This window comes from Microbacterium sp. MEJ108Y (genome assembly GCF_000834175.1).
GTDB lineage: Bacteria > Actinomycetota > Actinomycetes > Actinomycetales > Microbacteriaceae > Microbacterium > Microbacterium forte.
This window is the reverse complement of sequence record NZ_JXQX01000002.1, coordinates 57,672-112,334: the sequence shown is the minus strand read 5'-3', so window position 1 is coordinate 112,334 and position 54,663 is coordinate 57,672. Positions and strand designations below refer to the sequence as shown.

The 54,663-nt window shown below is 67.2% G+C and carries 59 protein-coding genes and 2 tRNA genes (2 of these 61 running past the window's edge); 32 read left to right on the top strand and 29 right to left on the bottom strand.

The window, feature by feature from the left end:
- A protein-coding gene (locus RU09_RS01155; RefSeq protein WP_042536707.1) for an amidohydrolase crosses the window boundary here: on the top strand, positions 1 to 481 show its final stretch. The gene continues 1,016 nt to the left of window position 1, outside the view; the window shows 481 of its 1,497 coding nt (coding positions 1,017-1,497); the start codon falls outside the window, past its left edge; the stop codon is at positions 479 to 481.
- A 61-nt stretch (positions 482 to 542) separates the two neighbouring features.
- On the opposite strand, the gene RU09_RS01150 is transcribed toward RU09_RS01155, so the two are convergent.
- Positions 543 to 1,028, bottom strand: a complete 486-nt coding sequence (locus tag RU09_RS01150; protein ID WP_042536706.1) for a Dps family protein — start codon at positions 1,026 to 1,028, stop codon at positions 543 to 545.
- A 140-nt stretch (positions 1,029 to 1,168) separates the two neighbouring features.
- Between RU09_RS01150 and RU09_RS01145 the strand changes: the two genes are divergently transcribed.
- Together RU09_RS01145 and RU09_RS01140 are read left to right on the top strand one after the other, a co-directional pair.
- On the top strand, positions 1,169 to 1,705 hold the full coding sequence (locus tag RU09_RS01145) for a gamma carbonic anhydrase family protein (protein WP_042536705.1): 537 nt from the start codon (positions 1,169 to 1,171) through the stop codon (positions 1,703 to 1,705).
- A 29-nt stretch (positions 1,706 to 1,734) separates the two neighbouring features.
- Positions 1,735 to 1,808 (top strand) — tRNA-Ile (locus tag RU09_RS01140).
- Here the strand turns inward: RU09_RS01140 and RU09_RS17960 are convergent.
- From RU09_RS17960 to RU09_RS01115, 6 genes are all read right to left on the bottom strand, one after another.
- Complete coding sequence (locus RU09_RS17960; RefSeq protein WP_052492807.1) at positions 1,790 to 2,416, bottom strand: hypothetical protein; 627 nt, start codon at positions 2,414 to 2,416, stop codon at positions 1,790 to 1,792. The genes RU09_RS01140 and RU09_RS17960 overlap by 19 nt on opposite strands.
- 11 nt (positions 2,417 to 2,427) lie before the next feature.
- Positions 2,428 to 3,261, bottom strand: a complete 834-nt coding sequence (locus RU09_RS01135; RefSeq protein WP_042536703.1) for an endonuclease/exonuclease/phosphatase family protein — start codon at positions 3,259 to 3,261, stop codon at positions 2,428 to 2,430.
- A complete protein-coding gene (locus RU09_RS01130) occupies positions 3,258 to 4,088 on the bottom strand; it encodes a glycosyltransferase (RefSeq protein WP_042536790.1) in 831 nt (276 codons plus the stop codon). Before RU09_RS01130 ends, RU09_RS01135 begins: the two co-directional genes overlap by 4 nt.
- 79 nt (positions 4,089 to 4,167) lie before the next feature.
- Entirely contained in the window at positions 4,168 to 4,500 is a 333-nt protein-coding gene (locus RU09_RS01125; protein WP_042536702.1) for a DUF7882 family protein, read from the bottom strand.
- An 86-nt stretch (positions 4,501 to 4,586) separates the two neighbouring features.
- Complete coding sequence (locus tag RU09_RS01120) at positions 4,587 to 5,525, bottom strand: AraC family transcriptional regulator (RefSeq protein ID WP_042536700.1); 939 nt, start codon at positions 5,523 to 5,525, stop codon at positions 4,587 to 4,589.
- Positions 5,506 to 6,258: an exonuclease domain-containing protein gene (locus tag RU09_RS01115; RefSeq protein WP_042536789.1), complete on the bottom strand. Its 753-nt coding sequence runs from the start codon at positions 6,256 to 6,258 to the stop codon at positions 5,506 to 5,508. The genes RU09_RS01120 and RU09_RS01115 overlap by 20 nt, the downstream gene beginning before the upstream one ends.
- 80 nt (positions 6,259 to 6,338) lie before the next feature.
- Here RU09_RS01115 and RU09_RS01110 point away from each other — a divergent pair, with 80 nt between their 5' ends.
- Positions 6,339 to 7,238: an alpha/beta fold hydrolase gene (locus RU09_RS01110; RefSeq protein WP_042536699.1), complete on the top strand. Its 900-nt coding sequence runs from the start codon at positions 6,339 to 6,341 to the stop codon at positions 7,236 to 7,238.
- Here the strand turns inward: RU09_RS01110 and RU09_RS01105 are convergent.
- Positions 7,210 to 7,683: an Lrp/AsnC family transcriptional regulator gene (locus RU09_RS01105; protein WP_042536698.1), complete on the bottom strand. Its 474-nt coding sequence runs from the start codon at positions 7,681 to 7,683 to the stop codon at positions 7,210 to 7,212. The genes RU09_RS01110 and RU09_RS01105 overlap by 29 nt on opposite strands.
- A 168-nt stretch (positions 7,684 to 7,851) precedes the next feature.
- On the opposite strand from RU09_RS01105, the gene pdhA reads away from it, so the two are divergent.
- Genes pdhA through RU09_RS01090 form a run of 3 tightly spaced genes read left to right on the top strand, consistent with a single transcriptional unit; the run spans position 7,852 to position 11,341 of the window.
- Positions 7,852 to 8,967, top strand: a complete 1,116-nt coding sequence (gene pdhA, locus RU09_RS01100; protein WP_042536788.1) for a pyruvate dehydrogenase (acetyl-transferring) E1 component subunit alpha — start codon at positions 7,852 to 7,854, stop codon at positions 8,965 to 8,967.
- A 2-nt stretch (positions 8,968 to 8,969) separates the two neighbouring features.
- Positions 8,970 to 9,980, top strand: a complete 1,011-nt coding sequence (locus RU09_RS01095) for an alpha-ketoacid dehydrogenase subunit beta (protein WP_042536696.1) — start codon at positions 8,970 to 8,972, stop codon at positions 9,978 to 9,980.
- Positions 9,977 to 11,341: a dihydrolipoamide acetyltransferase family protein gene (locus RU09_RS01090; RefSeq protein ID WP_042536695.1), complete on the top strand. Its 1,365-nt coding sequence runs from the start codon at positions 9,977 to 9,979 to the stop codon at positions 11,339 to 11,341. The genes RU09_RS01095 and RU09_RS01090 overlap by 4 nt, the downstream gene beginning before the upstream one ends.
- On the opposite strand, the gene RU09_RS01085 is transcribed toward RU09_RS01090, so the two are convergent.
- Complete coding sequence (locus tag RU09_RS01085) at positions 11,334 to 11,927, bottom strand: TetR/AcrR family transcriptional regulator (RefSeq protein ID WP_042536694.1); 594 nt, start codon at positions 11,925 to 11,927, stop codon at positions 11,334 to 11,336. The genes RU09_RS01090 and RU09_RS01085 overlap by 8 nt on opposite strands.
- Before the next feature lie 112 nt (positions 11,928 to 12,039).
- Between RU09_RS01085 and RU09_RS01080 the strand changes: the two genes are divergently transcribed.
- From RU09_RS01080 to RU09_RS01060, 5 genes are read left to right on the top strand one after another with little or no spacing between them, the layout of a single operon-like run.
- The gene (locus tag RU09_RS01080; protein WP_042536787.1) at positions 12,040 to 13,593 is read left to right on the top strand and encodes a carboxyl transferase domain-containing protein; all 1,554 of its coding nucleotides are present in this window, start codon (positions 12,040 to 12,042) and stop codon (positions 13,591 to 13,593) included.
- 5 nt (positions 13,594 to 13,598) lie between these two features.
- On the top strand, positions 13,599 to 15,515 hold the full coding sequence (locus RU09_RS01075; RefSeq protein WP_042536693.1) for an acetyl/propionyl/methylcrotonyl-CoA carboxylase subunit alpha: 1,917 nt from the start codon (positions 13,599 to 13,601) through the stop codon (positions 15,513 to 15,515).
- 2 nt (positions 15,516 to 15,517) lie between these two features.
- Complete coding sequence (locus tag RU09_RS01070; RefSeq protein WP_042536692.1) at positions 15,518 to 16,666, top strand: acyl-CoA dehydrogenase family protein; 1,149 nt, start codon at positions 15,518 to 15,520, stop codon at positions 16,664 to 16,666.
- 10 nt (positions 16,667 to 16,676) lie between these two features.
- Positions 16,677 to 17,162, top strand: coding sequence for a MaoC family dehydratase (locus RU09_RS01065; RefSeq protein WP_042536786.1), 486 nt, complete (start codon positions 16,677 to 16,679; stop codon positions 17,160 to 17,162).
- Positions 17,159 to 17,965, top strand: a complete 807-nt coding sequence (locus RU09_RS01060) for an HpcH/HpaI aldolase/citrate lyase family protein (protein WP_042536691.1) — start codon at positions 17,159 to 17,161, stop codon at positions 17,963 to 17,965. Before RU09_RS01065 ends, RU09_RS01060 begins: the two co-directional genes overlap by 4 nt.
- A gap of 26 nt (positions 17,966 to 17,991) precedes the next feature.
- Here the strand turns inward: RU09_RS01060 and RU09_RS01055 are convergent, their stop codons facing one another.
- Positions 17,992 to 18,579, bottom strand: coding sequence for a histidine phosphatase family protein (locus tag RU09_RS01055; protein WP_042536690.1), 588 nt, complete (start codon positions 18,577 to 18,579; stop codon positions 17,992 to 17,994).
- Complete coding sequence (locus tag RU09_RS01050) at positions 18,576 to 19,415, bottom strand: Sir2 family NAD-dependent protein deacetylase (RefSeq protein WP_042536689.1); 840 nt, start codon at positions 19,413 to 19,415, stop codon at positions 18,576 to 18,578. Before RU09_RS01050 ends, RU09_RS01055 begins: the two co-directional genes overlap by 4 nt.
- A gap of 97 nt (positions 19,416 to 19,512) precedes the next feature.
- Between RU09_RS01050 and RU09_RS01045 the strand changes: the two genes are divergently transcribed.
- Positions 19,513 to 20,316, top strand: coding sequence for a TrmH family RNA methyltransferase (locus RU09_RS01045; RefSeq protein WP_042536688.1), 804 nt, complete (start codon positions 19,513 to 19,515; stop codon positions 20,314 to 20,316).
- Between the two features lie 13 nt (positions 20,317 to 20,329).
- Here the strand turns inward: RU09_RS01045 and RU09_RS01040 are convergent, their stop codons facing one another.
- Entirely contained in the window at positions 20,330 to 21,157 is an 828-nt protein-coding gene (locus tag RU09_RS01040) for an SGNH/GDSL hydrolase family protein (protein ID WP_042536687.1), read from the bottom strand.
- A gap of 145 nt (positions 21,158 to 21,302) precedes the next feature.
- Between RU09_RS01040 and RU09_RS01035 the strand changes: the two genes are divergently transcribed.
- On the top strand, positions 21,303 to 23,045 hold the full coding sequence (locus tag RU09_RS01035; protein ID WP_042536686.1) for a DEAD/DEAH box helicase: 1,743 nt from the start codon (positions 21,303 to 21,305) through the stop codon (positions 23,043 to 23,045).
- A gap of 124 nt (positions 23,046 to 23,169) precedes the next feature.
- On the top strand, positions 23,170 to 24,267 hold the full coding sequence (locus RU09_RS01030; protein WP_042536685.1) for a VIT1/CCC1 transporter family protein: 1,098 nt from the start codon (positions 23,170 to 23,172) through the stop codon (positions 24,265 to 24,267).
- A gap of 120 nt (positions 24,268 to 24,387) precedes the next feature.
- On the opposite strand, the gene RU09_RS01025 is transcribed toward RU09_RS01030, so the two are convergent.
- Positions 24,388 to 24,470: transfer RNA gene (locus tag RU09_RS01025), tRNA-Leu, on the bottom strand.
- 113 nt (positions 24,471 to 24,583) lie between these two features.
- On the opposite strand from RU09_RS01025, the gene RU09_RS01020 reads away from it, so the two are divergent.
- Positions 24,584 to 25,879, top strand: coding sequence for a M20/M25/M40 family metallo-hydrolase (locus RU09_RS01020; protein WP_042536684.1), 1,296 nt, complete (start codon positions 24,584 to 24,586; stop codon positions 25,877 to 25,879).
- Positions 25,880 to 25,924: 45 nt separating this feature from the next.
- Entirely contained in the window at positions 25,925 to 26,749 is an 825-nt protein-coding gene (locus tag RU09_RS01015; RefSeq protein WP_042536683.1) for an undecaprenyl-diphosphate phosphatase, read from the top strand.
- A gap of 26 nt (positions 26,750 to 26,775) precedes the next feature.
- Here RU09_RS01015 and RU09_RS01010 read toward each other — a convergent pair whose 3' ends face one another.
- A complete protein-coding gene (locus RU09_RS01010; RefSeq protein WP_042536682.1) occupies positions 26,776 to 27,624 on the bottom strand; it encodes a PAC2 family protein in 849 nt (282 codons plus the stop codon).
- Between the two features lie 124 nt (positions 27,625 to 27,748).
- Between RU09_RS01010 and RU09_RS01005 the strand changes: the two genes are divergently transcribed.
- Genes RU09_RS01005 through lnt form a run of 9 tightly spaced genes read left to right on the top strand, consistent with a single transcriptional unit; the run spans position 27,749 to position 37,431 of the window.
- The gene (locus RU09_RS01005; RefSeq protein ID WP_042536681.1) at positions 27,749 to 28,399 is read left to right on the top strand and encodes an HAD family hydrolase; all 651 of its coding nucleotides are present in this window, start codon (positions 27,749 to 27,751) and stop codon (positions 28,397 to 28,399) included.
- The gene (locus RU09_RS01000) at positions 28,396 to 29,415 is read left to right on the top strand and encodes a tRNA (adenine-N1)-methyltransferase (RefSeq protein ID WP_042536680.1); all 1,020 of its coding nucleotides are present in this window, start codon (positions 28,396 to 28,398) and stop codon (positions 29,413 to 29,415) included. Before RU09_RS01005 ends, RU09_RS01000 begins: the two co-directional genes overlap by 4 nt.
- Before the next feature lie 10 nt (positions 29,416 to 29,425).
- Positions 29,426 to 30,343, top strand: a complete 918-nt coding sequence (locus RU09_RS00995) for a hypothetical protein (RefSeq protein WP_042536679.1) — start codon at positions 29,426 to 29,428, stop codon at positions 30,341 to 30,343.
- On the top strand, positions 30,343 to 31,338 hold the full coding sequence (locus RU09_RS00990) for a helix-turn-helix transcriptional regulator (protein WP_042536678.1): 996 nt from the start codon (positions 30,343 to 30,345) through the stop codon (positions 31,336 to 31,338). Before RU09_RS00995 ends, RU09_RS00990 begins: the two co-directional genes overlap by 1 nt.
- Positions 31,335 to 32,324 carry a helix-turn-helix transcriptional regulator gene (locus tag RU09_RS00985; RefSeq protein ID WP_042536677.1) on the top strand — a complete coding sequence of 330 codons (990 nt, stop codon included), beginning with the start codon at positions 31,335 to 31,337 and terminating at the stop codon, positions 32,322 to 32,324. The genes RU09_RS00990 and RU09_RS00985 overlap by 4 nt, the downstream gene beginning before the upstream one ends.
- Before the next feature lie 27 nt (positions 32,325 to 32,351).
- Complete coding sequence (gene tatA / locus RU09_RS00980) at positions 32,352 to 32,609, top strand: Sec-independent protein translocase subunit TatA (protein ID WP_042536676.1); 258 nt, start codon at positions 32,352 to 32,354, stop codon at positions 32,607 to 32,609.
- 54 nt (positions 32,610 to 32,663) lie between these two features.
- Complete coding sequence (gene tatC / locus RU09_RS00975; RefSeq protein WP_042536675.1) at positions 32,664 to 33,422, top strand: twin-arginine translocase subunit TatC; 759 nt, start codon at positions 32,664 to 32,666, stop codon at positions 33,420 to 33,422.
- The gene (locus RU09_RS00970) at positions 33,419 to 35,896 is read left to right on the top strand and encodes a DEAD/DEAH box helicase (RefSeq protein WP_042536674.1); all 2,478 of its coding nucleotides are present in this window, start codon (positions 33,419 to 33,421) and stop codon (positions 35,894 to 35,896) included. Before tatC ends, RU09_RS00970 begins: the two co-directional genes overlap by 4 nt.
- A gap of 11 nt (positions 35,897 to 35,907) precedes the next feature.
- Positions 35,908 to 37,431 carry an apolipoprotein N-acyltransferase gene (gene lnt / locus RU09_RS00965; RefSeq protein ID WP_042536673.1) on the top strand — a complete coding sequence of 508 codons (1,524 nt, stop codon included), beginning with the start codon at positions 35,908 to 35,910 and terminating at the stop codon, positions 37,429 to 37,431.
- On the opposite strand, the gene RU09_RS00960 is transcribed toward lnt, so the two are convergent.
- From RU09_RS00960 to RU09_RS00945, 4 genes are all read right to left on the bottom strand, one after another.
- The gene (locus tag RU09_RS00960; RefSeq protein WP_042536672.1) at positions 37,428 to 37,811 is read right to left on the bottom strand and encodes an RNA polymerase-binding protein RbpA; all 384 of its coding nucleotides are present in this window, start codon (positions 37,809 to 37,811) and stop codon (positions 37,428 to 37,430) included. The genes lnt and RU09_RS00960 overlap by 4 nt on opposite strands.
- A gap of 125 nt (positions 37,812 to 37,936) precedes the next feature.
- Positions 37,937 to 38,710, bottom strand: a complete 774-nt coding sequence (locus tag RU09_RS00955; RefSeq protein WP_042536671.1) for a glycerophosphodiester phosphodiesterase family protein — start codon at positions 38,708 to 38,710, stop codon at positions 37,937 to 37,939.
- The gene (locus RU09_RS00950) at positions 38,707 to 39,633 is read right to left on the bottom strand and encodes an SPFH domain-containing protein (protein ID WP_042536670.1); all 927 of its coding nucleotides are present in this window, start codon (positions 39,631 to 39,633) and stop codon (positions 38,707 to 38,709) included. Before RU09_RS00950 ends, RU09_RS00955 begins: the two co-directional genes overlap by 4 nt.
- A 9-nt stretch (positions 39,634 to 39,642) precedes the next feature.
- A complete protein-coding gene (locus tag RU09_RS00945; protein WP_042536669.1) occupies positions 39,643 to 40,116 on the bottom strand; it encodes an NfeD family protein in 474 nt (157 codons plus the stop codon).
- Positions 40,117 to 40,236: 120 nt separating this feature from the next.
- On the opposite strand from RU09_RS00945, the gene RU09_RS00940 reads away from it, so the two are divergent.
- Positions 40,237 to 41,001 carry an SDR family oxidoreductase gene (locus RU09_RS00940; RefSeq protein WP_042536668.1) on the top strand — a complete coding sequence of 255 codons (765 nt, stop codon included), beginning with the start codon at positions 40,237 to 40,239 and terminating at the stop codon, positions 40,999 to 41,001.
- Between the two features lie 64 nt (positions 41,002 to 41,065).
- On the opposite strand, the gene RU09_RS00935 is transcribed toward RU09_RS00940, so the two are convergent.
- Positions 41,066 to 41,665 carry an HdeD family acid-resistance protein gene (locus RU09_RS00935; protein WP_042536667.1) on the bottom strand — a complete coding sequence of 200 codons (600 nt, stop codon included), beginning with the start codon at positions 41,663 to 41,665 and terminating at the stop codon, positions 41,066 to 41,068.
- 182 nt (positions 41,666 to 41,847) lie between these two features.
- Here RU09_RS00935 and RU09_RS00930 point away from each other — a divergent pair, with 182 nt between their 5' ends.
- Genes RU09_RS00930 through RU09_RS00920 form a run of 3 tightly spaced genes read left to right on the top strand, consistent with a single transcriptional unit; the run spans position 41,848 to position 45,039 of the window.
- Complete coding sequence (locus RU09_RS00930; protein ID WP_228385702.1) at positions 41,848 to 42,246, top strand: helix-turn-helix transcriptional regulator; 399 nt, start codon at positions 41,848 to 41,850, stop codon at positions 42,244 to 42,246.
- A gap of 5 nt (positions 42,247 to 42,251) precedes the next feature.
- Entirely contained in the window at positions 42,252 to 42,662 is a 411-nt protein-coding gene (locus RU09_RS00925; protein WP_042536785.1) for a VOC family protein, read from the top strand.
- A gap of 25 nt (positions 42,663 to 42,687) precedes the next feature.
- Positions 42,688 to 45,039: an ATP-binding cassette domain-containing protein gene (locus RU09_RS00920; protein ID WP_042536665.1), complete on the top strand. Its 2,352-nt coding sequence runs from the start codon at positions 42,688 to 42,690 to the stop codon at positions 45,037 to 45,039.
- A 12-nt stretch (positions 45,040 to 45,051) separates the two neighbouring features.
- On the opposite strand, the gene RU09_RS00915 is transcribed toward RU09_RS00920, so the two are convergent.
- From RU09_RS00915 to RU09_RS00890, 6 genes are all read right to left on the bottom strand, one after another.
- Complete coding sequence (locus RU09_RS00915) at positions 45,052 to 46,443, bottom strand: serine hydrolase domain-containing protein (protein ID WP_042536664.1); 1,392 nt, start codon at positions 46,441 to 46,443, stop codon at positions 45,052 to 45,054.
- An 81-nt stretch (positions 46,444 to 46,524) separates the two neighbouring features.
- Positions 46,525 to 47,370, bottom strand: a complete 846-nt coding sequence (locus RU09_RS00910) for a class I SAM-dependent methyltransferase (protein ID WP_042536663.1) — start codon at positions 47,368 to 47,370, stop codon at positions 46,525 to 46,527.
- Between the two features lie 251 nt (positions 47,371 to 47,621).
- Positions 47,622 to 48,182: a GNAT family N-acetyltransferase gene (locus tag RU09_RS00905; RefSeq protein WP_042536662.1), complete on the bottom strand. Its 561-nt coding sequence runs from the start codon at positions 48,180 to 48,182 to the stop codon at positions 47,622 to 47,624.
- Between the two features lie 94 nt (positions 48,183 to 48,276).
- Positions 48,277 to 48,609 (bottom strand): ArsR/SmtB family transcription factor, encoded by a 333-nt coding sequence (locus RU09_RS00900; RefSeq protein ID WP_042536661.1) that lies wholly within the window; start codon positions 48,607 to 48,609, stop codon positions 48,277 to 48,279.
- A 27-nt stretch (positions 48,610 to 48,636) separates the two neighbouring features.
- Entirely contained in the window at positions 48,637 to 49,176 is a 540-nt protein-coding gene (locus RU09_RS00895; protein ID WP_052492802.1) for a GNAT family N-acetyltransferase, read from the bottom strand.
- Between the two features lie 15 nt (positions 49,177 to 49,191).
- Complete coding sequence (locus tag RU09_RS00890; RefSeq protein ID WP_042536660.1) at positions 49,192 to 49,560, bottom strand: VOC family protein; 369 nt, start codon at positions 49,558 to 49,560, stop codon at positions 49,192 to 49,194.
- Positions 49,561 to 49,654: 94 nt separating this feature from the next.
- Here RU09_RS00890 and RU09_RS00885 point away from each other — a divergent pair, with 94 nt between their 5' ends.
- Positions 49,655 to 50,980: an MFS transporter gene (locus RU09_RS00885; protein ID WP_042536780.1), complete on the top strand. Its 1,326-nt coding sequence runs from the start codon at positions 49,655 to 49,657 to the stop codon at positions 50,978 to 50,980.
- Between the two features lie 20 nt (positions 50,981 to 51,000).
- The gene (locus RU09_RS00880) at positions 51,001 to 51,426 is read left to right on the top strand and encodes a GNAT family N-acetyltransferase (protein WP_042536659.1); all 426 of its coding nucleotides are present in this window, start codon (positions 51,001 to 51,003) and stop codon (positions 51,424 to 51,426) included.
- Positions 51,427 to 51,428: 2 nt separating this feature from the next.
- Here the strand turns inward: RU09_RS00880 and RU09_RS00875 are convergent, their stop codons facing one another.
- The 4 genes in view from RU09_RS00875 to RU09_RS00860 are tightly spaced (at most 43 nt apart) and all read right to left on the bottom strand, a layout consistent with a single transcriptional unit that may run on beyond the window.
- Positions 51,429 to 52,169, bottom strand: a complete 741-nt coding sequence (locus RU09_RS00875) for a formylglycine-generating enzyme family protein (protein WP_042536779.1) — start codon at positions 52,167 to 52,169, stop codon at positions 51,429 to 51,431.
- An 11-nt stretch (positions 52,170 to 52,180) separates the two neighbouring features.
- The gene (locus RU09_RS00870; protein WP_042536658.1) at positions 52,181 to 52,939 is read right to left on the bottom strand and encodes an SGNH/GDSL hydrolase family protein; all 759 of its coding nucleotides are present in this window, start codon (positions 52,937 to 52,939) and stop codon (positions 52,181 to 52,183) included.
- A 37-nt stretch (positions 52,940 to 52,976) separates the two neighbouring features.
- Entirely contained in the window at positions 52,977 to 54,329 is a 1,353-nt protein-coding gene (locus RU09_RS00865; protein ID WP_042536657.1) for an MFS transporter, read from the bottom strand.
- Positions 54,330 to 54,372: 43 nt separating this feature from the next.
- On the bottom strand, positions 54,373 to 54,663 hold the 3' end of the coding sequence (locus RU09_RS00860) for an LLM class flavin-dependent oxidoreductase (protein WP_042536656.1). The gene runs 744 nt beyond the window's last position; the window shows 291 of its 1,035 coding nt (coding positions 745-1,035); its start codon lies off the right edge, out of view; its stop codon occupies positions 54,373 to 54,375.

The following is a 54,663-nucleotide window of genomic DNA, read 5'->3' as shown; positions in this document are numbered from 1 at the left end:
CGCGTCTGGTGCGGTGGGCACCATCGAGCACGCCCAGCTGGTGCGTCACGCCGATCTCGCGCGGTTCGGCAGACTCGGCATCATCGCGAGCGTGCAACCGCAGCACGCTCTCGACGACAGAGATCTCGTCGGCCGGCACTGGGCAGGGCAGACCTCGATCGGCTATCCGCTCGGCGCCCTGCGGGACGCCGGTGTCGAGCTGCGCTTCGGATCGGACGCGCCTGTGGCACCGCTCGATCCGTGGCAGGCGATCGCCGCTGCCGTCACCCGCACCGACGACGACCGCGATCCGTGGCACCCCGAGGAGCGGCTGACACGCGAGCAGGCGCTCCGGGCGAGCGTCCGCAGCTCTGTGCGCCCGGGCGAGCTGGCCGATGTCGCCCTGTGCGGCTACGACCCGCTGACCGCCTCCGGTGCGGATCTGCGAGGGATGCCGGTGACGGCGACGATGGTGGCGGGGCGTCTGACCTACGGCGCCTGACATCCGGAGCACGAAGAAGGGCACCGGGAAGACCCGGTGCCCTTCGTCGTCAGACGGATGCTTATGCGGCGATGTGCGACACGAGGAACCAGCGGTCCTTCTCGAGCCCGCGCATGATCTCGATCGCGACGTCCTGGCTCGTGAGGTCGACCTCGTCGAGCCCGTCGATCGCAGCCTTCACGTCGATGAGGATCGCGTCGATGTCGGAGATGACAGCGCGCACGAGCTCGTCGGACTGGGTGAAGCCGGCGGGGACCGACGTAGCGCTGCCCTTGGCGGCCACGGCGCTGATGCGCGCGTCGATCGGCAGGCCGAGGGCGACGATCCGCTCGGCGGCGGTGTCGGCGAAGTCTCCTGCGTGCGCGACGATCGTGTCGAGAAGCTCGTGGACGCCGACGAAGTTGGCGCCGCGCACGTGCCAGTGCGCCTGCTTGCCATCGATCGTCAGTGCCTGGAGTCCGAGCACGACGGGGGAGAGGAACTGAGCCGCTGCAGCTGCCACTGTCGGGTCGCTGGCGGTGGTGGAAACGGTCTGTACCTTGCTCATCTTGACTCCTCCGGAGTTGTCTCTTCGTGCCTGATGATGACAACGCTACTCGTCTGAAAACATTCCGCAAGCAAGCGAAGGCTCGGCTTAGTGCCCCGGAATCATGCGGAAATCCGGCCTTGGGAGGATAGTCTCACCTCATGAGCATCGCAGCCGGAGCCTCTGTCCTCGCACTCCCGGGGAAGACCCCGTCGGTACCCGAAGACGCGTTCGTCGCCGAGGGAGCGCGCATCGTCGGCGACGTCTCGTTGGCCGAAGGCGCGAGCGTCTGGTACAACGCCGTGCTCCGAGGCGACTCGGCATCCATCGTGATCGGTCGAGGCAGCAATGTGCAGGACAACGTCTCGGTCCACGTCGATGCGGCTCATCCCGTCACCATCGGTGACAAGGTGTCCATCGGTCACAACGCCGTGGTGCACGGATGCACGATCGGAGACGGCTCGCTCATCGGCATGGGGGCTGTCGTGCTCAGCGGCGCGGTCATCGGTGCGGGTTGCCTCATCGCCGGCGGAGCAGTCGTGCTCGGAGGAACCGAGGTGCCGGACGGCTCACTGGTGGCGGGGGTTCCTGCGAAGGTGCGTCGGTCCCTCAGCGACGACGAGCGTGCCGACCTGATCGCCAACGCCGACATCTACCTGGCGCACCTCGAGACGCACGCCGCCGCGACACCGATCTGACCGGTTCGGCCCGATAGGCTTGTCGTCACGGGGCGGTGGCCAAGCTGGTTAAGGCAGTGGGCTCATAACCCAACGATCGCGGGTTCAAGTCCCGCCCGCCCTACTCCTGTTCGCTGAGCCGCCTACGCCATCTGTCGAGCGCGGTCGTCTCAGAGATAACGTCGCGAGGATGACGCCGGCAGCGATACCGCCGAGTCCGCCGAAGACCATGTCACCGATCGTGTCCTGATACGTGACGAAGATCTCGTCGCTGAGGTAGGCCCAGCCCAGCCACTCGACCATCTCCCACATGGCGCTGAGTGCGAGGGCCAGGAGCGGTGCCAGGACGAGCGGAGTTCGCGGCCGCGCGCCGTGGTCGCGAGTCATCGTGACGACCTCCGCCCGGGTGAGGATCAGCGCCGCGACGATCGTCAGAATACCCGTGCAGATGAGGTGCACGACCAGATCCCAGCCCGGGATCGTCCGGTACAGGTCGAATATGTTGCTCCACGCGGCCACGAGCACGGTCGCGCAGACCGCCAGATCGAACCCCCCGCGCAGTCCCAGCACTCGAGGCAGCATCAGGGCCGGAAGAGCGAGTGCGGCGATGCCGGCGTCCGTCGGCGCGAGCCAGATCAGCGCCACGCCGACGCCGACGATCCCCAGAACTCGCAGAGAGTCTGCGGACCACTCCGCGAGGGACCGAGGCGGACGGAGGAAGTCTTCTTTCACTGTGTCGTCTTTCACTGTGTCTTGCCGTGCAGACGCAGCAGCGCCTGCACGGCCAGGTGATCCGAGGGTCTGATCCCATCGAAGACACCTGCGTTGATGCCGGCAGCACGCACCCGGACGTCTCGGCTGACGAGCATCCAGTCGACGCGCCGCCCCGTGAGCCGCGGTCGTCGATATCCGTTGAGCGTGCTCCACAGCGGTGTCAGCCGGTCCTCGGCAGCGCTCCAGGAGTCGGTGAGCTCCGCCCGCGACAGGAGCGTGCGTACGGCGCGGGAGCGGGGACCGGCATTGAGATCACCCATCACGATCGTCGGAAGAGCACGCTTCCCGACCAGCGCGGAGATGGCCTCGGCCGATCGTCGTCGTGAACGAGAGGACAGGTGGTCGAGATGGGTGTTGACGACGAGGAACCGGATGCCCGTCGACCTGTCGGCGAACTCCGCCGTCACGAGAATGCGGGGGATGAGGTTGCCCCAGGATCGACTGCCCCGTTCGTCAGGGCGCGCTGAAAGGGCCTGCTGCTCCCATCCGCGAAGTTCCAGGCGTTCGGCGTCGTAGACGAGCGGGATGCCCTCGCCCGTGCCTTCGCGGCCTCGCCCTGTGCCGATGAACCGGTGAGTCGGGCCGAGCGCGCGGGTGACGACCCTCATCGCGCCGGGAAGCACCTCTTGCAGCCCGAGGATCGTCGGACGCTCCGAGCGCAGCATCTCAGCGACTGCCGGGGCGCGCACACTCCAGCGGTCCTGCTTCGGACGCGCGAAGCCCTCCATGGCCCGGCGGATGTTGAAAGACATCGCGTGCAGCTCCGGTGCGACCACAGGGCCGATCAGCGCGGGCACGGTCATCGTGTCCGCCGTGCTGCGGGGCCGCGTAGGCGACGGCGGACAACCAGGCGTGCCCACCGCACAGGGGGGAAGTCGCGCGGCCAGTGCACGAGCACGCTGCGGAAGCCTCGCTGCACGCGCCGGCCGAACTGCCCTGCGGTGAACGGTCTCATCGACATCCCCATCGACTCGCCGGGGAGCCGAGCGATGCGGTGGTTCTCGCCGAGGTGGAAGGCGAGGTCGAGGTCATCGTGGATGTGTGCATCGCCGCGATGCACGTCCGCACGCACCGCATGCCATGCTTCCCTGCGGAACGCGAGATTCGAGCCGAACAGCGGTCTATGGCCGAGAGTCACGCTCAAGACGCTCGTGTACGCGCCGAGATAGAGCCGAGCGAGCGGGACGCGGAGCGCCACAGGCCCGTCGGTGAAGCGCGCACCTCCGGTGACGGCTCCGATGCGCTCGTCCTGCCCGAAGGCCGAGACGACCGCGGAGATCCAGTCGGCATCCGGTTCGCAGTCCGCGTCGAGTCTGAGGATCAGATCACCGCGTGCGGCATCGTATCCGGTGGACGCCGCAGCGGGGATGCCCGGCTCGATGCAGGTGAGCACGCGCGCGCCCGAGGCTCGAGCCACCGAGGCCGACGAATCGGACGAGTCATTGTCGACAACGATGATCTCGTCCGCCGGCGACTCCTGGGCGTGCAGGGCACGCAGACACCGTGCCAGCAGAGCCGCGTCGTCCTTGACAGGCACGACCACCGAGATGGTGGGGGAGTCGGCGGGCCCTATCCGTGACCGGACCGTGGCGGCACTGTCGACCACATGCCCTTCGCTGCGTTCCGTCATCGGCGCGATCATGTCATCGATCGGCGGAGAGAACGAGGGACTTGACACTGCGGAGCCCGCCCGACCCTCCGCGCCCGGATCAGCGAGCGTCTGCAGCCTGCAGGTCGGACGAAGGCTCGATCAGCTCCTCCACGAGCGTGATGCCGCCGCTCGAGTTGGCCGAATGGGCGAGATCCTCGATCCATCGACGGCTGAGCTCGGGCGCCTCGCTCTCGTCGAAGACGAACCTCAGGGGGATCGACGGATGCAGCCAGACCGTCGAGCGGCCTTCAGGGTCTCCGTCCGGGTGCTTCCAGGTGAGTGTGAAGCTCTCGTTGCGACGCAGCTTCGTCGCAACGACGACCTTGAGGTGCGCGAGTGCACGATCGTCGATATGGATCGGCTCGGAGGCGCCGTAGTAGAGAGAACCCATATCTCGGAATATATGCGCCAGGGGGCGAACCATCGCACCGGCCACCCTCGGCGCGCGAGGGGAGCGAACAATCTGTTCGCATAATGTCATCGGCCATGCGTCGCGGCCGTCACAGAGGGAAGCACGCCGAAGCTGTCGCGATACGCGGCGGCGAATCGCGAAGGATGTGAGAAACCCCATCGGCGGGCCACCGCCGCGACGGTCGAGGGCGCCCCGGACTGCAGGTCGCGATGGGCGCCGTCCAGCCGCGCCCGTCGCAGCGACTCGGCCGGCGTCGTGTCGAGCGCTCGTCGGAAGGCGTATTGCAATCCCCGCGTCGAGATGTGCACGGCCGCGGCGACATCATCGACGGTGATCGGCCGGTGCGAGTTCTCGGCGATGAAATCGAGAGCACGGCGCACGGTCGCCGGAGCGGCTGTGGTCTGCGCCGGGCGATGGCGTTCGAGGCGGCTCGTCGTCGCGAACGCGGCGAGCGTCGTGGCCGCCGCATGGCGCGCCAACTCGCTGCGCAGGAGTTCGAGATCGTCCGTGGTGTCATCGAGCGGTGCGGCGCTCTGCTCGAGATACGCGAACATGCGATCCCATGCCGCGGCCGCGTACGCGGAGCGAGGGGAGAGGTCCTCGATACGTATGGAGAGGTCGTCGTCACCGCTTATCCGCCGCGCGAGGCGCGACAGGGTGTCGCGGTCGAACACGAGCGCCGCCACTCGGGCCCCCGCGTCCCATCGTGCATGCACTCGGGGTCCGTCCGAGATCCACGGGCGGCTCGCATCGAGATCGCCCCGATCGGAGTACACCCGCGCATCCGGACCGTCCACCCGGCACACCAGAACCTGGTCGAGTGGTTCCGCGGTCGAACGCACCTCCGCTGCCAGGTCGTAGCGAACAAGGCTCACGCCGCCGAGATCCGCAGAGTGCCAATCGAAGTGGAAGCGCTCGGGGTCGACGTCGTGCAGGACCGCAGACGGGACGAACTGCTTCCAGGTGCTCTCGACGCGTGAGACGTCACTGGTGCGGAACCGCATCGCGCGGCTCCTCCCCTCGGGTGCGGTGTGCGCGCACAGGCCAGGTGCCGTCGAGGCGTTCTTCCGGCTCGAGACGGCCGATCCGGATGAAGTACTCCGTCAGGCTCGCCGCCTGAGAACGCGCCCACCCGATCTGGCGCGTATGCAGCTCTTCGAGCGTCTCGGGAAGCACGAACTGGCGCGCCAGGGCCTGCGCGACCCGGCCTGCGGCCACCGCGTCCGCGGCCGCCTCGTGGGCATCCTCGAGTCGCACCGCGTAGAGGGCGGCGACCACCTCGAGAGTGCGCTTGCCAGGGCGGTACCGGTCGTAGGCCTTGTCGATCACGAGAGGGTCGATGATCGGGGACGGATCCTCCAGCGGTGCGATTCCGTGGCGATGCGCCTCGTGAGCCAGGAGGGAGAAGTCGTATGCCGCGTTGTACGCGACGATCGGAACCCCCTGTGAGAGCAGGGACCGCAGGGCAGCGGTCACTTCTCCGACCACCTCAGCGCCCGGACGCCCGTGCCGGCGGGCATGCTCGGTGGTGACTCCATGCGCGGCCGTGGCACCCTCGGGTATCGGCACCCCAGGATCAGACAGCCAGTCCCTCGCGGCGATCTCACGTCCGTCTGCGTCGAGCAGCCCCACATGCGCGGTGACGACTCGGTCTTTTTCCACGTCGATCCCCGTGGTCTCGAGGTCGAACACGCCTACACGAGTGATCCAGTGCGGGAGCGAGGGGGCCGGGGGCATGATTTCACCGTAGATCCGGGCTCCGACATCCGGGCGGAGGCACACGGAGAGCATGCGTCCGCCGACTCTAGACTTGGTCCATGACCGCCCCCTCTCCCTATGCAGACCGCCTGAGCCGACTGCCGGTCGTGCGCCACGAGGTCGATGTTCGAGGTGGGACCACCGTGTTCTGGGAGTACGGACCCGCCGATGCTGACGTGACGATCGTCGCGGTGCACGGATTCCGAGGGGAGCACCACGGCCTCGAGCCGATCCTCGCATTCCTTCCCGAGGTTCGCGTGATCTCTCCCGATCTCCCCGGATTCGGCGAGACGGCGCCAGTCGTCGGCCGTTCCTACGATCTCGACGAATACGTCGCGTGGCTGAAGGAGTTCGCGGCGACGGTGGCTCCCGGGGCGGTGATACTCGGGCACTCCTTCGGATCGATCGTCGCCTCTGCGGCGGTCGCAGCGGGTCTCGAGACCCCGCGGCTGATCCTGATCAACCCCATCGGAGCGCCCGCACTCGAGGGCCCCAAGGGCATCATGACGCGTCTCGCGGTCCTGTACTACTCACTCGGAGCGCGCCTGCCCGAACGAGCGGGAACGGCGCTCCTGCGCAACCGTCTGATCGTCAGGATCATGAGCATCACGATGGCCAAGACGTCGGACCCGCAGCTGCGGCGGTTCATCCACGACCAGCACGACACCTACTTCTCGCGGTTCGCCGACCGCGACGTCCTCCGGGATGCGTTCGTGACGAGCGTGTCGCATGACGTGAGCGAGTTCGCCGCCTCGATCTCGACGCCCACACTTCTCATCGCCGCCCAGCGAGACGACATCACCCCCATCGAGGTCGAGCGACGGCTTGCTGCACGCTTCGACGACGCCACTCTGGTCGAGATCGCCGAGGTCGGACACCTGATCCACTACGAGACGCCCGCCGAAGCCGCAGGTGCCGTTCGCCGATTCCTCAGGATTCCCGTCGCGCGAGGCCGATGAGGCCGGCGACACGGAACGGGATCACCTCGCCCATCGCGAGAGAGGTCTCGGTGCGCTCCACGCCTTCGATCGACAGGATGCGCGCGTCGGTGTCGAAGAGGTGTCTGGCGTCTCTGCACGCGACGCGCGCGAGCAGGTCGATCGACCCGCTGAGTCCGTGCGCCTGCACGACCTCGGGGATGCGGGCCAGCTCGTTGATGATGCGTGGCAGCTCGGTCTGACGCACCCCGATGCTCACGAACGCCTGAAGCGGGAATCCGAGCACATCTGTCGAGAACGATCGCTCGTACGACTGGAATATCCCGGTCTGCTCGAGTCTCGCCATCCGCGCCTGAATGGTGTTGCGGGACAGCCCGAGGTTCTCCGCGAGCGCGACGATCGTGACGCGGGGATCATCGGCGAGCGCGGCGAGCAGTTCGAGATCAATGCGGTCAAGTCCGGCCATAGTGCCAAACGATAGCAGGGTGGGGGATGCCCGGATTTGGCAACATGCTCAAGCCGATCGCGGTTGCTTGAGCGAGGTGATGAGCGGACGTACGCTCGACTCAACCGGCGATGAGGCCGGGGCCGAGCGTAGAACCCGTGACGACGGCCACGAATGAGGAGGACGATGATGTCACCGCAGATCACCCCGATCGCCGATACGGCGCAGGATCTCGAACTCGCCGAGCGCATCCTCTCACCGGAGGGCGAGCGGATCTCGAACCCGCTGCTCGACTCCTATGTCGATGACGTCGACGCAGCACAGCTGCGGGCGCTGCATCGCGACATGGTCATCCTCCGTCGTATAGACGCCGAGGGTGTCGCGCTCCAGCGTCAGGGGCAGCTCGGGCTCTGGGCTCCGTGCCAGGGACAGGAGGCGACCCAGATCGGCACAGCGAGGGCGCTCGCTCCTCAGGACTACGTCTTCCCGAGCTATCGGGAGACGGGGGTCATCTACGCGCGTGGCGCTGAGCCCGGCGACTTCGTCCGCATGTGGCGCGGCGAGGAGGGCGCGGGTCACGACCCCGCAGCACTCCGGGTCGCTCCGCTGCAGATCATCATCGGAGCGCAGACGCTCCATGCCGTCGGCTATGCGCTCGGCATCCGTCATGAAGGCGCGGACGAAGTCGCCGTCACCTACTTCGGCGACGGCGCCACGAGTCAGGGCGACGTCAACGAGGCGATGATCTTCGCCTCCTCCTATCAGGCTCCGGTCGTCTTCGTCTGCCAGAACAACCACTGGGCGATCTCGGAGCCCGTGTCGGTGCAGTCGAAGTATCCGATCGCCGGGCGGGCGCCCGGCTTCGGCATCCCCAGCCTCCGGGTCGACGGCAACGATGTCCTCGCATGCGTTGCTGCGATGCGCTGGGCCCTCGCACACGCCCGATCAGGAAAGGGCCCCGCCTACATCGAAGCCGTCACGTACCGGATGGGCCCGCACACGACAGCCGACGATCCGACTCGCTACCGCAGGGATGACGAGCTCGAGGCATGGCGTCGTCGCGACCCCATCGCTCGCCTGGAAGCGCATCTGCGGTCGCTGGGCGAGCTGAGCGACGAGCAGATCGCCGACACTCAGAAGGCCGCCGACGTCGCGGCACGGGAGATGCGCGCCGAGTGCCTGAGCATGGTGACCCGCCCTCCGCTCGCCGTCTTCGACGGCGTCTACGCCGAGCCGCACGCCGGGCTCGATCGTCAGCGCGATGAGTACGCCGCGTACCTGGCATCCTTCGACGGGGAGGTGTGAACATGGCTCAGATCACTCTCGGGAAGGCGCTCGGCGCGGGTCTCCGCCAGGCGATGCGCGACGACGAGAAGGTCGTGCTGCTGGGCGAGGACATCGGCAGACTCGGCGGCGTCTTCCGCATCACGGACGGACTCCTCGACGAGTTCGGTGCGAAGCGCGTGATCGACACGCCTCTCGCAGAGTCCGGCATCGTCGGGATGGCTGTCGGATTGGCGTTCCGTGGCTATCGGCCGGTCGTCGAGATCCAGTTCGACGGCTTCGTGTACCCCGCGTTCGATCAGATCGTCGCCCAGGTGGCCAAGCTGCACTACCGCACGCAGGGTCGGGTACGGATGCCGATCACGATACGCATCCCCTGGGCCGGCGGGATCGGCGCGGCCGAGCACCACTCGGAATCGCCCGAGGCGTACTTCGCGCACACGGCAGGACTGCGCGTGATCGCCGTGTCGAATCCCGAGGACGCGTACCGGAGCCTGCGTCAGGCCATCGCGTCGGACGACCCGGTGATCTTCTTCGAGCCCAAGCGGCTCTACCACCACAAGGGCGAGGTCGACCTCGACGCACCGCTGGCGGATGCCGCGCCGATGGGACTCGCACGTGTCGTCCGAGCAGGTGACGATGCGACCCTCATCACCTATGGGGCGATGGTCACGACCGCGTTGCAGGCGGCCGAGGCTGCGGAGGACGAGGGCATCTCGCTGGAGGTCATCGATCTGCGTTCGCTGTCGCCCGTCGACTACGACACGGTCGCGACGTCGGTCCGCAAGACCGGGCGGGTCGTCGTGGCGCACGAGGCCTCACGCGAGGCAGGCATGGCCGCCGAGGTGATCGCGAGCGTCACGGAGCGATGCTTCGAATACCTCGAGTCTGCTCCACTGCGTGTGACCGGACACGATGTCCCCTATCCGCCGGCGAAGCTCGAGAAGTACCACCTGCCGGACCTCGACCGGCTGCTGGATGCTGTCGATCGCGTTCTCGACCGTCCGAACAGCCTGACGGGAGCAGACGCATGAACGCGGAGTTCCGACTGCCGGATCTCGGCGAGGGGCTGACAGAGGCGGAGGTCGTCCAGTGGCTCGTCGCACCCGGCGACACGGTGACGCTCAACCAGACTCTGGCGGAGGTCGAGACGGCCAAGGCGATCGTCGAGCTGCCATCTCCCTACGAAGGCGTCGTCGCCGCCCTGCATGCCGAGGCGGGACAGACGGTAGCGGTCGGTGCTCCGCTGATCGAGTTCGACGTGGAGGGAGCCGATGGCCCGTCCACCGCGGACTCGAGCGGAGCCGGTGGGCAGGAGAAGGCGCAGCCCAACCTGGTGGGCTACGGAGCCGCTCCCACGGCATCCGGGCGGCCCGCTCGGCGCGTCAGACGTGCAGCCGGAGCCAGAGCGACGACCGACACGGCTGTGCTCGAGGCGGCGCCGCATGACGCCTCGCCGACTGTGAGCGTCGAGGTCGTCATCGAACGGCCTCGGTCCACCCCTCCCGTGCGCGCGTATGCGAAGCGTCTCGGCGTCGACCTCGCCCTGGTCGCCGCGTCGGTCGGAGATCGCGTGATCACACGCGCCGACATCGACGACTACGTCTCCCGCACCGGGGTGACTGTCGAGCAGGCGGACCCCACGCCACGACGCACTGCTGTTCCGGACGACGCGACCGGGCTCCGGGAGCATTCGCGCGAGACGCGCATCCCCATTCGCGGAGTCCGCAAGCACACCGCCGCAGCGATGGTCGAGAGCGCCTTCACCGCTCCGCACGTCACGGTCTTCCACACCGTCGATGTGACATCGACCATGGACCTTCTCGAGTCGCTGCGCGGCGACCGGTCGCTGTCCGAGCACCGGATCGGTCCGCTCGCCGTCGTGGCGAAGGCGGTGTGTCTCGCTCTGACCCGCGCCCCCGGCTTGAACGCGCGGTGGGACGAATCCGCCGGAGAGATCGTGCAGTTCGGCTACGTCGATCTCGGAATCGCGGCCGCGACCGACCGCGGACTCATCGTGCCGCACATCCGTGACGCCGAGACCATGAGCCTCATCGAGCTCGCGGATGCCGTGAGGTCTCTCGCCGCCACGGCGCGTGAGGGCAGGACGTCTCCGGTGGAGCTGTCCGGCGGCACTTTCTCGATCTCGAACATCGGGGTGTTCGGCGTCGATGCAGGCACCCCGATCCTCCCGCCCGGGCAATCGGGGATCCTCGCGGTCGGCGCGGTCCGGCGTCTTCCGTGGGAGCACCGCGGCGAGATCGCCCTTCGCCACGTGATGACGCTCAGCCTCTCCTTCGATCACCGGATCGTCGACGGAGCGGAGGGCGCGAGGTTCCTCAAGGACGTCGCCGACGTGCTGGAGGAACCCGGCCGGGCGATGCTTCTCAGATAGTCGCTCGGAGCGCCGATTCCGCCATCGCGGCGAGCACTGCCGCGGTGGCGGAGTGGTGTCTGGCTGCTGCCCGCGTGCTGTGCGGAGTCGAATTGATCAACCCGAAGCACGCCTGCACCCGCAGGCGGAGCTCGTCTGCATCGGCCTCGACGAGAGGGTGCAGCGTGTCGATCCAGAGCTCGATGTAGGCGCGTTGCAGGCGTCGGACTGCGGAGTGATCCTGCGCCGAAAGGTGCACGACATCTCGATCGTGCACGCGGATCACGTCGGCGTTGCCGAGGGCGAATTCGACGTGGAAGGCGACGAGTGCGTGGATGCGCTCTTCGGGCGTGGACCCGTCGGCCGCGACCCGGGTTCCTCCGGAGACGAGATCGTCGCTCACCTTGATCAGCACGGCGCCGAGCAGTGCCTGCTTGCCGGCGAAGTGACGGTAGACAGCAGGGCCGGATACGCCCACGGCGGCGCCGATGTCCTCGAGGCTCACCCCGTTGTACCCGCTCTCGGCGAAGAGCCGGGCCGCCTCTCGGAGGATCGCGTCCGACCTCTCTGCCTTCGCGCGATCTCGCGCAGTCGGGGGGCTTGTCATCTCAGTTAATCCTCGCTAACCTGATGCGATCGGTTAGTGAACACTAACCGAGAAAGCATCCAGTGCGCCAGAGCGATGACGCCGGCGCCGTGTGGTCGAGGAGGACGTCACGATGCCCGCAACCCAGCAGGCCCTCGCCGCCGAGCTGCACGAAAGACTGGCGGTCGCCTCCAGGGGCGGTCCCGAAGCGTCTCGTCAGAGGCACATCGCTCGGGGCAAGCTACTTCCGCGAGACCGGGTGACCAGGCTCCTCGACGAGGGGAGTCCCTTCGTCGAGATCGCCCCTCTGGCCGCAGACGGGCTGTACGGGGGAGACGCGCCGGCCGCCGGAGTGATCGCCGGGATCGGCCTCGTGCATGGACGCCACGTGATGGTCGTCTGCAACGACGCCACCGTGAAAGGGGGAACCTACTACCCGCTCACGGTCAAGAAGCACCTGCGCGCGCAGGAGATCGCGCTCGAGAACAGACTGCCCTGCCTGTATCTCGTCGATTCGGGCGGAGCATTCCTTCCCAAGCAGGACGAGGTGTTCCCCGATCGTGAGCACTTCGGTCGCATCTTCTTCAACCAGGCGCGGATGTCGGCGGAGGGCATCCCGCAGCTCGCGGCGGTGCTGGGATCCTGCACGGCAGGCGGCGCCTACGTCCCGGCGATGAGCGACGAGACCGTGATCGTCCGGGACCAGGGCACGATCTTCCTCGGTGGCCCGCCGCTCGTCAAGGCGGCGATCGGCGAGGTCGTCTCCGCGGAAGAGCTCGGCGGCGGTGAACTGCACGCCCGTCGCAGCGGTGTGGTCGACCACCTGGCCGAAGATGACGAGCACGCACTGGAGATCCTGCGTGACATCGTGGCCACTCTGCCGGCGCCCCTCCACCCGGTGTGGGAGGTGCACGACACTCGTGAGCCCGCGGAGTCCGGATCGCTCTACGACGTCGTCCCCGTCGACGTCAACGCCGCATACGACGTGCACGAGGTCATCGCGAGGTTGATCGACGGCGACACGTTCCGGGAGTTCAAGGCGGAGTACGGCACGACCCTCGTCACCGGGTTCGCGCGACTGCACGGGCATCCGGTCGGGATCGTGGCGAACAACGGCGTGCTGTTCAGCGAGTCCGCGCTGAAGGGCGCGCATTTCATCGAGCTCTGCGACCAGCGCGGCATCCCCTTGGTCTTCCTGCAGAACATCTCGGGGTTCATGGTCGGGTCGGACGCCGAGGCGGGGGGCATCGCGAAGGACGGAGCCAAGATGGTCACCGCCGTAGCCAGCACGCGCGTGCCGAAGCTCACCGTGATCATCGGCGGATCCTTCGGCGCAGGCAACTACTCGATGTGCGGACGGGCCTATTCGCCGAGATTCCTGTGGACGTGGCCGGCCAGCCGCATCTCGGTGATGGGCGGCGCCCAGGCGGCGTCCGTGCTCGGGACGGTCAAGGACGACCAGCTCGTAGCACGCGGCCAGGCGTGGAGCTCCGAGGAGCGGGCAGCCTTCGAGCAGCCCATCCGTGAGCAGTACGAGACCCAGGGCGAGCCGTATTACGCCACTGCTCGCCTGTGGGACGACGGCATCATCGATCCGGCCGAGACTCGCGACCTGCTGGGGCTCGCCCTCGACGTGGTCGCCCGAACCCCCCTTCCCGAGCCGCACTTCGGCCTCTTCAGGATGTGACCGCAATGACGACCTCTGCCACCCGCGAATTCGACACGGTGCTCGTCGCCAACAGGGGCGAGATCGCACGCCGCATCATCCGCACGCTGCAGACCATGGGCATCCGCAGCGTCGCCGTCTACAGCGATGCGGATGCCGATGCACCCCATGTGCGCGAGGCCGACGACGCCGTGCGGATCGGTCCGGCGCCGGTCGCCGAGTCCTACCTCGACATCGACGCCGTCATCGCGGCCGCGCGTGCGACCGGGGCGCAGGCCATCCACCCCGGGTACGGCTTCCTCTCCGAGAGCGTCGGGCTGGCGGACGCATGTGCCGAGAGCGGTGTCGTCTTCATCGGGCCGCCGATCGACGCGCTCCAGATCATGGGCGACAAGGCCAAGGCCCGCGATCACGTCGTCCGATCAGGAGTCCCCGTGGTGCCCGGGTTCGACGCGAGAGGACTGTCGGACGCGGAGATCGCCGAGGAGGCGGACGCTGTCGGCTACCCCCTGCTCGTGAAGCCGAGCGCGGGGGGTGGCGGCAAGGGGATGGAGGTCGTCGAGACGCCGGCCGGACTGAGCGCCGCCCTGGCCTCTGCGCGCCGCGTTGCGCTATCGGCATTCGGTGACGACTCGCTGATCCTGGAGAGGCTCATCCGGCGGCCACGACATATCGAGGTGCAGGTCTTCGGTGACACGCACGGCACGGTGCTCGCCCTCGGCGAGCGCGAGTGCACGCTCCAGCGCCGCCACCAGAAGGTCATCGAAGAGGCTCCGTCTGCAGGCATCCCTGACACGACAAGGGACCGTCTTCTCGAGGCCGCGACCCAGGCCGCGGCGAGTGTCTCGTACGTCGGCGCCGGCACGGTGGAGTTCCTCATCGATGCAGATGCTCCCGACCAGGTCTTCTTCATCGAGATGAACACCCGCCTGCAGGTCGAGCACCCCGTCACGGAGGAGGTGACCGGACTCGACCTCGTCGCCCTCCAGATCGCTGTCGCCGCAGGAGGACGCCTCGACTCTGCACCCACGGTGCGCGGGCACGCAGTCGAGGCGCGCGTGTACGCCGAGTCGCCCGAGCGCGGGTTCCTTCCGTCGACCGGCCGCATTCTGCTATTCGACCCCCCTCAGGGGGTGAGAGTCGATGCGGCGGTCGAGACCGGCAGCGAGGTGACCGGCTTCTACGACCCGATGATCGCCAAGGTCATCGCTTTCGCGGATGACCGGAGCACTGCCCTCCGCCGCCTCGACGAGGCCCTGGGCAGAACCGTCGTGCTGGGCGTGGACACGAACATCGCCTTCCTCCGGTTGCTCTGCCGCGATGAGCGGGTGAGGGCCGGGGACCTCGACACCGGACTCATCGAGACGCTTCTGCCGCTCGACGACGAGCCGCCGTCGCCGACGATGCTGATGGCGGCGAGTCGCGCTGTGTCTCACGTCGATGACGCCCTCGGCGAAGCCAGGAGGGCTCGACGAGCGGGCCAGGTGTGGGAGTCTCTCACCAGGCACGACCGACGCGAGGTGTGGTTCCTCACCGACCGGGGCGAGGTGATCTGTGCCCCTGGGACCGACGGTCCTCGGTCCCGCGCGGCTGTCGCGACGGACGTCGACGGCGGTGTCTGGTTGAGCGAGGGCGGACGCACGGTGCACTTGCGGCCGCTGGATCGCCGGGCCCGCATGCTGCAGCGCCTGCAGGCGCGGGAACAGCGCGAGACCGAGAGCGGGCCGGAGGCGCGGGCCCCGATGCCGGGAAGCGTCGTCGCCGTGCACGTCCGAGACGGCGACGTGGTGACCGCCGGCACCCCTCTCATCTCGATCGAGGCGATGAAGATGGAGCATCCGGTGCTGGCACCGCACGACGGGACGGTGCACCTGACGGTCGCCGTCGGCGATCAGGTACGACGCGATCAACAGGTCGCGCACATGACGACAGAGGAGAACTGAGCATGTTCGAGCTGACCGATGAGGAACGCGAGCTCGCCGCGATGGTGCGTGACTTCGCCGAGACGGTCGTCGCACCGCAGTCCTACGAAGCGGACCGCACGCACACCCTGTCGATGGACGTCGTGGCGCAGATGGGTGATCTCGGGCTGTTCGGTCTGCCGTTCCCCGAGGAGTACGGCGGCCAAGGGGGTGACTACATGGCCCTGGGCATCGCGATCGAGGCCCTCGGACGCGTCGATCAGTCCATCGCCATCACGCTCGAGGCCGGAGTCAGCCTCGGGGCGATGCCCGTGTTCCGGTTCGGCACGGAAGAGCAGAAGCAGGAGTACCTGCCCGACCTGCTCGCCGGCCGCGCCCTCGCGGGCTTCGGTCTCACAGAGCCGGAGGCGGGCAGCGACGCCGGAGCGACCCGCACGACCGCTCGCCTCGACGGGGACGACTGGGTCATCGACGGCTCGAAGCAGTTCATCACGAACTCAGGGACGCCGATCACCCGCTTCGTCACCGTGACCGCCGTCACCGGAAACGAAGGCGGACGCAAGCAGATCTCGACCATCATCGTCCCCAACGGCACCCCCGGATTCACCGTGGAGGCCCCGTACGACAAGGTCGGATGGAACGCGTCCGACACGCATCCGCTCAGCTTCGCCGGTGCACGCGTGCCCGCGGGCAACCTGCTGGGGGAGCAGGGCAGCGGCTTCCGCAACTTCCTCAGCATCCTCGACGAGGGACGCATCGCGATCGCCGCGCTCTCGACCGGTGCGGCGGAAGGATGTCTCGAAGCCGCCGTCGACTACGCGAAGAGTCGCACGATCTTCGGCAGCGCCCTCAGCACGCGACAGAACGCGCAGTTCACCCTCGCGCGCATGCGCGCCCGAGTGCACACCGCGCGACTCGCCTGGCACCACGCTGCGCGTCTGCGCGACGGGGGACGACCGTTCGCCGAGCAGGCCGCGATCGCGAAGCTCGTCGCTGGAGAAGCGGCCATGGACAACGCGAGGGATGCGACGCAGATCTTCGGCGGAAACGGCTTCATGAACGAGTTCCCGGTGGCCCGTCACTACCGCGACTCGAAGATCCTCGAGATCGGTGAAGGCACCACGGAGGTGCAGCTGCTCGTGATCGCGCGGGCGCTGGGACTCGCCGGGTAGCGTGGCAGGCATGACCGTGCACGACATCGTCCAGCGGGGACTCTTCTTCGAGGAGTTCGTCACAGACGCGCGCTACCTGCATCGCCCTGGACGCACCGCGACCGAGGCCGACAACGTCCTCTTCACGACGCTCACCATGAACACCCAGGCGCTCCACCTGGATGCGGCCTTCGCCGATGCGCAGCGCCCCTTCGGTGCGCGTCTGATCAACTCGATGTGGACGCTCTCGACGATGGTCGGGGCATCTGTGGCGCAGTTGACCCAGGGCACTCTGGTGGCTCAGCTCGGATTCGGGGAGATCGCGTTCCCTCACCCGCTGTTCGCCGGCGACACGCTGTACACCGAGAGCGTCGTCGTCGAGAAGAGGCTCTCGACATCACGCCCGGGTCAGGGAATCGTGACCATCGCCCATACCGGACGCAACCAGGACGCCACAGTCGTCGCGACGGCGACCCGCACCGTCCTCGTCCATTGCCTGCCGGAGGGGGGACGATGACCTTCAGCCTGGGACCCGCGCTGCTCTTCTGTCCTGCCGACCGACCCGAGCGATTCCGCGGAGCCCTCGAGAAGGCGGATGCGGTCATCATCGACCTCGAGGATGCCGTGCTGCCAGAGGCGAAGGCCGGCGCCCGGCAGAATCTCATCGAGGCCGACCTCGACCCCGATCGGGTGATCGTCCGCGTCAACGCGCCGGATTCCGCCGCCTTCACCGCCGATCTCGCGACCCTCGCCCAGACCGATCTCCGCACCGTCATGGTCGCGAAGACGGAGAGCGCGGAGAGCCTCTCCGCCTTCGACGAGAGCTTCTCGCTGGTCGCCCTGTGCGAGACGGCGAGGGGCGTTCACGCCGCAGATCGCATCGCCGCCCACCCTCAGGTCGTCGCGATGATGTGGGGCGCGGAGGACCTGGTCGCCTCCCTCGGCGGCACGTCGAGTCGCACGGCGAAGGGCGGTTATCGCGACGTGGCCCGCTATGCGCGCTCACGGGTGCTCCTCGAGGCAGGAGCCCAGGGCAAGGGAGCCATCGACGCGGTGCACGTCGACATCGAGGACGTCTCCGGTCTCGAATCCGAGGCGGTCGATGCGGCCGCTTCGGGGTTCGTCGCCACCGCGTGCATCCACCCGAGTCAGGTGGCGGTGATCCGCGCCGCGTACGCACCGGATGAAGCCAGCGTCGAGTGGGCCCGCGGAGTTCTCGAAGCCGCCGGGCGCGAACGAGGCGTCTTCCGCTTCAGAGGACGCATGATCGACGAGCCCGTGCTGAGGCACGCGCGATCGGTGCTCAGCCGCGTTCGCTGATCAGTAGTGCTGCACGGGTTCCCGGGTCAGACGAGCATGCCCTGGTCGATCAGGCGCAGCGAGCCGGGGGAGGCCTCGAAACGGTGGACCGAGCCGTTCGCGAGGACCTCGCCGACGCGCGGCAGCGTGCCACCGGAGACATGGTCGATCAACGACCGGATCACGCCTCCGTGCGTCACGACGATGACGGACTCCGCCACCGGTGCGGAACGACGCCGAGCGTCACGAGCGATCGTGTCGAGTGCGATGAGCGCTCTCTCTGCGACCCCTTCCAATGTCTCCGCCCCGGGGACCGGAGACAGCCAGTCGCCGTACTTCTCGATGTAGTCCGACACGAGCATGCCCTCGCCCTCGCCGAACTCGCGCTCGCGCATGTCCGGCACCAGCACCGGTGAGCCGAGGCCGAGACTCCCGGAGATGATCTCGGCCGTCTCCCGCGCGCGTTTCAGCGGGCTGGCGTAGATCGAATGGTGCGTCGTGCCCTCGAGCAGACCTGCGGCGGTCCGTGCATCCTCGCGGCCCTTCTCGTTCAGCGGGATGTCGGTGGAGCCCTGGATCCGGCGTGCCAGGTTCCAGTCCGTCTGGCCATGGCGGATGAGCGTGAGCAGAGTCATTCGAGGAGCTCCTGGATCGCGGGGAGCACATCGCTGGTGCCTGCGGCGATGGTGGCATCGGCCCAGACGTCCGCGCGCGTGGGCTCACGGTTGATGATGATGAGCGGGATGCTGCGTCGTCGTGCGCGTTCGACGAGCCGCACGCCGGAGTTGACGACGAGAGACGAGCCGGCGACGATCAGAGCGTCGCTGGCACGGAGCAGGGACTCGGCAGCCTTGAAGCGGTCTTGCGGGACGTATTCGCCGAAGAACACCACGTCAGGCTTCAGCATCCCTTCGCAGACGGTGCACACGGGGACGATGAAACCGTCGGTGCTCTCCGGGAGCACATCGCCGTCGGGGTTCAATGCCACGTTCTCGGGGACGGTGATCCAGGGATTGCGCTCTTCGATCTGCACCGCGACGTCGCGGCGATCGAACACCTGACCGCATTTCAGGCAGAGGACCCTGCGCATCGTTCCGTGCACTTCGATCACATGGGAGCTGCCTGCACGCAGATGCAGGCCGTCGACGTTCTGGGTGATGACGCCGCTGACGTGACCTGACGACTCCATGTCGGCGAGCGACAGATGACCCGGATTCGGCTCGGCCCGAGCGAACGCCCGCCACCCGAGATGGCCGCCGACCCAGTAGCGGCGCCGTGCAGCCTCGTCGGCGAGGTACCGCTGGATCGTCATCGGATCGGACCGGTTGCGGGATCCTTCGCCGCGGTAGGCGGGGATTCCCGAGTCCGTGGAGATGCCGGCGCCCGTGAGCAGTGCGATCTTGCGACCACGCAGGAGTTCAGCGGTGCGAGCGATGGTGGCCGACAGTTCGACCGGACTCGATGCGCTCACAGGACCTCCCTGTGCGAGTCTACGACGTGCGCAGCGTGGTCGACGCGTCGCGGCTGACCGCGGAGCCGGTCGACCAAGCGATGGCAGACTGGGCCGCGTGGAACTGCTGCGCGTGACCGATCCGGACGACCGACGACTCGACGACTACCGCGGGCTCACCGACACCGCGCTCCGGACCGTGAGAGAACCGGCGGGTGGGCTCTACATCGCCGAATCGACGAAGGTGATCGCTCGGGCGGTCGGGGCGGGTCATTGTCCGCGTTCCGTGCTGGTGCAGGAGCGGCGGGTGGACGACATTCGGCGGTTCGTCGGCCACCTCGACGTGCCGGTGTACGTCGTCCCTGACGAGGTGGCTGAATCGGTGACCGGTTTCGCCGTTCACCGGGGCACGATCGCGTCGATGCATCGCCCCGTGCTCCCGACCGTGCGCGAGGTCCTCGACGCCGCGAACCTCGTGCTGATCCTCGAGAACGTCGGCGATCACACCAACGTCGGTGCGGCGTTCCGTGCGGCCGCGGGCCTCGGGGCGGACGCGGTGCTGGTGTCGCCCGGGGGAGCGGACCCGCTGTACCGACGCAGCGTGCGCGTGAGCATGGGCACGGTGTTCCAGGTGCCATGGACTCGCATCACGGATTGGGAGTCGGCCGTGGCGGACCTCCACGCGGCGGGGTTCGACATCGCAGCTCTCGCTCTCAGCGATGACGCCGTGACGCTCGATGCCTATGTCGCGAACCGCCCCGAGCGAGTCGCCATCGTCATGGGTTCGGAGGGCGACGGGCTCTCCCGCACGGCCCTCGACCACGCCGACACGGTCGTGACGATTCCGATGTCCGGTGGTGTGGATTCCTTGAACGTCGCGTCTGCTGCTGCAGTGGCGCTGTGGGCGCTCACCTCGCCCTGACCGCTGGCCGTCGTCAGTCTGACTTCGGGAGGACGATCGGGGAGGGCTCGGGGCGCTTGGCCACGATGTGATCGCCGGATGACTGGTGGCGCAGACGCCGCAGGACCCAGGGCACGAGATGCTCTCGTGCCCAGCCGAAGTCCTCGGTGCGGGCCTCGCGCCAGGTGCGGAGGGGGATCGTCTCGGGCTGCATGGCCTCGAGATCGTTGGGCACGTTGAGCGCGCGCAGAACCATGCGGGCGACCTCGTGGTGGCCCAGCGAGTTGTAGTGCAGGCGGTCGTCGTCGAAGAACCGCATGTCCTGCACGACCTTGAGCGCCCACTGATCGGCGACGATGCAGTCGTGTCGCTCGGCGATCGCGCGCACGTTCTCGTTGTAGATGGCGACCTTGCCGCGGAAAGCCCGGAAGACCGGGGTGAAGGCCGTGTCGACTCCGGTGAAGAGCAGAATCGCGGCGCCCGTCGACGACAGACGCGCGACGGCGTCCTCGAGCTGGGCGGCGATCGCGTCGGGGTCGGTTCCCGGTCGGATCACATCGTTGCCCCCGGCGCAGATCGAGATGAGGTCGGGATGCAGCGCCACGGCGGGCTCGATCTGATCGCGCACGATCTGGGAGATCAGCTTGCCCCGCACGGCGAGGTTCGCATAGGCGAAGTCGTCGACCTGGCGCGAGAGCACCTCGGCGACACGGTCTGCCCAGCCACGGAGGCTGCCCGGCTGCGACGGGTCCGGGTCGCCGATGCCCTCGGTGAACGAGTCGCCGATCGCGACGAATCTCCGCCAGGGATGGGGATTCTCGTTGTCGAGCTCCGGGGTTCGGATCGAATCCTGATCTGTCATCCAGCTCTCCTTCACGACGAGCGCAGCCGTGCGGTGGAGGCCGCGCAGTGACCGAGCCTACCCGGGTACGAGCGTCCGGGCGAGACGCGCGCGGCGGAACTCGTGAGCGTGCCGAGTGTCGGCGGCAGCGATTATCGTTGTCTCGATGCTCTCTCCGTCCTTTCCTCAGCGTGCCCCTTGGGGAACCGCGAACAAGCTGCGCGCCTGGCAACAGGAAGCGCTGGAGCAGTACTTCCAGGCCGATCAGCGAGACTTCCTCGTGGCGGCGACACCGGGTGCAGGAAAGACCACGTTCGCCCTCACGCTCGCGGTCGAGCTCATGCGCATGGGCGAGGTCAACCGCATCATCGTGGTCGCCCCGACCGAGCATCTGAAGACGCAGTGGGCCGATGCCGCCGCTCGCGTGCACATCCGTCTCGACCCCCGGTTCCGCAACAGTCATTGGGCGCCGGCACGGCATTACCACGGCGCCGTGGTCACCTACGCGCAGGTGGCGGCGAAGTCGTCGGTCCACCGTCATCTGACCGAAGACGCGAAGACGCTCGTCGTGCTCGACGAGGTGCATCACGGTGGCGACGCGCTCAGCTGGGGCGACGCGATCCGCGACGCCTACGGTCCGGCGAAGCGCCGACTGCTGCTCTCCGGCACGCCGTTCCGCAGCGACACCGCACCGATCCCGTTCGTCGAGTACCACCCTGACGAGTCCGGCGCGCGCATCTCCCGCACCGACTACAACTACGGCTACGGCCGGGCGCTGGCAGACGGCGTCGTCAGGCCCGTGCTCTTCCACATGTACGCGGGCAAGATGCGCTGGCGCACGAGCAGCGGCGACGAGCTCGAGACGCATCTCGGTCAGGACAACACGAAAGACGTCACGTCGCAGGCCTGGCGCACGGCGCTCGACCCCGAGGGCGAGTGGATGCCTGCGGTGCTCTCCGCCGCGGACCGTCGTCTGACCGAGATCAGGCACCACGTGCCCGATGCCGGAGGACTGGTGCTCGCGACCGACCAGACGGTGGCACGCGCCTACGCCAAGATCCTGCACAGCATCACGGGACAGCAGCCGACGATCGTCCTGTCCGACGACGCGACAGCCTCGGAGCGGATCGAGAAGTTCAGCAACAGCGAGGATCGCTGGATGGTCGCGGTGCGCATGGTGTCGGAAGGCGTCGATGTGCCCCGACTCGCCGTCGGGGTCTACGCGACGTCGTCGTCGACGCCGCTCTTCTTCGCCCAGGCGATCGGTCGCTTCGTGCGGGCGCGTCGACGGGGTGAGGCGGCGAGTGTCTTCCTTCCGCAGGTTCCGGTGCTCATGGGACTCGCGAACGAGATGGACAAGCAGCGCGACCACGCTCTCGATCGTCAGTCGAAGGACGACGACGGGCTCGAGGACTCGCTGCTCGAGTCGGCGAACCGCGAAGACGACGCCTCCGATGCGTTGACACAGGAGTTCAGCTATCAGGCGCTCTCGTCTGTTGCGCACTTCGACCGGGTCGTGTTCGAGGGACAGGAGTTCGGCCAGCTCGCCGAGCCGGGCACTCCCGAGGAGGAGGAGTTCATCGGGTTCCCCGGTCTTCTCGAGCCGGAGCACGTGCACGAGCTGCTGATGCAACGCCAGGCACGTCAGACTCGCCTGCGAGAGACACGGGAGGCCGAGGCAGGGCCGACCGAGACGACCACGCTCCCGGCGCCGCTGCACCGCACGCTTCGCGAGCAGCGCCAGCTGCTGAACAGCCTCGTCGGCCTGTACGCCCGACAGAAGGGCGAGCCGCACGGGGCCGTGCACGCGGAGCTGCGCCGGATCTGCGGCGGGCCTGCTGTCGCGCAGGCGACCGTCACGCAGCTGCAGTCGCGCATCGACGTGCTCCGCAAGCGCGTCCGATCCTGAATCGCGCCTTCGGTTCGGAGGCCCGAAAAGCTGGCAATCCTGCTCCCAGTGCCGCCGAGAGAGTGGCTCGAAGCTAGCGTTGAACGGTTGCCCCGTTCCCGGGGATCGTCGATCAGGAGACTTCATGACAGCCCCCGCTGCCGCCGAGCCGACCGCCGCAGACCGTCGCCGCTGGGCGCGCTACCTCGTGGAAGAACGCGCCGAAGGGCTCGTGTACCAGAAGCTCGCGAACCGTCGCACGGGCGAGGAGCGCGAGATCCTGCTCAGCCTCGCCGATGCCGAGCGTCGCCACGAGCAGCACTGGCTCGATCTGCTGGGCGCAGAACCGGCGCGACTGCCGCGAGCCGGCATCCGGTCTCGCCTGCTGGGCTGGATGGCCGGGCGGTTCGGATCCATCTTCGTCCTCGCACTCGCGCAGAGCGCCGAGGACAGATCTCCGTACGATTCCGAGCAGTACGCGACTCCTGCCATGCGCGCAGACGAGAAGGTGCACTCCGAAGTCGTCCGCGGTCTCGCCGCTCGTGGGAGGCGCCGTCTGTCCGGGTCGTTCCGTGCTGCCGTCTTCGGAGCGAACGACGGCCTGGTGAGCAACCTCGCACTCGTGCTCGGCATCGGCGCTACGGGTGTCAGCTCCGCCTTCGTCCTGTTCAGCGGGATCGCGGGTCTGCTCGCCGGGGCTCTGTCGATGGGCGCGGGGGAGTTCGTCTCCGTGCGCTCCCAACGCGAGCTGCTGGCGTCGACGGAAGCCAACGAGGATGCCGCGGCATCCGCCGCCGATCTCGACATCGACGAGAACGAACTCGCTCTGGTCTACCGCGCGCGCGGAATCGGCCAGCAGGAGGCGCTCGAGCGCGCACGGCGGATAGTGGACGCCGCGCGAGCCGGAGTCGAGCGCACGACGACGGGGCCGATCCACCTCCACGCCGGAGACGACCACGAGATCGTCGGCAGCGACTGGACGGCGGCCATCTCGAGCTTCCTGCTCTTCGCGTCCGGCGCGATCATCCCTGTGCTCCCGTGGATCTTCGGACTCGATGGGACGACTGCGGTGGTCGTCGCGCTCGTGCTGGTGGGGGTCGCTCTGCTGTCGACCGGAGCGATGGTCGGCATCCTGTCGGGGGGACCGCCCCTGCGTCGCGCGCTGCGGCAGCTGGCGATCGGCTTCGGCGCTGCGGCCGTCACGTACGTGCTCGGGCTGGTGTTCGGCGTGAGCGCGCTCTGACGCGCGCCGGCCCGTGGGGCAGGGCTCGGGGAGTTCACCTCGGGTTCTGCCGGACGACACGTCGACACCGAAGGTACGAAGAAGGCCTCGGATATCGTATGGATATCCGAGGCCTGTCTGTGCGCGGAGGGGGACTTGAACCCCCACGCCCTTACGGGCACTACGACCTCAACGTAGCGCGTCTACCATTCCGCCACCCGCGCAGGTGTTGGATGTTCGTTGCCGAACGAAGATTTACATTAGCACGAGCTTCGAGGCACTCAGAAACCGGCGGTGACGCCCGGGCGCGCCACGACGTTTCGATAGCCTGGACCTCATGACTGACGTGGCTCTCCCCGAGGTGGTTCGCATCGCGAGCGACCTGATCCGATTCGACACCTCGAACTTCGGCGGAGGCAACGCGAAGGGTGAGCGTGAGGCAGCCGAATATGTCGGCGCCTATCTGCAGGACCTGGGTCTGGATGTCGAATACTACGAGCCGATCCCGCGGCGCACGAACGTGATGGCGCGCGTGCCGGGGCGCGATCGGAGCAAGCCGGCTCTCGTCGTGCACGGACACCTCGACGTCGTCCCGGCGATGGCCGAGGACTGGAGCGTCGACCCGTTCGCGGGCATCGTGAAGGACGGCATGCTCTGGGGGCGTGGAGCGGTCGACATGAAGAACATGAACGCGATGATCCTCACGGCCGTCGCAGACCTCCTGCGTGCGGGGGAGCAGCCGGAGCGCGATCTGGTGCTCGCCTTCTTCGCCGACGAGGAGAACGGCGGCGTCGAGGGCTCGGCGCTCGTCGTCCAGAACCACCCGGAGTGGTTCGCGGGAGCGACCGAGGCCATCAGCGAGGTGGGAGGCTATTCGATCACGGTCGACGATCGCCGCGCCTACCTGCTGCAGGTGGGGGAGAAGGCGCTCATCTGGATCCGCCTCGTCGCGCGAGGGCGTGCCGGCCACGGAAGCCGACTGCACGACGACAACGCCGTCACGAAGCTCGCAGAAGCTGTGGCGGCCCTCGGGCGCACTCGATGGCCCCTTCGTCTCACTCCCACCACGGAGGCGCTGTTGCAGGGCCTGAGCGCTCTCACAGGCCGCTCCATCGACGACCCGGACGCGCTTGCTGCCGCCGCCGGCCCCGCTGAGGCGTTCCTCCGCTCATCGTTCCGCACGACGACGAACCCCACGGCGCTCACCGCGGGGTACAAGCACAATGTGATCCCCGAACGAGCCGAAGCGCTGATCGACGTGCGGGTGATCCCGGGAACCGAGGACGAGGTGCTCGCCGAGCTGCAGCAGATCGTCGGCGATGACATCGAGATCCAGACCGTCGTTCGCGACATCGGCATGGAGACGCCGTTCGAGGGCGAACTCGTCGAGGCGATGGTGGCGAGTCTGGGGCGGCACGACCCGGGAGTGCCGGTCATTCCGTATCTGCTCGGCGCCGGAACCGACAACAAGGCGCTGGCCTATCTGGGGATCACCGGGTACGGATTCGCGCCACTCCGCCTCCCTGCCGACCTCGACTTCACGGGGATGTTCCACGGTGTCGATGAGCGAGTGCCCGTAGAATCGCTTGTCTTCGGTCAGCGGGTGCTGGCCGATCTGCTGCGCACGTATTGAGCTCTCTGCTCCACGTCCGCGCACCACGAATCAGAAAGCTCCTCCATGCACTTGTTCGAAGCGCTCATCCTCGGCATCGTCCAGGGACTCACCGAGTTCCTCCCGATCTCCTCCAGCGCCCATCTGCGCATCCTCGGCACGTTCCTGCCGTCCGGCGAGGACCCTGGTGCCGCGTTCACCGCGATCACGCAGATCGGCACGGAGGCGGCGGTCGTGGTGTTCTTCTGGCGCGACATCGTCCGCATCATCGCGCAGTGGTTCCGCTCGCTGACAGGCAGAGTGCCGCGCAGCGATCCGGATGCCCGGATGGGCTGGATGATCATCATCGGCAGCATCCCGATCGTGGTGCTCGGCCTGCTCTTCCAGGATCAGATCGAGACCGTCTTCCGGTCGCTCTGGATCGTCGCGATCATGCTGATCGTGTTCGGCATCCTGCTCGGCGTCGCCGACCATGTGGGCGCGAAGCGACGCAAGCTCGATCAGCTCACCTATCCGCATGGCATCGCATACGGCTTCGCGCAGGCGCTCGCGCTGATCCCGGGTGTGTCGCGCTCGGGCGGGACGATCACGATGGGACTGTTCCTCGGTTATGAGCGCGCGGCAGCTGCGCGCTACGCGTTCCTTCTGGCGATCCCCGCGGTGTTCGGCAGTGGCTTGTATCAGCTGTTCAAGAGCTGGGACGAGCCTTCGTTCTTCTCGTTCGGCGACACGCTCGCAGCGACCGGCATCGCGTTCGTCGTGGCACTGGGCGTGATCGCGTTCTTCATGAATTACATCTCGAAGCGCAGTTTCCTGCCGTTCGTGATCTACCGCATCCTGTTGGGCACGGTGCTCCTGGTCCTTCTCGGCACCGGCGTCATCGCGGCATAGCAGCGCGGCACCGGAGACCTCCTGGCTCAGCGCTTGTGGTCTCCGGGGCCGTCGCCTCTGCGCTTCAGATAGCGCTCGAAGGCCTGAGCGATCGCATCGCCGGACGCATCGGGGGAGTCCCACGTGTCGCGGGTCTGCTCGAGCTGGCGGATGTACTCCGTCATGTCCTCGTCATCGGCGGCGGCGGCGTCGATCGACGCCTCCCACGCGGCGGCCTCGGTGCGAAGGTGATCGCGCGGGACGTCCACGCCGGTCAGCTCCTCGAGCCTGTCCAGAAGAGCGAGGGTGACCTTCGGTGACGGAGTGGCGGAGGCGACGTAGTGCGGCACGCTGGCCCACAGGCTCGCGGTCGGGATTCCGGCGCTCTCGGCGAAGTGCTCGAACACGCTGAGGATGCCGACGGGGCCCTCATAGAGAGACCGCTCGAGGCCATGCGCTGCGCGGACCTGCTCGTTCTGGCTCGACGCGAAGATCGAGATCGGTCGCGTGTGGGGCACATCCGAGAGCATCGCGCCGAGGGTCACGAACCCGGTGATGTCGTCGCGAAGAGCGACGTCGATGAACTCCGCAGCGAACGACTGCCAGGTGCGCGCGGGCTCGACTCCCGTCAGCACCCAGAACTCGGGACCGGGCCCCGGGTCGCGCGGGCGCCACAGACCGGCCTCGGGCCAGGTGAGCTGGCGGCGGCCTTCGGCGTCCGTCTTCGTGGCCGGGCGGGTGTACTGATAGTCGAAGTACAGCTCCGGGTCGATGGAGTGCACGAGGTCGTAGTCGTTCGCGGAACGCAGCGCGGCGATCGCACCGCTCGCGGCCTCACCCGCGTCGTTCCAGCCATCGAAGGCGACGATGACGATGCGTGAACCGAGGACATCCATCGTGGGCTCCCTTCGCCAATTCCGGATCGGTATCCCTCCAGGCTAGTCCGACCGCGCGGGGACCGGGCGGAGCCACGGGTAACATGGTTCGGTGAGCAGACAGCCCCGCGCGATCCTCTGGGACATGGACGGAACCCTCGTCGACACCGAGCCGTATTGGATGGCAGCCGAGACGGCGCTGGTCGAATCCTTCGGCGGGTCATGGACCCACGAGGACGCCCTTCAGCTGGTCGGCAACGGTCTCATCGACAGTGCGATCATCCTCCAGCAGGCGGGGGTGGATATGGACGCGGAGGCGATCATCTCGCTCCTCACCGATGGAGTGCAGGAGGCGCTGCGCACACAGGGAGTGCCTTTCCGCCCCGGTGCCCGCGAGCTGCTGCAGGACCTGAAGTCGGCGGGGATCCCCACCGGCCTCGTCACGATGTCGCTGCGCCGTATGGCGTTGAGCGTCGTCGACCTGATCGAGTTCGACGCCTTCGACATCGTCGTCGCCGGCGATGACGTGATCCACCCCAAGCCTCACCCCGAGCCCTACCTGCACGCGGCGTCGCTGCTCGAGATCGACATCGCCGAGGCCGTGGTCATCGAGGACTCGCCGACCGGACTCCGTGCAGGCATCGCCTCCGGCGCCGTCGCTCTCGGCGTGCCGCACATCGTCTCCCTCGACGACGTGGGCGCTCACGAGCTCTGGCCGACCCTCGACGGTCGCACGGCCGCAGACCTGATCGAACTCTTCGACCGCAAGACCTCCATGACGGGAGCCACCCGATGACCGACATCACCTCACCGCGGCCGAGCGGGCCGTTCCGGGAGGGCGATCGGGTGCAGCTGACCGGCCCCAAGGGTCGTCTGCATACCGTGACCCTCCGCGAGGACGGCGAGCTGCACACCCATCAGGGAGTGCTGCGGCATCGTGACCTCATCGGTCTTCCCGACGGTTCGGTCGCCGCGAACAGCTCGGGGCACGAGTACCTCGCGCTGCGGCCGCTGCTGCGCGACTTCGCGATGTCGATGCCGCGCGGCGCGGCGATCGTCTACCCGAAGGATGCGGCGCAGATCGTGATGCAGGCCGACATCTTCCCCGGCGCGGTCGTCGTCGAGGCGGGCGTCGGTTCGGGCGCCCTCTCGCTCTCGCTGCTCCGGGCCATCGGTCCGGTCGGTCGATTGGTGTCGTTCGAACGTCGTGAGGACTTCGCCCAGGTCGCCCGCGGGAACGTCGAGACATTCTTCGGCGAGACGCCGGACACCTGGAACGTGGTCGTCGGGGATCTCGCCGAGGCGCTTCCAGCCGAGTTCCCGGCCGGCACGGTCGATCGCGTCGTGCTCGACATGCTCGCACCGTGGGAATGCATGGACGTCGTCGCCGACGCACTCACACCCGGCGGCGTCGTGCTCTGCTACGTCGCGACGGCCACACAGCTCTCGCGCGTCGCCGAGTACATCCGCGGTACCGGGCTGTTCACCGACCCCGAGGCGTCCGAGACGATGGTGCGAGGGTGGCACGTCGAAGGCCTCGCCGTCAGGCCCGATCACCGCATGGTGGCGCACACCGGCTTCCTCCTCACGGCGCGCCGGCTGGCACCGGGTGCCGTGGCGCCGCAGGTGAAGCGCAGGGCCTCGAAGAGCAGCTATGGCGATGCGGATGTCGACGCGTGGACGCCCGGCGCCGTAGGCGATCGGGAGATCAACGACAAGAACCTGCGCAAGCGTGCCAGGGAGGCCGCGAAGGCCGCCGAAGGGGCACGTCTCGCATCGGGTTCGCGCGAATCCGAGCCACCGACGGAATAGACTGGAGCGCGTGCGTAAAACGTCCGCCGTTCTGGCAACCCTCAGCCTCGCCGTCCTCACTCTGACCGGATGCGCTTCGGCGCCGTCGTTCGCCGGTGATGTCTGCGATCGTGCGGCCGCGTCTACCCCATCCATCAAGGATTCGGTGTCCGTGGAGGGCGATCTGGGTGAGGCGCCCGACGTCACGGTCTACAGCCCCGTGAAGGCGGACGAGACCTCATTCGCCGACGTGATCACCGGCGAGGGGAACACCCTCACCTCGACTTCTCAGCCCATGGTGCTCGACATCGCCTTCTATGGCGGAGAGAGCGGCGAGAAGCTGTACGAGTCCGAATTCAACGGCGACCCGAGCCGCGTGCACAGCATCTCGTACTGGGCCGAGCGGTCCGCCGGACTCGAGACGGTGCTCGAGTGCGCCACCGGCGGAAGCCGGATCGTCGCCGTGCTGACCCCCGAGGACTTCGGTGAAGCCAATGCCGAGGCATTCGGACTCGCGAAGGACGAGAACGTCGTCGCGATCGTCGACCTGCAGGATGTCTACCTGGCCCACGCCGAAGGCGCATCCCAGTTCAACGACGCCCGTGGCCTGCCGACCGTGGTGCGCGCTCCTGACGGGACCCCTGGCGTGATCATCCCCGACAGCGATGCTCCGACGGAGGCTGTGACTCAGACGCTCATCAAGGGCGACGGTGCGAAGGTCGAGAAGGACTCGACGATCGTGACCAACATCATGGCCCTGGGCTGGGATGACAAGACCGTCACATCGAGCAGCTGGGGCGCGGAGCCCAACATCGGTCCGGCAGCGGAGGAGCTCGTCGGCGCGACCGTCGGGTCGCAGCTGCTCGTCGTCGTGCCCGAAGCCGACGGAAACCCGGCGACCGCCATCGTGGTCGACATCCTCGGCATCGTTCCCGTTCCGGAGCAGTGATGGCCGCCCGTATTCCCGCGGAAGAGCGTCTGACGAACCTCGTCGTGGCGCTCATGGCCACGGAGATCGGGCTCACCAAGCAGCAGATCCTCGACAACGTGTCGGGCTACCGTCAGCGTGCCGATGCGGGCGTGCGCTCGGATGCGCTCGAGAAGATGTTCGAGCGCGACAAGGACGAGCTGCGTACTCTCGGCGTCCCCGTCGAGACGATCGGCGACCAGGCTGATCCCAATGACCTCCGCGAAGCCCGCTATCGCATTCCGCAGGCGGAATACGACCTGCCCAGCGACATCGAATTCACCGCTGCTGAGCTCGCTGTGCTGCAATTGGCCGGCAGCGTCTGGAGTGCCGAATCCGCATCGGGCGACGCCAAGGCCGGCGTGCGCAAGATCCGGGCACTCGGGATCGACGGCGACGAGCCGATCATCGGCTTCGCGCCACGGATCACCGCTCGCGATGCGGCGTTCCCGCAGCTGCAGGACGCGATCGAGAAGAGCCGCGTCGTCGTCTTCGACTACCTCAAGCCGGGGGAGCACGCGCCGCGCCGCCGCAGCATCCGTCCGCTGGCTCTCGTCGACTACGAGGCGAGATGGCATGTCTTCGGCGTCGACGTGGACATCGAGGAGGACCGCATGTTCCTGCTCAGCAGGATCGTCGGGGACGTGAGGATCACGACGAGGGCCTTCGACTCCGCCCTGCGCGAGGGAGCGGGGGAGCGTGCACTGAGCGGTCTCGAGCGCGTCGCCTCTCAGAACTCGGCGCTGCTCGAGGTCACCCCTGGCACCGAGGCCTCGCTGCGTCTGGGCCGCCGTGCAACGCCTGCGGCGACCCAGGGAATCCTCGTGCCGTTCGTCGACCTGCATATCTTCGCCGACGAACTCGCCTCGTACGGCCCCGAGGTGCGGGTGGTCGAGCCGGTCGCGCTGCGCACCGCGGTCGTCGATCGCCTGAGCGCGGTCGTCGCGACCAACTCGGACGCAGGGGAGTCACGATGAGCGCTCAGACGAAGCCGCTGCTCGCCGCCGACCGCGTCCGCGTCTACCTGACGCTCGTGCCTTACCTTCTCGAGCACGGCCAGGTCTCGCTCGCTGAGGCGGCTGCGGAGTTCGGGGTGACTCCGGCAGAGATGCGACAGATGGTCGAGAAGCTGACCGTCATCGGCCTGCCCGGTGATTCCGGCTTCTGGCAGCAGCCGCAGGAGATGTTCGACATCAACTGGGACCTCCTCGACGAAGAGGACGTCATCGAGATCACCAACGATGTCGCCCTACGGCGGGTTCCGCGCTTCACCGCCCGCGAGGCCGCAGCTTTGCTCGCCGGTCTGCAGATGGTCGCCGCCGTGCCGGCGGTCTCCGACTCCGGACTCGTCAGCGGTCTCATCTCGAAGCTGTCGCGCGGTGCGGCAGACGCCCCGGCAGAGGTCGTCGTCGCGCCGAGCGCTGTCGACGAGGTGCGCCAGGTCGTGTCGCGCGGTGTGCAGAACGGTGTCGCCGTGTCGTTCACGTACCAGGCGCCCGATGCCGCACCCACCACGCGAACCGTGGATCCTGTGCAGGTGCTGATCACGAACGCACAGTGGTATCTGCAGGGGTGGTGCCACATGCGACAGGCGATGCGGACGTTCCACCTCGATCGGGTGAGCGATGCGCGTCTGACGGACATTCCGATCACACATGCCGGTGACCACGTCCCGGAGGCGTTCACCGCCGTCGAGGACGAGGGCGAGGTCAGAGTGCGTGTGCCCGAGCGGATGGCGCCTCTGCTCGGTGACTTCCTCACCGCGGACAACGCCGACGTCAGTGACGGGATCGTCACCGTGCGGCTGCACCTGGCCGACCCTCGGGGTGTGAAACGACTGGCGGCGAAGTTCGGCGGAGCCCTCGAAGTCGTGGATCCCGGCGTCGCCCGCACGGCTGCACGCGAGTGGGCCGCCGCAGGACTCGCGCTGTATCGCCGACCAGACGGCGACAACGCCGGTTAGACTGCTACTAAACGACGAAGGAGAATCATGGGCGCTTTCGGTTGGCCACATCTGCTGATCATCCTCGCCGTCATCCTGCTGCTCTTCGGTGCGGCGAAGCTGCCGGCACTCGCGAAGAGCCTCGGGCAGTCCGCCCGGGTTTTCAAGGGCGAGATGAAGGCGATGAAGAACGAGGACGCGACTGACGCCGCGGATCCGGCATCCCCGACTCCCGCGGCCACCACCGCGGACACCACGGTGACGGCTCGCGACACGGATCCGGGTCAGCCTCCTCGATCCGCATAGTTCGTGTCCGCTCTCGAATCCGCCGATCCGGGGACGCCGGGCCGCGACAGGCGGATGTCTCTCGGCGCGCATCTGATCGAGCTGCGTCGGCGACTGTTCATCGCGGCCGGCGCTCTCGTGGTCGGCATGATCATCGCGTTCATCATCACCGGACCGGTCATCGATCTCCTGTCGATTCCGATCGCTGCGATCGCCGAAGAAGAAGGCCGCGAGTACGTCGGCCTCAACTTCACGACCGTCACGAGCGGGTTCGATCTCCGAATGCGCATCGCGTTCGCGATCGGTCTGCTGATCTCAGCCCCGGTCTGGCTCTGGCAGGTCTGGGCGTTCGTGATGCCTGGACTCACGAAGAAGGAGACCCAGTACACCTGGGGGTTTCTGGGAGCTGCCATCCCGCTGTTCTTCGGCGGATGCACTGTCGCATTCTTCGTGCTCCCGCACGTGATCGAGATCATGGCGGGCTTCGTGCCGACGGGAATGGCGCAGTTCTTCGACTACGCGACCTATTACGACTTCGTCTTCAAGTTCCTGCTCGTGCTCGGCATCGCCTTCGTGCTCCCGGTCTTCCTCGTCGCGCTCAACCTCGCGGGGGTCGTCTCGGGCAAAGAGATCCTCAAGGGATGGCGCGTCGCCATCCTCGTGTGCACGATCTTCGCGGCCGTCACCACACCGCCCGCCGATGTCTTCTCGATGCTGCTGCTGATGGGGTCCATGATCGTGCTGTACTTCGCGGCCACACTGATCTCGATGCTCTTCGATCGGCGCAAGCGCAAGGCTGATGCGGCCGCGGGCATCGAACCCGTGAGCGCATGAGCTCGCCGGCAGAGCGATACGCCGCGGCTCGCGAAGCCGCAGGGCACCCGGCGACGGTCGCCTTCGCCGCGAACCAGAAGTTCGAGCTCGACCCGTTCCAGATCGAAGGGTGCCACGCGCTCGAAGACGGGAGCAGCGTGCTGGTCGCCGCTCCCACCGGGGCGGGAAAGACCATCGTCGGAGAGTTCGCGATCCATCTCGCGATGCAGACGCCGCGCGACAAGGCGTTCTACACGACGCCGATGAAGGCCCTCTCCAATCAGAAGTTCCGCGAGCTGGTCGACGTCTACGGCGCCGATGACGTGGGTCTGCTCACGGGTGACACCAACATCAACGGCAACGCTCGGATCGTCGTCATGACGACCGAGGTGCTGCGCAACATGATCTACGCCGATTCCGCAGCGCTGCGCGACCTTCGGTATGTGGTGATGGATGAGGTGCACTACCTCGCCGACCGATTCCGCGGGGCGGTGTGGGAAGAGGTGATCATCCACCTCCCGCAGCAGGTGCGGCTGGTGTCGCTGAGCGCCACGGTGTCGAACGCCGAGGAGTTCGGCGATTGGCTCGACACGGTGCGCGGAAACACCGAGGTGATCGTCTCGGAGATCCGACCGGTGCCGCTCGAGCAGCACGTGCTGGTGCGTGATGATCTGCTCCCGCTCTTCGACGACCGCGCGGGCATCGCGACGGCTCTGGTGAATCAGGAGCTGATGCGAATCCGCTCGTCCACCGGTTCGAACTACGACAACAACCGTGAGGCGCAGTCCTACCGCAGCAATCGTCATGCGGGACGGCAGGCGCAGCGTCCGCCACGCGGAGGACGCCGTGCGGTCCGCTCGGCGAACGTGCAGCGGATCGAGCGCATGGACCGCCCCGACGTGGTGCGGCTGCTCGAGGCGGCCAACCTGCTGCCGGCGATCTTCTTCATCTTCAGCAGGGTAGGCTGCGACGCTGCGGTGCAGCAGGTCCGCAGATCGGGTGTCCGTCTGACCTCGACCGAGGAGCGGGCCGAGATCCGCGCGATCGTCGAAGACAGGACGCGGACCCTGCAGGATGAGGATCTCGGTGTTCTCGGATACTGGGATTGGCTGGAGAACCTCGAACGCGGCGTGGCCGCCCACCACGCCGGGCTCCTGCCCGCCTTCAAAGAGGTCGTCGAGGAGCTCTACAAGCGCAAGCTCGTGAAGGTCGTGTTCGCGACCGAGACCCTGGCGCTCGGCATCAACATGCCCGCACGCACCGTGGTGCTCGAGAAGATGGAGAAGTTCAACGGTGAGGCCCGGGTGGCGATCACCTCGGGGGAGTACACCCAGCTCACCGGACGAGCCGGGCGACGGGGCATCGACGTCGAAGGCCACGCCGTGGTGCAGTGGACCGAGGGGATGGATCCGCAGGCGGTCGCCGCACTCGCCTCACGTCGCACCTACCCGCTCAACTCCAGTTTCCGTCCGACGTACAACATGGCGGTCAACCTGATCGACCTGTTCGGCAAACAGCGGGCGCGCGAGGTGCTCGAATCGTCCTTCGCTCAGTTCCAGGCCGATCGCGCGGTGGTCGGACTCGCCAGGCAGGTGCGTGAGGCCGAGGAATCCCTCGACGGCTACAAGGCGGCGATGGTCTGCGACCACGGCGACTTCTTGGACTATGCCTCGATCCGCCGAGAGCTCAGCGACCTCGAGAAGAAGAACCGTCAGGACTCGAGCGCTCCGCGGGCATCGCGCGACAAGCGCATGAAGCAGATCCAGAGCCTGCGCACCCGGATGCAGCGGCACGGCTGCCACCGCTGCCCCGATCGCGAGGCCCACGCCCGTTGGGCGGAGCGGTACTGGAAGCTCAAGAGGCAGAACGACCGCATCCGTCGTCAGATCGAGACGAGGACCGGAACGGTGGCTCGCGTCTTCGATCGTGTCGTCGAGGTGCTCGAGACGCTCGACTACCTCCATCGAGACGAGAACGACGAGACCACTCTCACCGAGGCCGGTCGGACGATGCGTCGCATCTACGGAGAGCGTGATCTCCTGGTCGCAGAATCCCTGCGGCAGGGTCTCTGGAGCGGCCTGGACGCTCCGTCGCTCGCCGCCATGGCCTGCTGCCTCGTCTACGAGCCGCGTCGCGATGAGGCGAACGCGGGCGAGCGCGATCTGCCGAGAGGGGCTTTCCGCGCAGCCTACGAGAAGACCACGACTCTCTGGGCCGAGCTCGACGACCTCGAGAAGGATCACCATCTTCCGGGGTCCGAGCCCTTGGCTGCCGGTCTCGCGGGCGCAATGCACTCGTGGGCCCGGGGCGGGATGCTCGATCGCGTCCTGATCGACGCCGACATGGCCGCGGGCGACTTCGTCCGGTGGGCCAAGCAGACGATCGACCTGCTCGACCAGCTCTCGATCGTCGCGGAGGACGGCGCCCTGGCGCGCAATGCCCGCGTCGCCCTCGACGGCGTGCGCCGCGGCATCGTCGCCTACTCCTCGATGTGAGAACGGGACCGATGCCTGATTCCCCAGCGCGACAGCGCCCTCTTCTGCCGCTTTCGCTCGCCCTTCCCGTTGCGGCCCTGGCTGCGCTCCTGATGAATCTCTCCTACCCGGATGCCGCGGTGTGGGCACTGGCGTTCCCGGCAACCGCGTTGCTGCTCGTCGCGCTCATCGGCCGTCGGGTCGGAGGCGCGCTCGCGGTGGGGCTGGTCTACGGGGTGATCTTCTTCGGACTGCTCGTGTCGTTCACCTCGCGCTACCTCGGCCCGCTGCCCTGGGCCGCACTGAGCGTCCTCGAAGGCGTCCTCACGGCGGTGGCGCTGATCCTGATCACGCTCGCCTATCGATGGATCCCCACAGCCTTCCCTGGCGCCTGGGCGCGCCTCCTGCTTCTTCCGGCCGTCGTGGCCGCGCTGTGGGTCGGGCGCGAGGTGTTCGTCGGCTCCTGGCCGTACGGAGGCTTCCCGTGGGCCCGTCTGGGCATGAGCCAGGCCGAGAGCCCGCTGGCCCCGGTCACCTCGTGGATCGGCGTCAGCGGTCTCAGCTTCCTGATGGTGTTCCTCGTCGCCCTCCTCATCCAGGTGATTCGCGAACGTGCCTGGCGACGCCCGACCGCGCTGATCGCACCGGTCATCGTGACGGTGGCCCTGCTCATCACGCCCCTGTTCCCCACGACCGTCACCGGGTCGATGCGCATCGCCGCGGTGCAGGGGAACGGGCCGAGCGGGTATTTCGACGAGCGCCAGCCCTACTCGCTCATCGACGCGCAGACGGACGCGACCGAACCGCTCTACGGCGAAGACGTCGATCTGCTGGTCTGGCCCGAGGGATCGCTCGACTTCGACCCGTTCCAGTCGGATTCATTGGCGCGGAGGATGAGCGCGATCACCTCGCGAATCGGCGCGCCGCTGCTTGCCAACGCCGCGACGGAGCGAGAGGGCCTGTTCTACAACACCTCACTGCTGTGGACGGAAGACGGCGGGGACGGGCAGCTGCACGACAAGCGGCACCCGGTTCCCTTCGGCGAGTACGTGCCCGACCGTGCCTTCTTCAATGCACTCGCGCCCGATCTGATCGGACTCATCCAACGCGAATACACCCCGGGAACGAACCCGCCGGTCATCGATGTCGACGGCGTGAGGGTCGGATTGGCGATCTGCTTCGACGTCATCTACGACGACGTGATCAGCGAGGGAATGGCCGAAGGAGCCGAGGTTCTCGTCTTCCAGACCAACAACGCCGACTTCCGAGGCACCAACGAGAATCTGCAGCAGCTGGCATTCGCGAGGATGCGGGCGATCGAGACCGGCCGCAGCGTCGTGAACATCTCGACGGTGGGCACGAGCCAGATCATCCGCCCGGATGGGTCCACCGTATCGAGCCTCGACGCAGGAAAGGCCGGAGCGCTGCTCGAGGATGTCGAGCTTCGCTCCGGCCTGACAGCCGGTGTCGTCACCGGCCCCTGGATCCAGACGCTGCTGCTGTGGGGCGGGCTGGGCGCGCTGGCCTTCGGATGGTTGCGCGCCCGTCGGCGCTAGGCGCCGATCTTCTCGCGGGTCGGGTCTTCACCTGCACCGCGGCGCGCGCGAATGAAGGCGAGTCGCTCTTCGAGCAGTTCTTCGAGTTCTGCGCGTGTACGACGCTCGAGAAGCATGTCCCAGTGCGTTCGCGCTGCCTTCTCGTCGGTCGCGTCGAGCGTGACGGCCTGGCCGTCGACGTTCAGGCGGGCGTCCGCTCCGCAGGCACGGCATTCCCAGGTCTGGGGCGGTTCTGCGTCCGCCGAGAACATCAGGTTCGTGACATGGCCGCAGGTGTCACAGATGTAGGTGGTTTCACGGCGCTCCATGAAAACGACGCCCTCTTCGCTCTGTAGGCTCTGGGCGCCGAGTCGGATGCCGCGTAGGCTGCGATCTGCCATTGTGTGGTCCTCTCGTCGCTGTCAGGTATAACGCTCCAGCCTGTGCGCTTCATCCACGCGGGCGGAATCTCGGCGCGATTCACAGCGGAATCCCAGCGCCACAGCGTAGAGGCGGCGTGGCGCGATCAGCGGCCGATCGTCGCCAGCGCGAGGTCCGCGCGGTCCGTGACGATCCCGTCGACACCTGCATCGACCAGCCGTCGCATGGAGTCGGCGTCGTTCACCGTCCACACGTGGACCTCGACGCCGCGTCGGTGCGCGGCGCTGATCAGAGGGGGAGTGAGAACCTTCACACCGCGGTGACGCTCGGGGATCTGGAGGACGTCGATGTCGCGCAGCGCGCGGCCGGGGGAGACGCGGACAGCCGAGAGGGCGCGAACTGCGGCGATGGTGCGACTGCCACCCGATGTGGCCGGTCTGAGAGCGGCACCGGCACGGAGCACCGATGCGATCGTGGCGCGACGGTCGGAATCCGAGAAGCTGGTGACGAGCACACGGTGCGTGTGATCTTCGAGAATCGGGCCGAGGGGCTCGGCGGCCTCGGTGGTCTTCACATCGATGTTGAAGCGCGTCGTCGGGAATGCCGACAGGGCCTCGGCGACGGTGAGGAGACCGCCGTGATCGGCGAAGATCGCGGCGAGCTCACGGGTGCGTACATCCCGCACGGGTCGGGGGTCGCCGGCAAGGCGCTGCAGCGTCGCATCGTGGAAGAGAACGACGTCACCGTCGGCCGTCATCCGGCAGTCCGTCTCGATGTACTCGGCGCCGGCGGCGTGAGCCGCGGCGAAGGCCGCTGCCGAGTTCTCCCAGACGCCGGAGTCCTCGCCCGCCGTGGTGATCAGACCGCGGTGAGCGAGGACTCGGGGGTGGGCTGCCTTCTCGAAGTAGGGGTGCGTCACGCGCCCGGGTGGTTCGTCGGAGGCTGTCCGGGCTTCGGCGTGAACGCGGTGCCGATGCCCTTGAGCGCCTCGGTCAGCTCGCTCGGGATGATCCAGAGCTTGTTCGACTGTCCCTCGCTGATCTTCGGCAGCATCTGCAGGTACTGGTAGGCCAGCAGCTTGTCATCCGGCTCACCCTGGTGGATGGCGGTGAAGACATTCTGGATCGCCTCGGCCTCACCCTGGGCGCGCAGCACAGCCGCCTGCTTGTCACCCTCTGCGCGGAGAATCTCCGCCTGCCGTGCGCCCTCCGCCTCGAGGATCGCGGACTGCTTGGTTCCCTCGGCCGTGAGGATGGCCGCACGGCGGTCACGCTCGGCGCGCATCTGCTTCTCCATCGAATCCTGGATGGAGATGGGCGGGTCGATCGCCTTCAGCTCCACTCGCCCGACGCGGATGCCCCATTTGCCGGTCGCCTCGTCGAGAACGACGCGGAGCTGGCCGTTGATGTTGTCGCGGCTCGTCAGAGCCTCTTCGAGGTTGAGGCCACCGACCACGTTTCGGAGGGTCGTCGTCGTGAGCTGCTCGACCGCACCGAGGTAGTTCGCGATCTCGTATGTCGCGGCGCGAGCGTCGGTCACCTGGAAGTAGACGACGGTGTCGATCGAGACCACGAGGTTGTCCTCGGTGATCACAGGCTGCGGCGGGAACGAGACCACCTGTTCGCGCATGTCGATGAGGGGCCGGAGGCGATCGATGAAGGGCACCAGGATGTTGAGTCCGGGCATCAACGTCTTGTGATAGCGGCCCAGGCGCTCGACCACGCCGGCTGTGGCCTGCGGGATGATGCGGATGGAGCGAGCCAGCGTGACCACCACGAAGATGATGATCGCGATGACGAGTATCCACCCGATCGCGGCGGGGATGAACGATGCATCGTCCAAGAGGTTCTCCTAGTCGTTGAGGGGACGGACGGTCGCGGTCGCGCCGTTGATCGCGATCACTGCGATCGGTGAGCCCTGGGGGATCGGCACGGCACCTGCGGTGCGGGCGGTCCAGGTGTCGCCGTTGCTCAGCTTCACCTGTCCGGAGATCTGGGTGATGTCCTGCAGGGCCGTGCCTCGCAGATTCAGCAGGGCCTCGACGTTGGACTTGGTCGGGTCTTCGCCGCGATGCAGACGCTTGATCAGCGGCGGACGCAGGAAGAGGATGAACAGTGCGGCCGCCGCCGCGGCGATCAGCACCTGGACCCACACCGGGATGCCGAGGAAATCGGTGACGAGGCCGACTGCGCTGCCGAAGCTCAGCATCAGGAAGGTGAAGTCGAGAGTGAGCATCTCGATCACGAGGAAGATGGCGATCAGGATCAGCCACCCGATCCATGCCCATTGGTCGATGAACTGTACGAATGTCGCGAAGTTGTCCATGCGGCCTCCTTTGCGGTCAACCTATCACGCGGCACGAGCCGGTTCCCGGTTCGAAGGGGCCGGCTTGATAGTCTGAAAGCGCCGTGTCATCACGGCGATTCACGCATCAGAGGAGTCACCGTGACCGACGTTCTTCCCGCAGGTTCTCTAGAGGGCAAGGTCGCCCTCGTCACCGGCTCGTCTCGAGGAATCGGGGCGGACACCGTGCGCTACCTCGCCGAGGCGGGGGCGGACGTGGTCATCAACTTCCGCAACAAGGCGCCGCGCGCCGAGAAGCTCGCCGCTCAGCTGCGCGAGCTGGGGCGACGCGTGCTCGTCGTCGGCGCCGACCTCACCGACCCCTCGTCGGTCGGCGAGATGTTCGATGCGGTGAAGGCCGAGTTCGGTCGCCTCGATGTGCTCGTGCTGAACGCATCAGGGGGCATGGAATCCGGGATGGCTGAGGACTACGCGCTGACGCTCAACCGCGACGCGCAGCTGAACGTCCTCGACGCCGCTGCCCCTCTGCTCGGCGATGGGTCGCGGGTCGTCTTCGTGACGAGCCACCAGGCCCACTTCATCCGCACCACGCCGACGATGCCGGAGTACGAGCCGGTCGCGCTGTCGAAGCGTGCAGGTGAGGATGCGCTCCGCGAGCGCATCCCCGGTCTCGCCGAGAAGGGCATCGGGTTCACCGTCGTCTCCGGCGACATGATCGAGGGCACCATCACGGCGACGCTTCTCGAGCGCGCCAACCCCGGCGCGATCGCCGAGCGCCGCGAGTCCGCAGGCAAGCTCTACAACGTGTCGGAGTTCGCAGCGGAGATCGCACGTGCGGCAGTCGACGCCGTTCCTGCCGACAACACCCGGTTGGTCGGCGACGTCAGCGCCTTCGAGGCCGAGTGAGTCTCTGAGACCAACAGAGAGAGCCCCGTCCGGATGGACGGGGCTCTCTGCGTTTGGAGGCGAGTCAGATCGCGGAGTCGGCCTTCGCCGAGGCCACGAAGTCCTTCGCGTCCTTACCGAGGGTGATCGCGCGGACGATCTGCACGATTCCGAGAACGACGAGCGAGATGCCGAGCACCAGCCAGAGCACCGCCGCCGCGTACAGCGGGGAGAAGAGCACGACGATACCGGCGATGATGCTGAGCAGTGCGTAGAGCAGCGTCCAGACCCGCGAGCCGTCCTGTCCGAGGAGGGACAGCGCCACCACTCCGTCGACGATCCAGCTGATGCCGATGAAGATGACGACGACGAGCGCGAGGGTCGCCGCGGCGACTCCGAGGTTCGCGAACGCGATCACGCCGGCGACGATGTAGACGAGGCCCAGCACGATGTGGCCGACTCGAGCCCATCCGCCCTTGACCTTGGAGAAGATGCCCAGGCCGATGTAGACGAGACCTGCGATCACGAGGTAGGTGGCGAAGATGCCTGTGACGATCACGGCGGACTTGAGCGGCCAGACGAGCAGGACGATGCCGGCGATGAGGGCGATGGCGCCCGAGACCGCCAGCACCACGCGAATGGACTTGAACAGTGACTTCGCTTCGGTTGCGAGTGGATCAGACATGGTTGGGGACCCCTTTCTGAGAAAATCCTGTGAGGGATGGTCACAGAGTAGCGCTGTCCGGGGCGGGATGGGGGGAGGTCGATATCGATATGTCGCGGACGTTCACACGCTGTTACGCGAGGTCATGCGAAAATCGGGGGGTGACCCCGGACGACGATGCGCGGCTCCGCGAGCTCGTCGTGATGCGCAGAGTGCGGGATCGCATCGATCGCGAGTACGCGACGCCTCTCGATGTCGAGGCTCTGGCGCGCGGCGCGCACATGTCGGCGGGGCATCTGAGCAGGCAGTTCAAGGAGACCTACGGCGAATCGCCGTACTCCTATCTGATGACGCGGCGGATCGAGCGGGCCATGGCATTGCTGCGCCGCGGCGACCTCAGCGTCACCGAGGTGTGCTTCGAAGTGGGGTGCTCATCGCTCGGCACCTTCAGCACACGATTCACCGAGCTCGTCGGTGTCTCACCCCGCGTGTATCGTGAGCGCGCAGCGGATGTCGACGGCATCCCCACCTTCCAGGCGAAGCACGTGATCAGACCGATCAGGAATCAAGAAGCGCCGCGCACGGGCGCGCACCTAACGTGAACCCCATGAAAATCAGCATCCACTACGCATTCCTTCCGCACACCGACGCCGATGCGGCCCTCGGCTTCTATCGTGACGCCCTCGGGTTCGAGGTGCGCAACGACGTCGGCTACGACGGTCTCCGATGGCTCACGGTCGGTCCGCAGGGGCAACCGGAGACGTCGATCGTGCTGCACCCGCCGGCCACAGACCCCGGGATCACCGACGCCGAGCGACAGACGATCCTCGAACTCATCGCCAAGGGCAGCTACGGCGCGCTGACGCTTGCGAGCGACGATCTCGACGCCGTGTTCGAGCGTCTCGTCGAGAGCGGCGCGGACGTGGTCCAGGAGCCCATGGACCAGCCGTACGGCGTGCGCGACTGCGCGTTCCGCGACCCTGCGGGCAACCTTCTCCGAATCAACCAGGCCGGCTGACCCCGGTCGCTACTCGAGGATCCTCATGACGACGCACCCCGCTGACGGCCACGACATCATCCGCGTGCAGGGTGCGCGCGAGAACAATCTGAAAGAAGTGAGCGTCGACATCCCCAAGCGTCGTCTCACGGTGTTCACCGGTGTCTCGGGGTCGGGCAAGAGCTCACTGGTCTTCGACACGATCGCCGCCGAGTCGCGGCGCATGATCGATGAGACCTACAGTGCGTTCGTGCAGGGATTCATGCCGTCGGTGCCTCGCCCCGACGTCGATGTGCTCGAGGGACTCACGACCTCGATCATCGTCGATCAGGAGCGACTCGGGGCGAATCCGCGGTCGACGGTCGGCACGGTCACCGATGCGAACGCGATGCTGCGGATCCTCTTCAGCAAACTGGGTCAGCCCTACATCGGGGGCCCCACAGCCTTCTCCTTCAACATCCCCACACAGAGGGCCAGCGGGGTGATGACAGGTCCGGGGGGCGAGAAGAAGATCGTCAAGGACGCGATCTACCTCGGTGGCATGTGCCCTCGGTGCGAGGGCAGGGGAGCGGTGTCCGACCTCGACCTCACTCAGATCGTCGACGAGTCGAAGTCCCTCGACGAGGGGGCCATCATGGTCCCGGGGTACACCGCGGACGGTTGGATGGTGAAGGGCTTCTCCGCGTCGGGGTTCTACCCGGCCGACAAGCCGGTCGCCGAGTTCACCGAGAAGCAGCGCCACCTGTTCCTCTACGGCGAAGTCACCAAGGTCAAGATCTCGGGAATCAACATGACCTACGAGGGGCTCATCCCCAAGATCACGAAGTCGATGCTGTCGAAGGACCTCGACGCCCTGCAGCCGCACATCCGCGCCTTCGTCGAGCGCGTGGCGACGTTCGCGACCTGCCCGGAGTGCGACGGCACGCGTCTCACCGAAGGTGCTCGGTCGTCGAAGATCGACGGCATCAGCATCGCGGATGCGTGCCGCATGCAGGTCACGGATTTGGCCGAATGGGTGCGCGGTCTGGAGCTTCCTGGCGCAGCTCCGCTGCTCGAGGCGCTGCGTGCCAACCTCGACGCATTCGTCACGCTCGGCCTGGGGTACCTGAGCCTCGAACGGCCCTCCGGTACGTTGTCCGGCGGAGAGGCGCAGCGCATCAAGATGCTGCGCCATCTGGGGTCGTCTCTCACCGACGTCACCTATGTGTTCGACGAGCCGACCATCGGCCTTCATCCGCACGACATCCAGCGCATGAACACGCTGCTTCTGCGCCTGCGCGACAAGGGCAACACGGTGCTGGTCGTGGAGCACAAGCCCGAGACCATCGTGATCGGTGATCATGTGGTCGACCTCGGTCCCGGCGCGGGAAGCGCGGGAGGCGAGATCTGCTTCGAGGGAACCGTAGAAGGCTTGAAGGCCAGTGGCACGCGCACGGGTGATCATCTCGACGATCGAGCAGTGCTCAAGGAATCGGTGCGCAGCAGCACCGGTGCGATCGAGATCCGCGGTGCCAACGCCAACAACCTGCAGGACGTCGACGTCGACATCCCCACCGGCATTCTCACTGTGGTCACCGGGGTCGCCGGTTCGGGCAAGAGCTCGCTGATCCACGGATCGGTGTCGAAGCTCGAGGGCGTCGTCGCGATCGACCAGGGCGCGATCAAGGGATCACGACGGAGCAACCCCGCCACATACACCGGCATGCTCGAGCCCATTCGCAAGGCGTTCGCGAAAGCCAACGGAGTCAAGCCCGCGTTGTTCAGTGCGAACTCCGAAGGAGCGTGCCCGACATGCAAGGGCGCCGGGGTGATCATCACCGAGCTCGGGTTCATGGACACGATCGAGACGCCGTGCGAGGACTGCGGCGGCAAGCGGTTCCAGGCTGCCGTCCTCGAGTACAAGCTCGCAGGCAAGGACATCACCGAGGTGCTGGATCTGCCTGTCGCCGAGGCGAGGGTGTTCTTCTCCGAAGGGGAAGCGAAGCTGCCCGCCGCCGCCACGATCCTCGGTCGCCTCGAAGACGTCGGCCTGGGGTATCTCTCCCTCGGGCAGCCGTTGTCGACGCTGTCGGGCGGCGAGCGTCAGCGCATCAAGCTGGCCATCCAGATGGGGGAGAAGGGCGATACGTACGTGCTCGACGAACCGACCACGGGCCTGCACCTCGCGGACGTCCAGAACATCCTCGGCCTTCTCGATCGACTCGTCGAATCCGGCAAGACCGTCATCGTGATCGAGCACCACCAGGCGGTGATGGCTCACGCCGACTGGATCATCGACATCGGACCGGGCGCGGGCCATGACGGAGGTCGGGTCGTCTTCGAGGGAAGCCCGGCGGATCTCGTCGCGGCCAAGTCGACGGTCACGGGGGAGCACCTGGCGGAATACGTCGGCGCGTAGGGGAGGGGACGCTCAGGCCATGTCGGGGCGCGTCATGAGCGGCGACTTCAGGTGCAGGGTCAGATCTGAGGTCGTGAGAGGCACCGTCACCCAGACCAGGTGTGCCGTGCTTTTTCGGACAGTCAGCCGTACGCGGTGCGGCGAGGTGACCAGGTGCAGATCAGCGACGAAGGTGTCGCGTTGCCAGGCGCCGCTTGACACCACCGGTCGTCCCAGCGGGCGGCTCTCCCGCCACGAGTCGAAGCCCACCGCGATCTCGATGTCCAGCCCCAGGCGGATGATCCATCCGTGAGCCCGCTGTTCGACCACCACCGGCGTGCCCTCGGCGAGTGCCGAGCCCGATGGGGAGGCATCCAGCGTCGCGCAGATCGCTGACGATGCACCCCCGAGCGTGCCTTCCACCATCGGAAGAGAGAGTTCACTCACCCGCCGAGCCAGTGCTGCATCCTGGTCGTCGTCTCGTGCGCCACCGACCCCGGGCACGACGAAGCATCTGACCGCGTCGAGCACATCCTGCGCATGGCGGACCTCGCTGTGCGCAGCTGTCAGCACGACCACGAGCTCCTGGTCGGGGACCACGATGCACTGCTGCCCAAAGGCGCCGTTGCCGTGGAAGCCATAGGTCGATGACCAGATCTGATACCCGTATCCGGCATGGAAGTCCACACCCGGAGCGCCGGGGGAGTAGTGGCGGCTGTCAACCTGCTTCCGGGTGGCTTCCGCCATCCAGTCCTGCGACAGGATCGGGCGTCCCTGCCATGCCCCGCCGCGCAGCATCAGCTCGCCGAACGCCGCGACAGACTCGGTCGTCAGATGCAAACCGTGAAACCCGTATACCGCACCGTCGCCTACGCGATCCCACTCGATGTCAGTGATCCCGAGCGGAGCGAACAGTCGCTCATCCAGAAGCGTCGGGAGAGGCGTTCCTGTGACACGTTCGACCATTCGCGCCAGAACGAAGGTCGACGAGTTGTCGTAGGTGTGGTGTGAACCCGACGCGGCAGTTACCGGCATCCTGAGGAACCCTCGCACCAGATCCGTCGGTTCGAGTGCCCAGGCGTCGCCCAGAGTGTCTTCGGCATGACCGGTGGTCATGGTCAGCAGGTGCTGCACGGTGAGTGCACGCGCCTGCTCGGACGCGTCGTCGGGAACGTGATCCGGCAGAATGTCGACGACGCGGTCATCGAGTCGCAACAGCCCGTCGTTCACCGCGATGCCGACCGCGACTGACATGAAGGACTTCGTCAGCGAGTACAGCAGGTGCGGTTGATCAGCGGAGTACGGCGCCCACCACCCTTCCGCGATGATGCGGCCTCGGTGCACCACCATGAGCGAATGGCACTCGATACCCCGTTCCTCCAGATGGTCGAGCAACGAACTGATCGCCGATGCTGAGAATTGCATCGACGAAGGAGTGGCGCGGGGCAGAAGCACTCGGTCACCCTACAGGTCGCACTGTTCGCGCAGCACCGCTGCAGAAAAGCCTCAGTCCCTGCGCGCGACGATGGTGAAGGTGCAGGGGATGAGGTTGCGCTCCGCCTCTGGCCACGCGTAGCCGCCGGACACCTCGACCATCCGCGGGCTGAACTGCCAGGGGAGTGTTCGTCCCTCATCGAAGTGCAGGAGGCGGAGACCGGCTCTCAACAGCGATCCGAGGATCTCTGAGAGGGGGTGCGGCCACTCGTAGGTGCGCGGGTGAGCGACCTTGCCGTCTCCGGCGTAGGTCGACTCGTCGTCCCATTGCTGCGCACGGCCGTCGCCGAAGTACGGGTAGCGGGTCGTGAGTTCTTGGGCGCCCTCGTCGAGAGCCAGCAGCGCAGGATGGCCGTCGCGGATGAAGAACGTCCCACCCGGACGCAGCATAGCGACGATCTGGGCCGCCCATCGGTCGAGATCCTCGAGCCAGCAGATCGTCCCGATGCTCGTGTAGACGATGTCGAAGTCGCCTGACACCACGTTGCTCGCATCGAGGACGTCGGTCTGGACCCACGTGGCCGAGACCCCGACGCGGTTCGCGAGTGCCTCTGCGGCTTGCAGCGCCGGCTCCGAGAAATCGACGCCGGTCACGATCGCCCCGGCACGCGCCAACGAGATCGTATCCGTGCCGATGTGGCACTGGAGGTGGCACACGTCCAATTCCGCGAGCGTTCCGCCGCGCACGAAGCGGTTGAGCACCGGCAGGTCTTCGCTCACGACGTCGCTGATGTGAGTCGGCTCGTCGTACGCGTCCAGACCGTATGCCGCTTCGTGCAACGGCACGCGATCATCCCAGTTCTGTCGGTTGGCGTTTCGCGCCGCTTCCCAGTCGATCTCGACGTTGCTTCCGTTCACGTCACGAGCCTATCGAGCGCTCCGATCGCGGCAACGCAGTAACGCCGATAATGCACATTATGTCAGAACACGTCAGAATCGGCCTCCCCGTCGCTTATGGACCCGCGGTGTCGAAGCCAGTCACACTCCCATAGCTGTCACGACCAAACCCGCGCCCGCAGCGGTGAAGGCGCCTCCGAGCGCGCCCCGCAACGGAGCCGGCTGTCTGCGGGCTGCATCTGGCTGTGGAACACGTGTCCGCCTCGTTACGGTCACCATGGAGTGCCTCGCAGGTCAATGTCACCCTCCGGCCATAGATCTGCGTCAGCGCCCGAGCCGGCCGAGAAGACGAGTATCGGCCCCGCCGAAGATGTCACCGTCTCGTTCGAGTCGATCATCGAGACATGACGTTCTACGGCGTTCACCCGTGACCAGCCGGTGCGCTCGTAGAACGGCACGACCTCCTCTCGGCACCCGAGGTAGCCGAAACTCACACGATCGTCGTCGCGCATCGCCTGCTGCGCGTGCGACATCACGAGGCGACCGAGTCCGTCGGAGCGGCAGTCCGGATGGACGAGGACTCCCCCGGTTCCGGCGACCGCGACCTCGCGTGCGCCGACGCGTATGAGGCGCCGTTGAAACCCGACGTGCGCGACAGCGATGGTGCCACGGAACACGATCGCGTGCACATCTGCGGGCGAATACCCGTACGGGCGATCGGGGTTCCACTCTCCATGCTCCGCTCGGTACTCACGATCGAAGAGTTCTCTCAGTGCCGCCGATTGCGATTCGGACAGGGCATCATGCTCGACGATGTCGACTTGGTGAGTCATTCAGAGCCCCCGTGCGTCGGATCGACGGCGGTGGGGGTCGCAGGCAGCGCCGTCTCGAGAGTCAGGTCGAGTCGCGGGTCGAGTGCGGTGCGGGTCATCGGTTCTCCTCCGGATCGGCCATCAGGGCGTCAAGGCGGTCAGTGCGGTCTTCCCAGACTCGCCGTTGCTCGTCGAGCCAGTGCCCCACGACCGCGAGGCGGTCGCGATCGAGTGTGCAGGTGCGCACGCGACCGCTCTTGGATGTGCGGATGAGTCCGCTGTCCTCCAACGCGTGGATGTGCTTCATGAACGACGGAAGCGTCATCGCGAAGGGCTGAGCGAGCTCGCCCACGCTTGCCGGGCCGGGGCCGAGGGCTCGGATGACCGCGCGGCGAGTCGGATCCGCGAGAGCAAGGAACACCGCGTTCTCGTCCTGATCGTTAGCCATGAAGATAAGTATTGATCACGGGATCAGTTAGCGCAAGGGCAAAGTTTCTGCGGGTCTCTCCATGCAGATGAGCCCCTCTCGGTCGTCCCACGACGCGACGCGTTCGAAACCGCGCGATTCGTAGAGCCTGATCGCCGGCGCCCGCCACTCCCAGACGGACAGCCGGACGCGTCCTGTTGTCAGCGCCAGTGCAGCATCCAGCAACGCGGATCCGAGACCACGTCCACGAAGGTTCGGATCTGCCCAGAGTCGCTTGATCTCGGCCTCTCCCCCATCGACCCGTACGATCACCACACCGACGGGCCCCTGCTCGGTCATTGCGAGCAGAGTGGTGCAGTCCGCGTAGGCGGCGACCGGATCGGACACCTCGCGCTCGTAACTCGGCGGCAACGCTGCCAGCCCTGCAAGCGATGCCTCGGCATACTCGACCTTCTCCGCCTCGGTCTGCAGCAGATACGTGCGGACGAGTTCACTCACCGCGGTCGTGTCAGCGTCATCCCACGTCGACGCACGGACGCGGAGCGACCGACGGAGTTCGTCATACGGAGGATGAGGATGAGACGTCACACACTCATTCTGGCGTCACCGCGCAGCCCAGACCCCGAGCTCGTTGCCACTCGGGTCGATGAAGTGCAGTCGCCGTCCACCGGGGAACTCGTACGGCCCCTGGACCACTGCGCCGCCCGCGTCGGTGATCGACTTCTGTGTGGCGTCGAGATCGTCGGAGTACAGCAGCACGAGCGGCCCGCCGGGCGGACGCCCCTGGTCGGAGAGAAGCAGACCGCCCACCTCCGTGCCGTCTCCGGTCAGCGAGGCGATACCCGCGTAGGCGGGACCGTAGTCCACGAAGACCCAGCCGAACGCGTCTCGGTAGAACCGCTTCGCCGTCTCGAGATCATTGACGACGAGCTCGACGTAGTTGATGGAGTGGTGCACGGGTACAGGTGTCATGCGGCCACGGTAGCGAGAGCGTCGGACATCCGGCACCCCCTGCTCGAGTGTCCTCGCGTCGGGAGACTGTCCCACGAGGAGTACCGTGGGAGGAGTGCAACAGGTTCCCCGCTCCCCCGTGACCACCCCGGGTTGGAGGGCCTGGCTCATCTGGGGCGTGGGTGTCGCAGCCTACGTTCTCGCCATCACCAACCGCACGTCGCTCGGCGCCGTCGGCGTGGAGGCCGCTGACCGGTTCCAGGCCGATGCGTCGACCCTCGCGCTGTTCGCCGTGGTGCAGCTCGCCGTCTACGGCGGGATGCAGATCCCCATCGGAATCCTGCTCGACCGCTTCGGTTCCCGCCCCATCATGACGATCGGCATGCTGCTCATGGCAGCGGGTCAGCTCACGATGGCCCTCTCCCCCGGCATCGGGATCGCGATCTTCGCCCGCATCCTTCTCGGCGCAGGTGACGCGGCGATCTTCCCCGCCGTGCTGCGATTGGTGGCGACCTGGTTCCCGGCGCAGCGGGGACCGATCATGGTGCAGTTCACCGGCATCATCGGTCAGGCGGGCCAGCTGATCGCACTCGTACCGCTCGCAGCTCTTCTGCACGCGACCACGTGGACGGTCACCTTCGGCAGCATCGCGGGACTCGGCGTCCTGTTCACGATCCTCGTCGCGCTCGTCATCCGCAATCACCCCGCCGAGCGCGGCGCTGACGTGACGATCGACACCGACACGGGCGTGATCCGCGTCGTCACCTCGGCCATCGATACGGGCGTCGGCATCCGCGCGGCCTGGGCCCACCCCGGCACGCGTCTCGCGTTCTGGTCGCACTTCACGACGCCGTTCGCCGGCACCGCCTTCATCCTGCTGTGGGGAATGCCGTTCCTCACCGCGGCTCAGGGACTGGACACCGCGCACGCCGCGGGGATCATCTCGGTGTACGTGGTCGCCGGAATGGCGCTGGGTCCCATCATCGGCGACCTCTCTCGTCGTCTGCCCAACCAGCGCTCGCTCGCACTCGTCCTGCCTGCCGTCGGTGTGCAGGTCGTCGCATGGGTGGCCGTCCTCGCTCTGCCCGAGCCGGCTCCGCTCTGGCTGCTCTACCTTCTCGCCGTGGCTCTCGCGACGGGAGGCCCGGCGAGCATGATCGCCTTCGACCACGCACGCACGCACAATCCCTCGCACCGCCTGAGCACCGCGACCGGAGTGACGAATGCGGGCGGGTTCATCGCTGCTCTGATCGCGATCTTCCTCATCGGGCTCGCTCTCGACCTGCAAGGGGCGGGAACGCCGGAGACCTACTCACTCGCGGCATTCCGGGTCGCGTTCCTCATGCCCATCCCACTCTGGATCCTCGGCGTCACCTTCATCCTGATCGAGCGCAAGCGCACACGCATCAGGATGGGCTTGGATCCCGAGAGGCGACGCTGACTGCTTCTAGGATGAGGCTCATGCCCACGAGCTTCACCTTCTCGAACGACCGCGCCCTGATCGATCGCGACCTGGTGCACCGCTGGCTGAGCGAGGAGTCGTACTGGGCGAAGGGCCGCAGTCGCGCGACCCAGGACGCCGCGATAGACGCGTCACGCAACTACTCGATCCGCGACGACGCTGACCGGCAGGTCGGGTACGCCCGCGTCGTGACCGATGGAGTCACCTTCGCGTGGCTGTGCGATGTGTTCGTCGACGAGAGAGCCCGAGGGCACGGAATCGGGCGGATGCTGGTCGAGGGGGTGCTGGAGGACCTCCGCGAATCCTCGACCGTCAAGCGCATCATGCTCGCCACCAGCACTGCCAGCGGTCTGTACGCACGATACGGCTTCGCACCGTCGGCCGACCCCGACCACTACATGGTGAAGCTGATCGACCGAGGGTGATGTCAGCGCCCCGGTCGCCTCAACGGTGTCCATCCGAAGGGCACGGGGCCGTCGACCGCTGCACGCTCACGATCTGCTCGCGCTGACCAGCCCTGGGCGTCATCCGATGAGTTGAAGCCTCCTCGGGCGACACGCATGCCGACGTCCTCGTGATGCATGCGGGGTCCTCCCCCGCGGCGCACCGACGCCCGGACGCTCCAGGAGTCGTCGGCGAATCCGCCGCCGCGGAACACCCGATAGTCGTCGTAGCGGGCCGGATCCAGAAGATCCCAGCACCACTCCCAGACGTTGCCGAGAGTGTCGAAGAGGCCGTGCAGGTTCGGCAGCTTGCCACCGACATCCTGAGGAGAGGAGACCGCGTCGGCGCTCGTCCAGGCGGCGTCGGCGAGCGGAGCGTAATGCGGACCGACCGAGCCCGCCCTGCAGGCGTACTCCCATTCGGCCTCAGTGGGCAGCCGATACCCGTCACCTGTCGCATCCCAGCTGACGTCTTCGCCGTCGAAGCGATAGACCGGATCGAACCCCTCCCATTCGGAAGCGGCATTGCAGAAATGGATCGCCCGGAGCCAGCTCACGTCGACTGCAGGACGCCGCGGATGCCGTGATGCGATGGGGAGGATCTCCGCGAGCTGCTCCTCGGTGATCGGGAACACGCCGATCTCGAAGTCCTCGACCGCGACGGTGCGCTCGACCTTGCGACGCGCATCATGCAGAGTGACCGAGCCGCCTGTGATGCGGCGCATCTCGATGTCGGTCACGCGTGCGGAACCCTCTCGACCCAGTCCGGGTACTTCGCGGCGCGGCCGTCTCCGGAAGAGGTGCGTGTGACGCGCCGTCGGACCCAGGGGCCGACGAACTCACGGTAGTAGGCGAGACCGGCCGGGCCACCTGCGGTGAGAGCGGTCGGAGACCACCACGTCGACGGCGGCTCGAACCCCAGGCCGTGGAGCACTCGCGCGGCGACACGATGGTGACCGGCGGAGTTCATGTGGAGCCGGTCCGCAGACCAGTACTTCGCATCGGCGAGTTCTCGGTCTGGCCAGTTGAGTGCCCGCACGACGTCGTCGCGACCCTCCACCCGGCGCAGCACCGCGTCGGAGAGCAGGTCGCCGCGCCGTTGCACGAGCGACCCCATCGGAAGCTGACCACTCGGATTCGCCCCGGAGAGCAGGATCAGGGTGACGCCCTCTTCGTCACACCGGCGCAGAACCCGACTGAACGCGTCGGCGATGTGCTCGAGGTCGGTCCTCGGTCGGAGCATGTCGTTTCCTCCGCCGTTGAACGACAGATGCGTCGGACGCAGCGCGAGCGCGGGTTCGAGCTGCTGCTCGACGATCGGCCAGGCGAGCTTGCCGCGGATCGCGAGGTTCGCGTAGCTGATCGGGTGACCGGCGGCATCGGCCCATCCCTGAGCCACGAGGTCCGCCCACCCTCGCTCACGGCCGTCGGGGAGATCATCACCCACTCCCTCGGTGAAGGAATCTCCGATGGCCACATAACGTACTTCTGTCACCTCGACAGCCTATTCCCGCGCACGGACACTGAGGCGTTCACCGGTCGTCGAGCGCCATTCCCCCGCGATCGACCAAGCCCCAGGCCGCTCCTGCCGCAACGATGAAGCACGCGCCGAACACCGCGAACAGCACCGGCGCCCCGCCCGCGACGAGCACGATGGGCACGGCGAGCGGAGCGACGATCGACGCGATGCGTCCCACTCCCGCCGCCCAGCCCGCTCCTGTGCCCCGCAACGAGGTCGGGTAGATCTCGGGAGTCACGGCGTACAGCGCGCCCCAGGCGCCGAGGTTGAAGAACGAGAGGGCCATGCCCGAGGCGATGATGGCGGTCTCGGTCGTCGATGTCCCGAAGAAGACAGCCGACACCGCCGAGCCGACGAGGAAGACTGAGAGCGTCGTGCGCCTGCCCCACACCTCTATCAGCCACGCGGCGACCGCATATCCCGGCAGCTGAGCGAGAGTGATGATGAGCGTGAACCCGAAGGACCGTACCAGATCGAATCCCGCATCGACCAGGATGCTGGGGATCCAGATGAACGCGCCGTAGTACGCGAAGTTCACGCAGAGCCAGACGAGCCAGAGGCACATGGTGCGAACCCGGAACTCCGCGTTCCACAGCGTGGTCAATCGCGCGCGGGTGGTGACGGCGATCGCGCGCGACGCCGGCTCTCTCCTGATCGCAGGGCCCGGTTCGACACCCGCGTCAGCCTCGAAGGTCGCCACGATCCGATCGGCCTCGGCGATGCGGCCGCGCGAGGCGAGCCACCGCGGCGACTCCGGGAGCCCCCACCGGACGATCAGGGCATAGACGGCCGGGATCGCGCCGAGTGCGAAGGCCCAGCGCCAGCCGTCGTCGGATGCGGGGATCACGAAGAACCCGATCAGGGCGGCCGCCGTCCACCCCAGCGCCCAGAAGGCCTCGAGGATGACGATGAGCCGGCCACGGATGCGAGCGGGCGCGAACTCGCTCACATACGTGGAAGCGACGGGAAGCTCGGCGCCGAGACCCAGTCCGACGAGGAACCGCAGCACGAGGAGCGCGGCGAGCCCGCTCACGAGTGCGCTCGCGCCCGTGGCGACGCCGTAGATCAGCAGCGTCAATGCGAAGACCTGGCGCCGCCCGAGCCTGTCGGCGAGGAGGCCGCCGAGGGTCGCGCCGATCGCCATTCCGATGAAGCCGACCGATGCGATCCATCCGGCATCCGTCTTCGTCAGACCCCACTGCTGGGTGAGAGCCGCGAGGATGAACGAGATGAGTCCGACGTCCATCGCGTCCAGAGCCCAGCCGACCCCTGAGCCGGTGAGAAGACGCAGGTGACGGCGCGTGAACGGGAGCTCATCGAGACGTCCGGCGATCGACGCCCGGCTCGGCAGCGCGGTGTTGGCCATGGCTACATCGTAGATGTGACGCGCGCGCCGCCGAGCACGTGCGTCAGTCGCGGTCGGCGAGCAGCCGACGCACCCGAGGGATGACCTCTGAGCCGTAGAGCTCGATGCTGCGCATCATCGCGTCGTGAGACAGCGTGCCGGTGGCGTACTTCATGTCGAAGCGGCCGAGTCCGAGCGTCGTGACGGTGTCGGCGATCTTGGCCGCGACTCGCTCCGGCGAGCCGACATACAGAGCTCCCGCAGGTCCCACGTCGTTCTGGAAGCGTGCCCGGCTGTACGGAGGCCATCCGCGCTCGCGACCGATGGTGTTGTTCATCGCCTCGAACCCGGAGTA

Coding starts and splice junctions, on each gene's coding strand:
- RU09_RS01150 (WP_042536706.1), bottom strand. CDS start 1,028: ATGAGCAAGGTACAGACCGTTTCCACCACCGCCAGCGACCCGACAGTG.
- RU09_RS01145 (WP_042536705.1), top strand. CDS start 1,169: ATGAGCATCGCAGCCGGAGCCTCTGTCCTCGCACTCCCGGGGAAGACC.
- RU09_RS01135 (WP_042536703.1), bottom strand. CDS start 3,261: ATGACCGTGCCCGCGCTGATCGGCCCTGTGGTCGCACCGGAGCTGCAC.
- RU09_RS01130 (WP_042536790.1), bottom strand. CDS start 4,088: ATGACGGAACGCAGCGAAGGGCATGTGGTCGACAGTGCCGCCACGGTC.
- RU09_RS01125 (WP_042536702.1), bottom strand. CDS start 4,500: ATGGGTTCTCTCTACTACGGCGCCTCCGAGCCGATCCATATCGACGAT.
- RU09_RS01120 (WP_042536700.1), bottom strand. CDS start 5,525: ATGCGGTTCCGCACCAGTGACGTCTCACGCGTCGAGAGCACCTGGAAG.
- RU09_RS01115 (WP_042536789.1), bottom strand. CDS start 6,258: ATGCCCCCGGCCCCCTCGCTCCCGCACTGGATCACTCGTGTAGGCGTG.
- RU09_RS01110 (WP_042536699.1), top strand. CDS start 6,339: ATGACCGCCCCCTCTCCCTATGCAGACCGCCTGAGCCGACTGCCGGTC.
- RU09_RS01105 (WP_042536698.1), bottom strand. CDS start 7,683: ATGGCCGGACTTGACCGCATTGATCTCGAACTGCTCGCCGCGCTCGCC.
- pdhA (WP_042536788.1), top strand. CDS start 7,852: ATGTCACCGCAGATCACCCCGATCGCCGATACGGCGCAGGATCTCGAA.
- RU09_RS01095 (WP_042536696.1), top strand. CDS start 8,970: ATGGCTCAGATCACTCTCGGGAAGGCGCTCGGCGCGGGTCTCCGCCAG.
- RU09_RS01090 (WP_042536695.1), top strand. CDS start 9,977: ATGAACGCGGAGTTCCGACTGCCGGATCTCGGCGAGGGGCTGACAGAG.
- RU09_RS01085 (WP_042536694.1), bottom strand. CDS start 11,927: ATGACAAGCCCCCCGACTGCGCGAGATCGCGCGAAGGCAGAGAGGTCG.
- RU09_RS01080 (WP_042536787.1), top strand. CDS start 12,040: ATGCCCGCAACCCAGCAGGCCCTCGCCGCCGAGCTGCACGAAAGACTG.
- RU09_RS01075 (WP_042536693.1), top strand. CDS start 13,599: ATGACGACCTCTGCCACCCGCGAATTCGACACGGTGCTCGTCGCCAAC.
- RU09_RS01070 (WP_042536692.1), top strand. CDS start 15,518: ATGTTCGAGCTGACCGATGAGGAACGCGAGCTCGCCGCGATGGTGCGT.
- RU09_RS01065 (WP_042536786.1), top strand. CDS start 16,677: ATGACCGTGCACGACATCGTCCAGCGGGGACTCTTCTTCGAGGAGTTC.
- RU09_RS01060 (WP_042536691.1), top strand. CDS start 17,159: ATGACCTTCAGCCTGGGACCCGCGCTGCTCTTCTGTCCTGCCGACCGA.
- RU09_RS01055 (WP_042536690.1), bottom strand. CDS start 18,579: ATGACTCTGCTCACGCTCATCCGCCATGGCCAGACGGACTGGAACCTG.
- RU09_RS01040 (WP_042536687.1), bottom strand. CDS start 21,157: ATGACAGATCAGGATTCGATCCGAACCCCGGAGCTCGACAACGAGAAT.
- RU09_RS01035 (WP_042536686.1), top strand. CDS start 21,303: ATGCTCTCTCCGTCCTTTCCTCAGCGTGCCCCTTGGGGAACCGCGAAC.
- RU09_RS01030 (WP_042536685.1), top strand. CDS start 23,170: ATGACAGCCCCCGCTGCCGCCGAGCCGACCGCCGCAGACCGTCGCCGC.
- RU09_RS01020 (WP_042536684.1), top strand. CDS start 24,584: ATGACTGACGTGGCTCTCCCCGAGGTGGTTCGCATCGCGAGCGACCTG.
- RU09_RS01015 (WP_042536683.1), top strand. CDS start 25,925: ATGCACTTGTTCGAAGCGCTCATCCTCGGCATCGTCCAGGGACTCACC.
- RU09_RS01010 (WP_042536682.1), bottom strand. CDS start 27,624: ATGGATGTCCTCGGTTCACGCATCGTCATCGTCGCCTTCGATGGCTGG.
- RU09_RS01005 (WP_042536681.1), top strand. CDS start 27,749: ATGGACGGAACCCTCGTCGACACCGAGCCGTATTGGATGGCAGCCGAG.
- RU09_RS01000 (WP_042536680.1), top strand. CDS start 28,396: ATGACCGACATCACCTCACCGCGGCCGAGCGGGCCGTTCCGGGAGGGC.
- RU09_RS00990 (WP_042536678.1), top strand. CDS start 30,343: ATGGCCGCCCGTATTCCCGCGGAAGAGCGTCTGACGAACCTCGTCGTG.
- RU09_RS00985 (WP_042536677.1), top strand. CDS start 31,335: ATGAGCGCTCAGACGAAGCCGCTGCTCGCCGCCGACCGCGTCCGCGTC.
- tatA (WP_042536676.1), top strand. CDS start 32,352: ATGGGCGCTTTCGGTTGGCCACATCTGCTGATCATCCTCGCCGTCATC.
- tatC (WP_042536675.1), top strand. CDS start 32,664: ATGTCTCTCGGCGCGCATCTGATCGAGCTGCGTCGGCGACTGTTCATC.
- RU09_RS00970 (WP_042536674.1), top strand. CDS start 33,419: ATGAGCTCGCCGGCAGAGCGATACGCCGCGGCTCGCGAAGCCGCAGGG.
- lnt (WP_042536673.1), top strand. CDS start 35,908: ATGCCTGATTCCCCAGCGCGACAGCGCCCTCTTCTGCCGCTTTCGCTC.
- RU09_RS00960 (WP_042536672.1), bottom strand. CDS start 37,811: ATGGCAGATCGCAGCCTACGCGGCATCCGACTCGGCGCCCAGAGCCTA.
- RU09_RS00945 (WP_042536669.1), bottom strand. CDS start 40,116: ATGGACAACTTCGCGACATTCGTACAGTTCATCGACCAATGGGCATGG.
- RU09_RS00935 (WP_042536667.1), bottom strand. CDS start 41,665: ATGTCTGATCCACTCGCAACCGAAGCGAAGTCACTGTTCAAGTCCATT.
- RU09_RS00930 (WP_228385702.1), top strand. CDS start 41,848: ATGCGCAGAGTGCGGGATCGCATCGATCGCGAGTACGCGACGCCTCTC.
- RU09_RS00925 (WP_042536785.1), top strand. CDS start 42,252: ATGAAAATCAGCATCCACTACGCATTCCTTCCGCACACCGACGCCGAT.
- RU09_RS00920 (WP_042536665.1), top strand. CDS start 42,688: ATGACGACGCACCCCGCTGACGGCCACGACATCATCCGCGTGCAGGGT.
- RU09_RS00915 (WP_042536664.1), bottom strand. CDS start 46,443: ATGCAATTCTCAGCATCGGCGATCAGTTCGTTGCTCGACCATCTGGAG.
- RU09_RS00905 (WP_042536662.1), bottom strand. CDS start 48,182: ATGACTCACCAAGTCGACATCGTCGAGCATGATGCCCTGTCCGAATCG.
- RU09_RS00900 (WP_042536661.1), bottom strand. CDS start 48,609: ATGGCTAACGATCAGGACGAGAACGCGGTGTTCCTTGCTCTCGCGGAT.
- RU09_RS00890 (WP_042536660.1), bottom strand. CDS start 49,560: ATGACACCTGTACCCGTGCACCACTCCATCAACTACGTCGAGCTCGTC.
- RU09_RS00880 (WP_042536659.1), top strand. CDS start 51,001: ATGCCCACGAGCTTCACCTTCTCGAACGACCGCGCCCTGATCGATCGC.
- RU09_RS00875 (WP_042536779.1), bottom strand. CDS start 52,169: ATGCGCCGCATCACAGGCGGCTCGGTCACTCTGCATGATGCGCGTCGC.
- RU09_RS00865 (WP_042536657.1), bottom strand. CDS start 54,329: ATGGCCAACACCGCGCTGCCGAGCCGGGCGTCGATCGCCGGACGTCTC.